Source organism: Oerskovia sp. NPDC060338 (assembly GCF_042726295.1).
Lineage (GTDB): Bacteria > Actinomycetota > Actinomycetes > Actinomycetales > Cellulomonadaceae > Oerskovia > Oerskovia merdavium.
This window is the reverse complement of sequence record NZ_JBHXCQ010000008.1, coordinates 138,190-195,860: the sequence shown is the minus strand read 5'-3', so window position 1 is coordinate 195,860 and position 57,671 is coordinate 138,190. Positions and strand designations below refer to the sequence as shown.

The 57,671-nt window shown below is 72.7% G+C and carries 51 protein-coding genes; 12 read left to right on the top strand and 39 right to left on the bottom strand.

The annotated features are described in order from the left end of the window. Positions 1-503 precede the first annotated feature (503 nt). The 6 genes from ACFWGN_RS11785 (at position 504) to ACFWGN_RS11760 (ending at position 4,382) form a co-directional block, all read left to right on the top strand. Positions 504-941: a hypothetical protein gene (locus tag ACFWGN_RS11785; RefSeq protein ID WP_056646858.1), complete on the top strand. Its 438-nt coding sequence runs from the start codon at positions 504-506 to the stop codon at positions 939-941. Next, complete coding sequence (locus ACFWGN_RS11780; RefSeq protein WP_377616982.1) at positions 938-1,354, top strand: hypothetical protein; 417 nt, start codon at positions 938-940, stop codon at positions 1,352-1,354. The genes ACFWGN_RS11785 and ACFWGN_RS11780 overlap by 4 nt, the downstream gene beginning before the upstream one ends. Then, on the top strand, positions 1,351-2,448 hold the full coding sequence (locus tag ACFWGN_RS11775; protein ID WP_377616981.1) for a hypothetical protein: 1,098 nt from the start codon (positions 1,351-1,353) through the stop codon (positions 2,446-2,448). Before ACFWGN_RS11780 ends, ACFWGN_RS11775 begins: the two co-directional genes overlap by 4 nt. Then, positions 2,445-3,053, top strand: coding sequence for a hypothetical protein (locus tag ACFWGN_RS11770; protein ID WP_377616980.1), 609 nt, complete (start codon positions 2,445-2,447; stop codon positions 3,051-3,053). The genes ACFWGN_RS11775 and ACFWGN_RS11770 overlap by 4 nt, the downstream gene beginning before the upstream one ends. 72 nt (positions 3,054-3,125) lie before the next feature. After that, positions 3,126-3,572: a lipocalin-like domain-containing protein gene (locus tag ACFWGN_RS11765; RefSeq protein WP_377616979.1), complete on the top strand. Its 447-nt coding sequence runs from the start codon at positions 3,126-3,128 to the stop codon at positions 3,570-3,572. A 180-nt stretch (positions 3,573-3,752) separates the two neighbouring features. Continuing rightward, positions 3,753-4,382: a LysE/ArgO family amino acid transporter gene (locus tag ACFWGN_RS11760; protein ID WP_377616978.1), complete on the top strand. Its 630-nt coding sequence runs from the start codon at positions 3,753-3,755 to the stop codon at positions 4,380-4,382. Positions 4,383-4,409: 27 nt separating this feature from the next. Here the strand turns inward: ACFWGN_RS11760 and ACFWGN_RS11755 are convergent, their stop codons facing one another. The 17 genes from ACFWGN_RS11755 to ACFWGN_RS11675 form a co-directional block, all read right to left on the bottom strand. Further along, positions 4,410-4,988, bottom strand: coding sequence for a DNA polymerase beta superfamily protein (locus tag ACFWGN_RS11755; RefSeq protein WP_377616977.1), 579 nt, complete (start codon positions 4,986-4,988; stop codon positions 4,410-4,412). Next, the gene (locus ACFWGN_RS11750) at positions 4,949-5,245 is read right to left on the bottom strand and encodes a DNA polymerase beta superfamily protein (protein WP_377616976.1); all 297 of its coding nucleotides are present in this window, start codon (positions 5,243-5,245) and stop codon (positions 4,949-4,951) included. Before ACFWGN_RS11750 ends, ACFWGN_RS11755 begins: the two co-directional genes overlap by 40 nt. 169 nt (positions 5,246-5,414) lie before the next feature. Continuing rightward, a complete protein-coding gene (gene pyk / locus ACFWGN_RS11745) occupies positions 5,415-6,839 on the bottom strand; it encodes a pyruvate kinase (protein WP_377616975.1) in 1,425 nt (474 codons plus the stop codon). Positions 6,840-6,957: 118 nt separating this feature from the next. After that, complete coding sequence (locus tag ACFWGN_RS11740; RefSeq protein ID WP_191804825.1) at positions 6,958-8,424, bottom strand: glutamate synthase subunit beta; 1,467 nt, start codon at positions 8,422-8,424, stop codon at positions 6,958-6,960. Beyond that, positions 8,417-12,976: a glutamate synthase large subunit gene (gene gltB, locus ACFWGN_RS11735; protein WP_377616974.1), complete on the bottom strand. Its 4,560-nt coding sequence runs from the start codon at positions 12,974-12,976 to the stop codon at positions 8,417-8,419. The genes ACFWGN_RS11740 and gltB overlap by 8 nt, the downstream gene beginning before the upstream one ends. 141 nt (positions 12,977-13,117) lie before the next feature. Continuing rightward, on the bottom strand, positions 13,118-14,017 hold the full coding sequence (lgt, locus tag ACFWGN_RS11730; protein ID WP_377616973.1) for a prolipoprotein diacylglyceryl transferase: 900 nt from the start codon (positions 14,015-14,017) through the stop codon (positions 13,118-13,120). Beyond that, entirely contained in the window at positions 14,014-14,877 is an 864-nt protein-coding gene (gene trpA, locus ACFWGN_RS11725; protein WP_191804819.1) for a tryptophan synthase subunit alpha, read from the bottom strand. Before trpA ends, lgt begins: the two co-directional genes overlap by 4 nt. Beyond that, positions 14,874-16,130: a tryptophan synthase subunit beta gene (gene trpB / locus ACFWGN_RS11720; protein WP_377616972.1), complete on the bottom strand. Its 1,257-nt coding sequence runs from the start codon at positions 16,128-16,130 to the stop codon at positions 14,874-14,876. Before trpB ends, trpA begins: the two co-directional genes overlap by 4 nt. A gap of 46 nt (positions 16,131-16,176) precedes the next feature. Further along, the gene (gene trpC / locus ACFWGN_RS11715; RefSeq protein WP_191804815.1) at positions 16,177-16,989 is read right to left on the bottom strand and encodes an indole-3-glycerol phosphate synthase TrpC; all 813 of its coding nucleotides are present in this window, start codon (positions 16,987-16,989) and stop codon (positions 16,177-16,179) included. Positions 16,990-17,186: 197 nt separating this feature from the next. After that, the gene (locus ACFWGN_RS11710; protein ID WP_377616971.1) at positions 17,187-17,621 is read right to left on the bottom strand and encodes a DUF2752 domain-containing protein; all 435 of its coding nucleotides are present in this window, start codon (positions 17,619-17,621) and stop codon (positions 17,187-17,189) included. Positions 17,622-17,643: 22 nt separating this feature from the next. Further along, positions 17,644-18,243 carry a DUF4190 domain-containing protein gene (locus tag ACFWGN_RS11705; protein WP_191804811.1) on the bottom strand — a complete coding sequence of 200 codons (600 nt, stop codon included), beginning with the start codon at positions 18,241-18,243 and terminating at the stop codon, positions 17,644-17,646. Between the two features lie 123 nt (positions 18,244-18,366). Further along, a complete protein-coding gene (locus ACFWGN_RS11700; protein WP_191804809.1) occupies positions 18,367-18,624 on the bottom strand; it encodes an HGxxPAAW family protein in 258 nt (85 codons plus the stop codon). An 80-nt stretch (positions 18,625-18,704) separates the two neighbouring features. Beyond that, positions 18,705-19,406 carry a Trp biosynthesis-associated membrane protein gene (locus ACFWGN_RS11695; protein WP_377616970.1) on the bottom strand — a complete coding sequence of 234 codons (702 nt, stop codon included), beginning with the start codon at positions 19,404-19,406 and terminating at the stop codon, positions 18,705-18,707. A gap of 44 nt (positions 19,407-19,450) precedes the next feature. Then, the gene (locus tag ACFWGN_RS11690) at positions 19,451-21,037 is read right to left on the bottom strand and encodes an anthranilate synthase component I (protein ID WP_377616969.1); all 1,587 of its coding nucleotides are present in this window, start codon (positions 21,035-21,037) and stop codon (positions 19,451-19,453) included. Then, positions 21,034-21,417: a phosphoribosyl-AMP cyclohydrolase gene (gene hisI / locus ACFWGN_RS11685; RefSeq protein ID WP_191804899.1), complete on the bottom strand. Its 384-nt coding sequence runs from the start codon at positions 21,415-21,417 to the stop codon at positions 21,034-21,036. The genes ACFWGN_RS11690 and hisI overlap by 4 nt, the downstream gene beginning before the upstream one ends. A 203-nt stretch (positions 21,418-21,620) precedes the next feature. Continuing rightward, complete coding sequence (locus ACFWGN_RS11680; RefSeq protein ID WP_377617055.1) at positions 21,621-23,450, bottom strand: ABC transporter ATP-binding protein; 1,830 nt, start codon at positions 23,448-23,450, stop codon at positions 21,621-21,623. 89 nt (positions 23,451-23,539) lie between these two features. Further along, entirely contained in the window at positions 23,540-25,471 is a 1,932-nt protein-coding gene (locus ACFWGN_RS11675) for an ABC transporter ATP-binding protein (RefSeq protein WP_377617053.1), read from the bottom strand. A gap of 291 nt (positions 25,472-25,762) precedes the next feature. Between ACFWGN_RS11675 and ACFWGN_RS11670 the strand changes: the two genes are divergently transcribed. Then, the gene (locus ACFWGN_RS11670; protein WP_377616968.1) at positions 25,763-26,491 is read left to right on the top strand and encodes a TIGR03085 family metal-binding protein; all 729 of its coding nucleotides are present in this window, start codon (positions 25,763-25,765) and stop codon (positions 26,489-26,491) included. 84 nt (positions 26,492-26,575) lie between these two features. On the opposite strand, the gene hisF is transcribed toward ACFWGN_RS11670, so the two are convergent. The 10 genes from hisF to ACFWGN_RS11620 form a co-directional block, all read right to left on the bottom strand. Next, positions 26,576-27,346, bottom strand: coding sequence for an imidazole glycerol phosphate synthase subunit HisF (gene hisF / locus ACFWGN_RS11665; RefSeq protein ID WP_377616967.1), 771 nt, complete (start codon positions 27,344-27,346; stop codon positions 26,576-26,578). A 3-nt stretch (positions 27,347-27,349) separates the two neighbouring features. Next, positions 27,350-28,276, bottom strand: coding sequence for an FKBP-type peptidyl-prolyl cis-trans isomerase (locus ACFWGN_RS11660; RefSeq protein ID WP_377616966.1), 927 nt, complete (start codon positions 28,274-28,276; stop codon positions 27,350-27,352). Between the two features lie 94 nt (positions 28,277-28,370). After that, a complete protein-coding gene (pafA, locus tag ACFWGN_RS11655) occupies positions 28,371-29,732 on the bottom strand; it encodes a Pup--protein ligase (protein WP_056646915.1) in 1,362 nt (453 codons plus the stop codon). Next, entirely contained in the window at positions 29,722-30,453 is a 732-nt protein-coding gene (gene prcA / locus ACFWGN_RS11650) for a proteasome subunit alpha (protein WP_191804800.1), read from the bottom strand. The genes pafA and prcA overlap by 11 nt, the downstream gene beginning before the upstream one ends. Beyond that, positions 30,450-31,379, bottom strand: a complete 930-nt coding sequence (prcB, locus tag ACFWGN_RS11645; protein ID WP_377616965.1) for a proteasome subunit beta — start codon at positions 31,377-31,379, stop codon at positions 30,450-30,452. Before prcB ends, prcA begins: the two co-directional genes overlap by 4 nt. Before the next feature lie 20 nt (positions 31,380-31,399). Then, positions 31,400-31,591: a ubiquitin-like protein Pup gene (locus ACFWGN_RS11640; RefSeq protein ID WP_056764875.1), complete on the bottom strand. Its 192-nt coding sequence runs from the start codon at positions 31,589-31,591 to the stop codon at positions 31,400-31,402. 137 nt (positions 31,592-31,728) lie between these two features. Next, positions 31,729-33,372, bottom strand: coding sequence for a depupylase/deamidase Dop (dop, locus tag ACFWGN_RS11635; RefSeq protein WP_377617051.1), 1,644 nt, complete (start codon positions 33,370-33,372; stop codon positions 31,729-31,731). Positions 33,373-33,571: 199 nt separating this feature from the next. Next, a complete protein-coding gene (arc, locus tag ACFWGN_RS11630; protein WP_377616964.1) occupies positions 33,572-35,263 on the bottom strand; it encodes a proteasome ATPase in 1,692 nt (563 codons plus the stop codon). A 266-nt stretch (positions 35,264-35,529) separates the two neighbouring features. After that, complete coding sequence (locus ACFWGN_RS11625) at positions 35,530-36,582, bottom strand: tRNA (adenine-N1)-methyltransferase (protein WP_377616963.1); 1,053 nt, start codon at positions 36,580-36,582, stop codon at positions 35,530-35,532. A gap of 60 nt (positions 36,583-36,642) precedes the next feature. After that, positions 36,643-37,809: a site-2 protease family protein gene (locus ACFWGN_RS11620; protein WP_377616962.1), complete on the bottom strand. Its 1,167-nt coding sequence runs from the start codon at positions 37,807-37,809 to the stop codon at positions 36,643-36,645. A gap of 85 nt (positions 37,810-37,894) precedes the next feature. Here ACFWGN_RS11620 and ACFWGN_RS11615 point away from each other — a divergent pair, with 85 nt between their 5' ends. Further along, positions 37,895-38,833: a RecB family exonuclease gene (locus tag ACFWGN_RS11615; RefSeq protein ID WP_377616961.1), complete on the top strand. Its 939-nt coding sequence runs from the start codon at positions 37,895-37,897 to the stop codon at positions 38,831-38,833. Positions 38,834-38,837: 4 nt separating this feature from the next. Here the strand turns inward: ACFWGN_RS11615 and ACFWGN_RS11610 are convergent, their stop codons facing one another. Further along, positions 38,838-39,569, bottom strand: a complete 732-nt coding sequence (locus ACFWGN_RS11610; RefSeq protein WP_377616960.1) for an HAD family hydrolase — start codon at positions 39,567-39,569, stop codon at positions 38,838-38,840. Positions 39,570-39,704: 135 nt separating this feature from the next. Here ACFWGN_RS11610 and ACFWGN_RS11605 point away from each other — a divergent pair, with 135 nt between their 5' ends. Beyond that, positions 39,705-40,625: a PAC2 family protein gene (locus tag ACFWGN_RS11605; RefSeq protein WP_082608563.1), complete on the top strand. Its 921-nt coding sequence runs from the start codon at positions 39,705-39,707 to the stop codon at positions 40,623-40,625. A 115-nt stretch (positions 40,626-40,740) separates the two neighbouring features. Here the strand turns inward: ACFWGN_RS11605 and mshC are convergent, their stop codons facing one another. Beyond that, on the bottom strand, positions 40,741-42,015 hold the full coding sequence (gene mshC, locus ACFWGN_RS11600; protein WP_377616959.1) for a cysteine--1-D-myo-inosityl 2-amino-2-deoxy-alpha-D-glucopyranoside ligase: 1,275 nt from the start codon (positions 42,013-42,015) through the stop codon (positions 40,741-40,743). Between the two features lie 120 nt (positions 42,016-42,135). On the opposite strand from mshC, the gene ACFWGN_RS11595 reads away from it, so the two are divergent. Further along, positions 42,136-43,269, top strand: a complete 1,134-nt coding sequence (locus ACFWGN_RS11595) for a CorA family divalent cation transporter (protein WP_377616958.1) — start codon at positions 42,136-42,138, stop codon at positions 43,267-43,269. Between the two features lie 4 nt (positions 43,270-43,273). Here ACFWGN_RS11595 and ACFWGN_RS11590 read toward each other — a convergent pair whose 3' ends face one another. Continuing rightward, on the bottom strand, positions 43,274-44,134 hold the full coding sequence (locus tag ACFWGN_RS11590) for an undecaprenyl-diphosphate phosphatase (RefSeq protein ID WP_191804785.1): 861 nt from the start codon (positions 44,132-44,134) through the stop codon (positions 43,274-43,276). A gap of 195 nt (positions 44,135-44,329) precedes the next feature. Here ACFWGN_RS11590 and ACFWGN_RS11585 point away from each other — a divergent pair, with 195 nt between their 5' ends. Continuing rightward, a complete protein-coding gene (locus ACFWGN_RS11585) occupies positions 44,330-45,298 on the top strand; it encodes an aldo/keto reductase (protein WP_377616957.1) in 969 nt (322 codons plus the stop codon). A 3-nt stretch (positions 45,299-45,301) separates the two neighbouring features. Here the strand turns inward: ACFWGN_RS11585 and ACFWGN_RS11580 are convergent, their stop codons facing one another. Continuing rightward, positions 45,302-45,619: a primosomal protein gene (locus tag ACFWGN_RS11580; RefSeq protein WP_377616956.1), complete on the bottom strand. Its 318-nt coding sequence runs from the start codon at positions 45,617-45,619 to the stop codon at positions 45,302-45,304. Between the two features lie 112 nt (positions 45,620-45,731). Between ACFWGN_RS11580 and ACFWGN_RS11575 the strand changes: the two genes are divergently transcribed. Then, positions 45,732-45,962, top strand: coding sequence for a DUF5703 family protein (locus ACFWGN_RS11575; protein WP_056646951.1), 231 nt, complete (start codon positions 45,732-45,734; stop codon positions 45,960-45,962). Positions 45,963-46,034: 72 nt separating this feature from the next. Here the strand turns inward: ACFWGN_RS11575 and ACFWGN_RS11570 are convergent, their stop codons facing one another. The 8 genes from ACFWGN_RS11570 to ACFWGN_RS11535 form a co-directional block, all read right to left on the bottom strand. Continuing rightward, positions 46,035-47,378, bottom strand: coding sequence for a M20/M25/M40 family metallo-hydrolase (locus tag ACFWGN_RS11570; RefSeq protein WP_377616955.1), 1,344 nt, complete (start codon positions 47,376-47,378; stop codon positions 46,035-46,037). Between the two features lie 93 nt (positions 47,379-47,471). Beyond that, positions 47,472-49,211: a multicopper oxidase family protein gene (locus ACFWGN_RS11565; protein ID WP_377616954.1), complete on the bottom strand. Its 1,740-nt coding sequence runs from the start codon at positions 49,209-49,211 to the stop codon at positions 47,472-47,474. Positions 49,212-49,422: 211 nt separating this feature from the next. Then, a complete protein-coding gene (locus ACFWGN_RS11560) occupies positions 49,423-51,510 on the bottom strand; it encodes a M3 family metallopeptidase (RefSeq protein ID WP_377616953.1) in 2,088 nt (695 codons plus the stop codon). 11 nt (positions 51,511-51,521) lie between these two features. Further along, entirely contained in the window at positions 51,522-52,163 is a 642-nt protein-coding gene (locus ACFWGN_RS11555; RefSeq protein WP_377616952.1) for a GNAT family N-acetyltransferase, read from the bottom strand. A gap of 116 nt (positions 52,164-52,279) precedes the next feature. Beyond that, positions 52,280-53,395 carry an alanine dehydrogenase gene (ald, locus tag ACFWGN_RS11550; protein ID WP_377616951.1) on the bottom strand — a complete coding sequence of 372 codons (1,116 nt, stop codon included), beginning with the start codon at positions 53,393-53,395 and terminating at the stop codon, positions 52,280-52,282. Positions 53,396-53,601: 206 nt separating this feature from the next. After that, positions 53,602-54,810, bottom strand: coding sequence for an RtcB family protein (locus ACFWGN_RS11545; RefSeq protein WP_377616950.1), 1,209 nt, complete (start codon positions 54,808-54,810; stop codon positions 53,602-53,604). A gap of 82 nt (positions 54,811-54,892) precedes the next feature. Beyond that, entirely contained in the window at positions 54,893-56,110 is a 1,218-nt protein-coding gene (locus tag ACFWGN_RS11540; protein ID WP_377616949.1) for an alpha/beta fold hydrolase, read from the bottom strand. 65 nt (positions 56,111-56,175) lie between these two features. Then, positions 56,176-57,498 (bottom strand): AI-2E family transporter, encoded by a 1,323-nt coding sequence (locus ACFWGN_RS11535; protein WP_377616948.1) that lies wholly within the window; start codon positions 57,496-57,498, stop codon positions 56,176-56,178. Positions 57,499-57,671 lie beyond the last annotated feature (173 nt).

The following is a 57,671-nucleotide window of genomic DNA, read 5'->3' as shown; positions in this document are numbered from 1 at the left end:
TGTCGGTTCTGGCGCACAAACTGTCGCCCCACGGAGCGGGTCGAGCAGAGCGGGGCGCACGGCCGCGCGACGACAGCACTGGTGGGGACGGCGGCAGGGTTCGCTGCCTGGACACGGGCCAGGCAGCCGCCGCGGGAGTTCGCGCTCAACCGACAGCGGCGTCTTCCGGGGACCCCCTGCTCCCCCGGAAGCGCCGCGCGGGCGCGCTCGGACGGGACGCACGACCCCCAAGGCCTCGACCGTCTCGAGCGACGACACCCGTACTCTACTGACGGCAAAGTGGCGCCGAGGTCGAAGTGCCGCCAGATGAGAGAGCTCTCATGTGAACTGCACCACATCGTCACGGACCGCGTCCCCGCTCCTCGTCCGCACCCCACGTGCGTCCCCCCAGCCCAGGACCGTGCGACGCCCGGCCGCCTGCGGCGAGCCGTCGCCGTCGGGCCGGAGGAATCTCTCGCTGCGCAATGCCACCAGCACCCGCTCGGTCCTGGGACAATCAAGAGGTGACGACACACGAGAACCCGCCGGGCGAGCGGCTCAGCCGCGCCTTTCAGCACCGACTCAACGAGCTCTTCGCGACCCGACAGCGTGCCGGACGCGGCGCGACCAACCGCGAGGTCGCAAGCTGGATGACCGAGCACGGCTACGCCGTCAAGGAGGCCTACCTCAGCGCGCTCCGCGGCGGGCACCGCACCTCGCCCTCGCTGCGCATCATCGAGGGCCTCGCGGCGTACTTCGGTGTCGAGCCCAAGGACCTCCTCGACACCGGCGAGGACCCCAAGAAGGAGCTGCGGCTCGCTCTCAACGACCACGGCGTCGAGGCCTTCGCGCTGCGCGCCGAGGGGCTGTCCGCGGAGAACGTCCGCGCCGTGACCCAGCTCCTGGACCAGATGCGCCGGATGCAGTCGCTCCCGGCCGTCGATCCCGTCGACGAGTCGTGAACGACCATCGCACCCGCCTGACCGCGGCAGGACTCGACCGAGCCCGCAGCATCGACGACGCCCGGCGCATCATCGCAGCCCTGCGCGAGCGACCCATCGACGTCGTCGACGGCCCGCTCGGCGAGGGGATCTCGGGGATGTGGCTCAGCATGCCCGACGGCGAGAAGATCATCGTCAACTCCGAGGCGACGCTCTCCGAGCGCCACCGGCACCACATCATCGCGCACGAGCTGGTCCACATCCTCGACGCGTGCGACGACCCGGACGCCCCGGCTCCCGGGCCCCAGCGCCGCAACCGGTACGAGGACCCGGTCGAGCACCGCGCCGAGTCGATCGCGAGCGAGCTCATGATGTCGATCGAGGCCACGGGCGGCGTCGCCCACCGCCTCGCCGGCATGGAGCGGTACCGGTGACCCTGGTCGCCTGCGCGCTCTTCGCCGGGGCCGCGCTCTGGACGGCCCTGCGCCACCGCTCGCAGCACCGCGGGGACTACGCCCTGACCTGGGGGCTCGCGCTCGTGGCCGCGGCCTCGGCGCTGCGCATCGCCCAGGTCGAGTCGTTCCTGCTCGAGCACGCGCCCGCGGGCGCCCACGAGCTCGCCAAGCACGCGCTGCTCGTCGCCGGCTGCCTGTGCATCGCCGCGTGGGTCCAGGGCACCCAGGGGCGTCGGCCTCGTCCGGCGTACCTCGCCACGGGGATCGTCGGTGTCGTCGGCGTGCTCGTTCTCGTCTACGCGCTCAACGGCCCGTGGGAGCGGCAGGACTTCGACCTGCAGACCGGCGGCAAGCCCTGGATGGCCCTGTACTGGGCCGCGTACTACGGGGCGTTCCTCTGGGCCACCGCGACGTTCGGCGTCTCGACCGTCCGGAACAGGCAGGACCGTCCTCGCAGCGACCGCTGGGGCATGGACCTCGCGGCCGCGGGCGCGTTCGTGGGCGTCCTGTGGGCGCTGCTGAGCGCCGTCAACATCGTCCTGCAGGAGCCGGGGGCGATCGAGCAGTACCGGGTGCTCGGCATCCGGACGCGGTACCTGATCGCGGCGTCGAGCATCCTGCTCACGCTCGGGATCATGGGCCACCTGCTCTCGGCCGCGCGGACCCGGCGACGACGACAGGCCGACCTGGGCGCCCTGCACGCCCACCTGGTCGACGCCGTCGCGGAGTCCCGCCTTCCGGCAGTGCGCCCCGAGGTCGCCGAGTACCACCGGACCATCGAGATCATGGACGCGCTCGCGACCCTGGCCAGGTACTCGGCCCCGCGCGACGCCGCGCAGGTCCGGTCGCTGGTCGGCGAGGCCCCCGAGCCCGTGCTGCGGGCACTGCAGATCGACGTCGCCGCGACCCGGCGCGGCATGGACGAGCGACCGGACGTCCCCGCGGACTGGAGCGCCTGGGCCGAGGACGACCACGCCCTGCGTCACCTGGGCAGGGCGTTCCGCGAGCAGACGAGCGAGAAGCGCGCGATAGTGCTCGCGGGCGTCCTCGGCCCCGAGCAGGAGCTGCGATGACGCCGCCGACCGAAGCCTCCGTCGCCACCCCACCCCGCTGGGCCGTCGTCGTGACGGAGGTCCTCGCGCCGGGCTACACGGTCGCGGCGCTCGTCCTGGCCGCGGCCCTGTACGCGTCGCCCGGTCTCGGCGGCGCGCCCTACGTCGTGCTCGCGGTCCTGCTCTGCGGCGGGCTGCCCTACCTGTTCGTCCACGGGCTCGCGCGGGCCCAGGTCCTGGAGTCCCGTCACGTGCGCCCGAGGGCCCAGCGCCTCGTGGTCTTCGCGGGGCTCGTCGTCATCGAGGTCTCGGCGATCCTCGTCCTGCACCTCGTCGGGGCCCCGCCCCTGCTCCCCCGGCTCCTCGCGGCCTACCTCGCGGGGATCGTGGCGATCGCCCTGGTCACGCCGTTCGTGCGCGCATCGGTGCACACGGCCGTGTTCTCGGTCGCTGCCGGCGTCTCGACGGCCCTGTCGTGGTGGCTCGCGGCCGGGCTCCTGGCCGTTGCCGTCGTCGTCGGGCTCTCCCGCCTCGCGGTGCACGACCACTCTCGCCGCGAGGTCGTGACGGGTCTCGTGCTCGGAGCCCTGGTGGGGGCCGTGGCCGCCGCAGCCCTCCTCGGCTGACCGCGCGCGCACGGCGAGCGCTCCCCCTAGGCTCGGAGCGACCGGCCAGCACCACACAGGGGGTAACCGTCCATGGGCACGTTGTCGCAAGGGCTCGTCGGGGCCTGGGAGCTCGTCTCGTTCCACGTCGCGCTGCCCGACGGCTCGCGTGCCCACCCGCTCGGGCCTGACGCCGAGGGCTACATCCTGTACACCGCGGACGGCTTCATGTCGGCCGACCTCATGCAGCGCGGCCGGGCGCCCTACGCCTCGGGAGACGTCCAGCGCGGGACCCCCGAGGAGATGACGGCCGCGGCCTCCGGCTACGTCGCGTACTCGGGTCCGTACTCGGTCGACGAGGCCGCGCGCACGGTCCACCACCACGTCCGTGTCTCGCTCTTCCCCAACTGGCTCGGCGACACCCAGCTGCGCTTCGCCCGCCTCGACGGCGACGCGCTCGTCCTGTCCTCCCCGCCGCTCCTCGTCAGCGGGACGCAGGCCGTACCCGAGCTCCACTGGCGGCGCGCCCGGCGTCCCTGAACCTCCCGGCCGGGCCGGGCGCCCGCCCTCGCGGGCCCCCGCACCTCTTGACCTCCCCCGCCCTGCGCGCGATCCTCGATCCATGCCGACGACGCCCCTCGCCCTGCCGCTGCCCGCCGCGACCACGCGACCAGCGGGCAGGCAGCAGGAGCTCCGGCCCCGGCGACCGCACCCGGCGCCATGACGGGCGCGCTGGTCGCCGGGCTCGTCGCGGGCTATGCGATCGCCATCCCGGTGGGCGCGATCGCCGTCTACCTCGTGACGCTCACCGCGCGCACCCGGTTCGCGGTCGGCGCTGCCGCGGGCCTCGGCACCGCGACGGCCGACGGCATCTACGCGACGGTCGCGGTCGTCGCGGGGGCGGTCGTCGCCCCGCTCGTCGCTGCCGTCCGCACGCCGCTCACCTGGGCCTCGGTCGCGGTCCTCGCCTTCCTCGCGTGGCGCACGTTCCGGCCTGCGCTCCAGCGCGTCCTGCCCGACGGCGCCACGCCCCGTCCGGCGACCAGCGGCACCACCCCCGTGCGCGCCTACGCGACGTTGCTCGGCCTCACCCTGGTCAACCCTGCGACCGTCATCTACTTCGCGGTGCTCGTGGCCGGTGGCGCCCTGAGCCCTGACGCGACGGGTGCCGAACGAGCGGTCTTCGTGCTCGCGGCGTTCGTCGCGTCCGCGAGCTGGCAGATGCTCGTCGCCGGTGGTGGCGCGGTGCTCGGCCGGGCCCTGACGAACGACACCGGCCAGCGGGTCACCGCCGCCGTAGGCGGCCTCGTGATCCTCGCGCTCGCGGTGCATCTGGCGCTCGGGGCCTGACAAGGGCACCACGGTGCCCCGAGGTGGTCACCCGGCGAGAACGGTGCCTCGCCCGAACGTCATGACCGCCGCCCTGAAGTAGTCCTCGGCGCGCTCGCGCGCCTCGGGCCGGGAAGACCGCTCCCCGGGGCTGCCCGATCCGTCGTGCGCGAGCTCGAGCTCCTCCGTCACGAACCGGCCGATCACGGCGCCGGCCGCCCCTGTCCCCATCTCGCGGGTCACGGCCTTGAGCGCGACGAGCTCCCCGACAGCGTCCTGCAAGGCCGTCGAGGTCTCTCCCTGCGCAAGCAGGGTGCGCAGGTCGAGCGGCGGACTGCTTACGTCCGGGTGGGCACGCAGCCAGCGCAGCACCGCGGCAGGCCTCAGCGCGTAGAAGACCTTCTTGAGCGAGACCTCGCCCCCCGCCCACCGGTCGCGCTGGGCACGGCCCAGGTGCACGTAGTGCCGGACCAGGGCGTCACGGTCGACCACGTCGGAGGCGAGCGCCCGCAGACCGTCCCGGAAGACCTCGTCACCGCGGTACACGATCCCCGACTCCAACCACTCGACGATGGTCGCGTTCCCCTTCACCAGGAGCTGCACCGCCTTGACGAGGTCCCACCCCACCCGTTGACGTCGAGGACGTCGTCGAGCGGGGTCTCCAGGACGTCGCGGCGCGGCCACGGCCCGAGGTAGTCCTCGGGAGCGCGGACGTAGACGAACTGGCAGTCGTAGTCGCTGTCCGGCGAGGGGAAGCCCCACGCCCGGCTCCCGCTCTCGACCGCCCACGGGATCGCCACGTGCTCGGTCACCACGAGGGTCTCGAGGCGGTCGTCGATCGAGGCGACCACCGCGGGGTCGAGGGACGAGGGAAGGGTGCGCATCCGGGGATGCTAGCCGCTGCGCAGACCAGGTCCCCAGGTAATTCTCGGGCTTCCGCGGTGGAACCTCGCCCAGGCGCCGGCAGCCCTACCCCAACGACGAGGCCCCGGTGGCCGGTCGCGCGAGGAGCGCGGCCGGCCACCGGGGCCTTCGTCGAGCGGTCAGCGCGGATCAGACGTCCGTGCTGTCACCGATCCGGTGCACGAGGATCGAGTTCGTCGTGCCGGGCTGGCCCACCGGGGCGCCCGAGACGACGACCACGAGGTCACCGACCTCGGCGAGGCCGTTGGCCTGGAGGGTCGTGTCGACCTGACCGACCATCGCGTCGGTGTTCGCGACCTCGGGCACCTGGTACGACTGGGTGCCCCACGTGAGCGACAGGACGTTGCGCACGTGCTCGCGCGGCGTGAACGCGAGCAGCGGGATCGACGAGCGCAGACGCGACATGCGTCGCGCCGAGTCGCCCGACTGCGTGAAGGTCGCGAGGTACTTCGCACCCAGGACCTCACCGATCTCGGCTGCGGCACGCGTGATGGCGCCACCACGCGTGTGCGGGGTCGAGCCGAGCGGTGCCATGCGCTCACGGCCCGCTTCCTCGGTCGCCTCGATGATGCGGGCCATGGTCTGGACCGTCAGGATCGGGAAGTCGCCCACGCTCGTCTCGCCCGAGAGCATGACGGCGTCGGCCCCGTCGAGGACCGCGTTCGCGCAGTCCGACGCCTCGGCGCGCGTGGGGCGCGGCGAGTTCGTCATGGACTCGAGCACCTGCGTCGCGACGATGACCGGCTTGGCGTTGCGACGAGCGAGCTCGACGATGCGCTTCTGCACGAGCGGGACCTGCTCGAGCGGGAGCTCGACCGCGAGGTCACCACGGGCGACCATGACGCCGTCGAACGCGTCGATGATCTCCGCGAGGTTCTCGACGGCCTGCGGCTTCTCGATCTTGGCGATGACGGGGACCGAGCGGCCCTCCTCGTCCATGATCGACTTCACGTCGTCGAAGTCGGCCGCGGAACGGACGAACGACAGCGCGATGATGTCCGCACCGAGGCGAAGTGCCCAGCGCAGGTCGTCGCGGTCCTTCTCGGACAGTGCCGGCACGGAGACCGCGACACCCGGCAGGTTCAGACCCTTGTTGTTGGAGACCGGTCCGGCCACCTCGACACGGGTGACGACCCGGGGGCCCTCGACCGCGGTGACGCGGACGAGCACCTTGCCGTCGTCGATCAGGATCGGGTCGCCGACGCGCGCGTCCCCGGGAAGACCCTTGTGGGTCGTGGAGACGAGCTCCTTGGTGCCCACGACGTCCTCGGTCGTGATGGTGAAGATGTCGCCCTCGTTGAGCCAGTGCTTCTCGTCGCCGCCGAAGCGACCCAGGCGGATCTTGGGCCCCTGGAGGTCGACGAGCACGGCCACGGAACGGCCCGACGCCGCTGCGGCCTCGCGCACGCCGTGGTAGACGGCCTCGTGCTCCTCGGCACTGCCGTGGCTGCGGTTGATCCGCGCCACGTCCATCCCGGCGTCGACGAGCGCCCGGAGCTGTTCCTTCGACTCGGTCGCGGGTCCGATGGTGCAAACGATCTTTGCTCTGCGCATTTCTCCAGCCTCGTTGTTCCTTCGTGTCCGGCGGAACCGGACCGCCTCGGGCCCCTGCCTGGGCCCCGTCTCCACCCCGGACGTCCTCACGGACGCCGGGGCGCGTCTCACACTCTTGTCATGCTCTCAGCGACACGGTCGAAGCGCGCACCGGGGCGGGGAGCTCGGTGCGCCCCTGCAGGTACGCGTCGGCCGACGCTGCTGCGGCCCGGCCCTCGGCGATGGCCCACACGATGAGCGACTGCCCGCGTCCCGCGTCGCCGGCGACGAACACGCCGGGGACGGTGGTCGCGAAGTCGTCGCCGCGCGCGACCAGGCCGCGCGCCGTGAGGCCGATCTCCGACTGCTCCGAGAGCGTCTGCGTCTCCGGTCCCGTGAAGCCCATGGCCACGAGCACGAGATCGGCAGGGATCTCCTTCTCGGTGCCGGCCTTCGGGACGCGCCGCCCGTCCGGGAGGTACTCGGTCTCGGCGACGCGCAGGGCACGCACCCGGCCGTCCTCGCCCGCGAGGAAGTCGACGGTCGAGGCCAGGTAGGCCCGCTCGCCACCCTCCTCGTGCGAGGAGGAGACCTCGAAGAGGATCGGGTCGGTCGGCCAGGGCTGCGTGGCCGAGCGCTCGAGCGGCGGCTTCTTGCCGATGGCGAGCGTCGTGACGCTCGCCGCCCCCTGCCGGAGCGAGGTGCCCAGGCAGTCGGAGCCGGTGTCGCCGCCACCGATGACGATCACGTTCTTGCCCGTCGCGAGGATCTGGTCCTCGACCACGCCGCCCGCGACCACCGTGTTGGCCTGGTGCAGGAACTCCATGGCGAAGTGCACGCCGGGGAGGTCGTTGCCCGGGACCTGGAGGGCGCGCGGGACCGTGGCACCGGTCGCGAGGACCACGGCGTCGAAGCGGCGCCGCAGCTCGTCCCAGGTGATGTCCACACCGATCTCGACGCCCGGACGGAAACGAGTGCCCTCGGCCTCCATCTGCGCCAGGCGGCGGTCGATGTGCAACTTCTCGAGCTTGAAGTCCGGGATGCCGAACCGCAGCAGGCCGCCGATCGCGGCGTCACGCTCGTAGACGACGACCGTGTGACCGGCGCGCGTCAGCTGCTGGGCCGCGGCCAGGCCGGCGGGCCCCGAACCGACGACCGCGACCGTCGAGCCCGTCAGACGCTGCGGCACCTGCGGCGTGACCAGCCCGCGGGCGAACGCCTCGTCGATGATCGAGACCTCGACGTTCTTGATGGTCACGGCCGGCTGGTTGATGCCGAGCACGCAGCTCGACTCGCACGGTGCCGGGCACACACGTCCCGTGAACTCCGGGAAGTTGTTGGTCTCGTGCAGCCGCTCGCTCGCCTCGGCCCACTGGTCGCGCCAGACCAGGTCGTTCCACTCGGGGATCAGGTTCCCGAGGGGGCAGCCCTGGTGGCAGAACGGGATGCCGCAGTCCATGCAGCGGCCCGCCTGCTCCTTGAGGAACGGCTGCCCCTCGACCAGGTGCTCGTGCACGTCGCGCCAGTCGCGCAGACGCACCTCGACCGGACGGTTGGGCGGGAGCTCGCGCTCCCGCACCTTCAGGAATCCACGGGGATCAGCCACGAGCCACCTCCAAGATCTGGTCCCACACGCCCGGGGCGGCGGGGTCGAGCCCGTCGAGCTCGGCCTGCGCGAGCGCCTTGCGCACACGGGCGAACTCGGCAGGCAGGATGCGCGTGAAGCGAGCACGCGCAGCGTCGAAGTCCTCGAGCAGCTCGGCTGCGACGGTCGAGCCCGTCTCCTCCAGGTGCGTACGGACCAGACCTTCGACGAGAGCCGCGTCGACGTCGTCGAGCGGGTCGAGCAGGAGCTCGCCCGTCGCGACCGCAGCGGTGTTCATGGCCGCGGGCCGCAGGTCCAGCACGTAGGCCGTCCCTCCGGACATGCCCGCGCCGAGGTTGCGGCCGGTCGGGCCGAGGATCAGCACCGAACCACCGGTCATGTACTCGAGCCCGTGGTCGCCCACTCCCTCGACGACCAACGTCGCCCCGGAGTTGCGGACCGCGAAGCGCTCGCCCACGAGCCCGCGCAGGAGGATCTGCCCGGACGTCGCGCCGTAGCCGATCACGTTGCCGGCCACGACGTTGCTCGACCCCGTGAGGACTGCCGAGCGGTCCGGACGGACGATGATGCGTCCGCCCGAGAGGCCCTTGCCCACGTAGTCGTTCGCGTCGCCGAAGAGGCGCAGCGTGATGCCGCGGGGCAGGAACGCCCCCATCGACTGGCCTGCGGACCCCGTGAGGGAGACGTCGATCGTGTCGTCGGCCAGCCCCTCGCCGCGGTACCGCTTGGTCACCTCGTGACCGAGCATGGTCCCCACGGTGCGGTTGACGTTGCGGATCGGCAGCGCGATCCGGACAGGCTCGCGGTTCTCCAGGGCGTCGGCGGCCAGCGCGATGAGCTGGTTGTCGAGCGCCTTGTCGAGACCGTGGTCCTGGGTGGTCGTGTTGCGCAGCGACGAGCCCTCGAGCGGCTGGGGCTTCTCGAGCACGGGCGCGAGGTCGAGCCCCTGGGCCTTCCAGTGCTCGATCGCCTGCCGGGTGTCGAGCGCCTCGACGTGGCCCACGGCCTCCTCGATCGACCGGAACCCCAGGCGCGCCAGGTGCTCGCGCACCTCCTCGGCGATGAACTCGAAGAAGTTCACGACGAACTCGGGCTTGCCCGTGAAGCGGGCACGCAGCTCGGGGTTCTGGGTCGCGACACCCACCGGACAGGTGTCCAGGTGGCACACGCGCATCATGACGCAGCCCGAGACGACCATGGGTGCGGTCGCGAAACCGAACTCCTCGGCGCCGAGCAGCGCGCCGACGACGACGTCGCGGCCCGTCTTCATCTGCCCGTCGACCTGCACCACGATGCGGTCGCGCAGGTTGTTCAGCACGAGCGTCTGCTGGGTCTCGGCCAGGCCGAGCTCCCACGGGGTGCCCGCGTGCTTGAGCGAGGTCAACGGGCTCGCGCCCGTGCCGCCGTCGTGCCCCGAGATGAGGACGACGTCCGCGTGCGCCTTGGACACGCCGGTCGCCACGGTGCCCACGCCGAACTCGCTCACGAGCTTGACGTGCACGCGCGCCGACGGGTTCGCGTTCTTGGCGTCGTGGATGAGCTGCGCCAGGTCCTCGATCGAGTAGATGTCGTGGTGCGGAGGCGGCGAGATGAGACCGACGCCCGGCGTCGAGTGCCGTGTCTTGGCGATCCACGGGTAGACCTTGTAGCCGGGGAGCTGACCGCCCTCGCCGGGCTTGGCACCCTGGGCGAGCTTGATCTGGATGTCGTCCGCCGCGGTCAGGTACTCCGAGGTGACACCGAACCGGCCCGAGGCGATCTGCTTGACCTTCGAGCGACGCTCCGGGTCGTACAGACGCTCCGGCTCCTCGCCCCCCTCGCCCGTGTTCGAGCGACCGCCGAGACGGTTCATGGCGATGGCCAGTGTCTCGTGCGTCTCGGCCGAGATCGAGCCGTACGACATGGCTCCCGTGTTGAAGCGCTTGACGATCTCGCTGACCGGCTCGACCTCGTCGATCGAGATGGCCGGACGCTGACCGTCCTTGAACTCCAGGAGGCCACGGAGGGTCATGAGTCGCGTCGACTGGTCGTCGACGCGCTGCGTGTACTGACGGAAGATGTCGTACCGGCGCTCACGCGTCGCGTGCTGCAGACGGAAGACCGTCTCCGGGTCGAACAGGTGCTCCTCGCCGTCGCGACGCCACTGGTACTCGCCGCCCGTGGTGAGACGGACGTGCGCCTGGTGGTTGCCCGAGGCCGGGTAGGCCTCGGCGTGACGGGCCGCGACCTCGGCCGCGAGCACGTCGAGGCCGATGCCCCCGAGCCGGCTCGTGGTGCCCGCGAAGTAGTCCGCGACGAGCTCGTGCGACAGACCGAGCGCCTCGAAGACCTGTGCCCCGCGGTACGAGGAGATGGTCGAGATGCCCATCTTGCTCATGACCTTCAGGACGCCCTTGCCGAGCGCCTTGATGAGGTTCTTGACCGCCTTCTCCGGCTCGACCGTGACGAACCCGGACCGGGCGAGGTCCTCGACGGACTCCATCGCGAGGTACGGGTTGACCGCCGCGGCGCCGTAGCCGATGAGGAGCGCCACGTGGTGCACCTCCCGGACGTCCCCGGCCTCCACGACGAGCGAGACCTGGGTGCGGGTGTGCCGGCGCAGCAGGTGGTGGTGCACCGCGCTCGACAGGAGCAGCGACGGGATGGGCGCGAGCTCCTGGTTGGAGTCGCGGTCGGAGAGAACGATGAAGCTCGCACCGTCGGCGACGTGCTCGTCGACCTCGGCGAAGATCTCCTCGAGCCGCGCGTGCAGGGCTTCTCCCCCGCCGCTGACGGGGTAGAGCCCCTTGACCGTGACGGACCGGAAGATCCCCTCGAGGCTCGGGTCGCGGTCGACGCGCAGGATCTTCGCGAGCTCGTCGTTGTCCAGCACCGGGAAGGGCAGGATCAGCTTGCGCGCGTGCAGCGGGCTGTCGTCGAGCAGGTTCGGCTCGGGACCGATCGCCCCGCCGATCGAGGTGACCAGCTCCTCACGGATCGCGTCGAGCGGCGGGTTGGTCACCTGCGCGAACATCTGCGTGAAGTAGTCGAACAGGAGGCGAGGACGGCTGGACAGCACCGCGATGGGCGTGTCCGTCCCCATCGCGCCGAGCGGCTCGGCGCCCGTGCTGGCCATGGGCGTGAGCAGGATCCGCAGCTCCTCCTCGGTGTACCCGAAGGCGCGCTGACGACGCTGGACCGAGGCAGGGCTGTGCGCCACGTGCTCGCGCTCGGGCAGGTTCTCGAGGTAGACCGAGTTCTCGGCGACCCACTGCGCGTAGGGGCGCTGGGCGGCGAGCTGACCCTTGACCTCCTCGTCCTCGATGATCCGGCCCTGGCCGGTGTCGACGAGGAACATGCGTCCCGGCTCGAGGCGCCCCTTGCGGACGATCGTCGCCGGGTCGAGGTCCAGGACCCCGGCCTCGGAGGCCAGGACGACGAGGCCGTCCTCGGTCACCCAGTAGCGCCCCGGGCGCAGCCCGTTGCGGTCCAGCACGGCACCGATGAGGGTGCCGTCGGTGAAGTTGAGGCAGGCGGGCCCGTCCCACGGCTCCATGAGCGTGGAGTGGTACTCGTAGAACGCCCGGCGGTCCGGGTCCATCTCGGCGTGGTTCTCCCAGGCCTCGGGCGCCATCATGAGGACGGCGTGGGGCAGGGAACGGCCCGAGAGGTGCAGGAGCTCGAGCACCTCGTCGAAGCTCGCCGAGTCGCTCGATCCCTCCGAGCACACGGGCAGCAGCGGGGCGAGGTCGCCCAGCTTGTCGCTCGCGAGCATGCCCTGGCGCGCGGCCATCCAGTTGCGGTTGCCGCGCACCGTGTTGATCTCGCCGTTGTGCGCGATCATGCGGAACGGCTGCGCGAGCGGCCAGGACGGGAACGTGTTGGTCGAGAAGCGCGAGTGGACGAGGGCGAGCTCGCTCGCATAGCGCGGGTCCGAGAGGTCCGGGAAGAACGGCTCGAGCTGCGCGACGGTCAGCATGCCCTTGTAGGTGAGCGTGCGGGACGACAGCGAGGCGAAGAACAGCCCGAGCTCGTGCTCGGCGCGCTTGCGCAGGCGATACGTGCGTCGGTCCAGGTCGAGCCCGGACAGCTCCCGCGTCAGGTCCGCCACGACGAGCTGGCGGAACGTGGGCATGGATGCCCGCGCGCTCGGCCCGACGAGGTCGGCGGTGACGGGGACGTCGCGCCAGGCGAGGACGACGAGTCGTTCCTCGGCCGCGATGGCCTCGACCTGTCGCACGACCTCGGCGGCGGCCTCCGCGTCCTGCGGGAGGAAGGCCATGCCGATCGCGTAGTGCCCGGCCGGCGGGAGGTCCACGTCGACCACGTCCCGCACGAAGGCGTCGGGGATCTGGGTCAGGATGCCTGCCCCGTCTCCGCTGTTCTCCTCGGCGCCGACGGCGCCGCGGTGGTCCAGGTTGAGCAGGGCCGTGAGCCCCGCGTCAACGATGTCGCGTCCGGGTGTGCCGCGGAGCGTCGCCACGAAGGCGACGCCGCACGCGTCGTGCTCGGCCACAGGGTCATACAGGCCCTGTGCCGAAGGCGCAGCAGCCCGGTGCAGCGGCGTGGTCATCAACACCGTCCTCACAGGCGCCCGGCCATGGGCCGGGCTTTGATCCAACTTGGGGGATTGTGGGACTTCATCGGCCCAACGGACATGACTGAACCAGCTGGACGGTTGTCCAGCGGGTTCGCCTATGAAAAGACGGGTGCCTCAGTGACCTGGGTCGGGTCGGCCAGCACCTGCCTGCTCGGGCTCCGCAGCATCGAGCGATACTGTCTCTTCGCGCCCTGGGTGTCGGCGCCCGATAACGATAAACGCTATCAACGCACCGACTCCGACCAGGATGGAGGTCCAGACGTTCAGTCGGAGGCCGAGCACCAGCTCGGCCGTGTCGATGCGAAGCATCTCGATCCACACGCGGCCAAGCGTGTAGAAGAGAACGTACAGCCAGAATACCCGACCATGACCCAACCTGAAGCGACGGTCGAGGTAGATGAGCAGGAACGCCGCAGCGACGTTCCACAAGAGCTCGTAGAGGAACGTCGGGTGGAACAGCGTCCCTGACTCGTAGCCCGCCGGGAGGTACTGGTCGGAGATCTGCAGACCCCACGGGAGCGTGGTCGGGCCGCCGAACAGCTCCTGGTTGAACCAGTTGCCGAGCCGGCCGATCGCCTGCGCGAGCAGCAGCCCCGGTGCGAGCGCGTCGGCGAAGGCTGCAAAGCTGACCTTCTGTCGGCGACAGCCGATGTAGGCACCGACCGCGCCGAGCGCGATGGCCCCCCAGATCCCGAGGCCGCCGTCCCAGATCCGCAACGCCTTGAGCGGGTCCCCGTCCGGTCCCCAGTACGGGTCCGGCGTCGAGATGACGTGGTAGAGACGCCCACCGACGATGCCGAAGGGCACGGCCCAGAAGGCGATCTCCAGCACGTCCTCGGGGTCGCCGCCGCGCTCTGCCCACCGCTTGCGGGTGAGCCAGACCGCGACCGCGATGCCGGCGAGGATCGCGAGCGCGTAGGCGCGCAGCGGGAAGGGGCCCAGGTACCAGGTGTGCTGGGACGGGCTGGGGATCGAGGCCACCAGCGGCCCGACGGCGGACACGAGCCCGGTCATGACGTCACCTTCCGCGTGGTCTCGTCGCTCGACCGAGCAGAACGGACACCGTGCGCGAGGTCGCGCGCGACCGCGCGCACCTGCTCGAGCCGCTCGTCCCAGGGCTCCTCGCCCAGGAGCGGGCGGACGAACGCGGAACCGACGATCACGCCGTCGGCGTACCGGCCGACCTGTGCGGCCTGGGCACCGGTCGAGACGCCGAGGCCGACGCACACGTGCTCGCCGCCTGCTGCGCGCGTCGCCGCGACCAGCTCCTCGGCCTTGCTGCCCACCTCGGACCGGACTCCCGTCACGCCCATGGTCGAGGCAGCGTAGACGAACCCGCGCGAGGCCGCGGCCGTGAGGCGCAGACGCTCGGGGGTCGAGCTCGGAGCGACGAGGAAGACCTTGTCGAGGCCGTGGGCGTCGGCAGCGGCGATCCACTCCCCCGCCTCGTCCGGGATCAGGTCGGCCGTGATGAGCCCTGCTCCGCCGGCGGCCGCCAGGTCGCGCGCGAAGGCCTCCACGCCGTAGCGCAGCACGGGGTTCCAGTAGGTCATGACCAGGACAGGCACGCCCAGCGCCGCCACGGCCTGGACGGCCGTGAAGACGTCGCGGACGCGGGTCCCGGCGGAGAGGGAGTGCTCGACCGCCTGCTGGATGACGGGCCCGTCCATGACGGGGTCCGTGTACGGCAGGCCGAGCTCGATGATGTCGACGCCGGACTCGACGAGCGCCTTCGCCACCTCGACCGTCCCCTCGACGCTCGGGTAGCCCACGGGCAGGTAGCCGATGAGGGCAGCCCGCCCCTGGGCGGACACCTCCTCGATCCGCGCCGCGGTGCGGTAGGGCGCCTGGACGCCTCCGGCTGTCGCGCTCACAAGCTGCTCCCTTCGCCGTCGACCACGGTGTCCGCGTCGATCAGGTCGAACCACCGCGCCGCGGTGGCGACGTCCTTGTCCCCGCGACCCGAGAGGTTCACGAGGATCACGGTGTCCTCCTTGCCCGCGGCCTGAGCCTCCCGGCCGATCCGCAGCGCGCCGGCGAGGGCGTGCGCCGACTCGATCGCCGGGATGATCCCCTCGGTGCGGCACAGGAGCCGGAACGCCTCCATGGCCTCGACGTCCGAGACGGGCTCGTAGTTCGCACGGCCGAGGTCGTGCAGCCACGAGTGGGCGGGGCCCACGCTCGGGTAGTCCAGGCCTGCCGAGATCGAGTGGCTGGGCAGGGTCTGCCCGTCCTCGTCCTGCAGGAGGTAGGACCGGGCTCCGTGGAGCACCCCCGGGGCACCTCCGCTGAACCGGGCCGCGTGCTTGCCGGTCGAGACGCCCTCTCCGCCGGCCTCGAAGCCGTAGAGCGCCACGTCCTTGTCGTCCAGGAACGCGTTGAACAGGCCCATGGCGTTCGACCCGCCGCCCACGCACGCCGCGAGCGCGTCGGGCAGGCGTCCGATCCGGTCGAGGATCTGTGCGCGCGCCTCCTCACCGATGATCCGGTGGAAGTCGCGGACCATCTCCGGGAACGGGTGGGGGCCCGTCACGGTGCCCAGCAGGTAGTGCGTCGAGTCGACGTTGGCGACCCAGTCGCGCAGCGCCTCGTTGATCGCGTCCTTGAGCGTGCGCGAGCCGATGGTCACCGGGACCACGGTCGCGCCGAGGAGCCGCATGCGCGCGACGTTGAGCGCCTGGCGCTCGGTGTCCTCCTCGCCCATGTAGACGACGCACTCGAGGTCCATGAGGGCTGCGGCCGTGGCCGTGGCGACCCCGTGCTGCCCGGCGCCCGTCTCGGCGATCACGCGCTTCTTGCCCATGCGCTTGACGAGCAGGGCCTGACCGAGCACGTTGTTGATCTTGTGCGAGCCGGTGTGGTTGAGGTCCTCACGCTTGAGGAACACCCTCGCTCCCCCGGCGTGCTCCGCGAACCGGGGCACCTCCGTCAGCGGGTTGGGGCGACCGGTGTACTCGCGGTGGAGACGGGCGAGCTCGTCCTGGAACGTCGGGTCGACGACCGCCTTGCGGTACTCGGCCTCGAGCTCGTCGAGCGCGGCGATCAGCGCTTCCGGGACGAACCGTCCGCCGAAGTCCCCGAAGTACGGGCCCTGCTGGTTCTGCAGGGAAGGTGTTGCGTCGGGCACGCGGCCTGACCTCCTCGGTGCGGGATCTACGTTGTCTGGGGTGGGATCAGGGCCGGACGGACCACAGGGACGGGTGCGAGCCGGCCGCCACGAGGTCGGCGACCGAGGCGCGCGGTGCGTCGTCCGTGACCAGGGCCTCGCCGACGAGGACGGCGTGCGCCCCCGACCGTGCGTAGTCCATCACGTCGTGCGGGCCGCGGACACCGGACTCGGCGATCCGGACCAGCTCGTCCGGGATGGCCGGAGCCAGTCGCGCGAACGTGGTCCGGTCGACCTCGAGCGTCTTGAGGTTGCGCGCGTTGACCCCGATCACGCGGGCACCGGCGTCGATCGCGCGCGTGACCTCGTCGAGGGTGTGCACCTCGACGAGAGCCGTCATGCCGAGCGAGTGGACCCGTTCGACGAGCGACGTCAGCACCGTCTGCTCGAGGGCCGCGACGATCAGCAGGACCAGGTCCGCACCGTGGGCGCGAGCCTCCCAGACCTGGTACGGCGTGACCACGAAGTCCTTGCGCAGGACCGGGATGTCCACCTTGGCCCGGACCGCGTCCAGGTCTGCGAGGCTGCCGTTGAAGCGACGCTGCTCGGTCAGCACCGAGATGACGGCCGCGCCGCCCTTCTCGTACTCCGAGGCGAGCGAGGCCGGGTCCGCGATGGCCGCCAGGTTCCCCTTGCTCGGGCTCGACCGCTTGACCTCGGCGATGACAGCGACAGCGTCCTCGGCCTTGAGGCGGCTGACGCAGTCGAGGGCGCCGGGCGCGCGGGCGGCGCGCTCCTTCAGCTCGTCCAGGGTGGTCTTCGCCTGGCGCTCCGCAAGATCCTCGCGGACCCCCGCGACGATGTCCTCCAGAACCGTCATGTGATATCTCCCCGTGCTCGTCGTCGACTCCGTGCCAGCTCAGGTGCGCGGGTCCGGCTGCCGCGACCGTGACGAGTCGCCTGCAGCATCTCTCCGCGAACCATTGACAGGGAGATACCTGCCATCGTAGGGCCGCCCGAGAGTGACCAGGGACACGTGTCATCCCGCGAGATGCTCGCCGAGGGCCCCGCGGCGGGTCAGGACGGCCCGAGGAACGGCACGAGCGCGGGGATGTTCCGCGCGACGCCGAAGGCCACCAGGACCACCAGCGCGACCACGCCCGTCCACGCGGGAACCGCTCGGGCCCGTGTCCCGAGCCACGCTCGCCGGACCCACAGCGCCCAGGCGACGACGAGGAACGGCACGACGACCACCCACAGGGGGTTCATGGCCCAGGCCCCGGCCAGGTCGCCCGTCGCGAGGTCGTGCGTCGCTCGCAGCCCGCCGCACGCCGGGCAGGCCCACCCCGTGAGCGCGAGCAGCGGGCACAGCGGGTAGCCGCCCTCGTGCGGGTCGACGAGCGCGAGCACGAGGGTCGCCCCCGCCACACCTGCCCCGAGGACGAGCGGTGCTGCGGCGGCGCGCCACCGGCTGGTGGGCACGCCCGACGCCCCCGCGGGGACCTCGCTCACGGGGGCGTCGGATGCACGCGGCTCAGCCGTAGTACCCCTCCTGGAACCCTGCCTGGAACTCGGGCGAGGCGACGATCGCGATCAGGAAGATCACCCCGATGACCGAGAGCGCGATCCCGACCCAGCCGAGGATCACGCCGGCGAGCGCGAGACCACCGTTGTTGGCCTCCCCTGCCGCCACGGCCCGCTTGGCCTTGCTCCCGACGATGATCGCCGGGATCCCCGTGAAGAAGCCGCAGGACAGGACGATCGACGCGATGCCGAGCACGAACGCCCAGATCCCCAGGTCGTTGCGGGGGAAGTAGCCGTACGCACCTCCGGGTACCGGTGTCGCGCCGTAGGGCGTCGCGCCGTACGGCGCCTGCCCGGGTGCGCCGTACGGCTGCTGCGCGGCGCCGTAGGGCGGCTGCTGCGGAGCACCGTAGGGCGGCTGCTGCGCGGGGGCGCCGTACTGCGGGTACCCACCGTCCGGGGTCCCGGGCGCGGGGGCGCCGTAGGGAGACGGGCTCTGCTGCGGGTAGCCCGGGTACGCGGGAGGTACCGGGCCCTGCTGGCCGGTTCCCTCCGGCTCCTCGCCGGCGGGACGGTACGGGTCCGTCGGAGGGGTGGGGGGATAGCTCATGGGACGCTCTGCTCTCTGCTGGGAAGGCCGGGTCGTGCCCGGGTCGACCGGTGGTACAGCACGCGCCCCGCACCCTGGGGTGCGCGGCGCGTGGCGACGGTCCGGGCTCTCGCCCGGGAGACGTCAGCTCTGGGCGACCTTCGGCTGCCCGTAGCCCATGTTGCGCAGGACCAGGCCGCCGACGAGCGCGAGCGCGACGATGCCCATGCCGACCCAGAACATCCACACGGTCGCGATCGCGACGGCGACTCCCGCGACGACCGCACCGACGATGATGCCGATCATGGTGAACCACGCCGCCACGGTGTGACCGTGGTTCGTGGGGGGTGCCGACGGCGGCAGGTAGGAGATCTCGGTGGTCTGCGGCGTCTTCTCGGCCATGGGGGGTGTGCCTTTCGTCAAGATGTGCGTCCAGCCTATCGGACGTCGGTCGGTCTGTTCGTGCGGACGGGAGGTGATGCTCAGCGGTCTGTGGGGTCCTCGCCGCGGGTCAACGAGTCCCACGTCTCCTGCTCGTCGGGCTCGTCGGCCGGTCCTGCCTCGGGGTGCTGGGCCGCCCTGCCCGGGGCGCCCGACGGTGCGGGACTCCCTGGAGCGTCGATCCCGGCCTCCGCGGTGGACGCCTCGCGCCGGGCGACGGGTGTCCCGGCCGCGGGCCGGACGATCTCGTGACGTGCGGACACACGCCCCCACGAGGGCGAGGAGACCGCGGCCCACACGGCCGCGACGACCACGAGGACCCCGACCGCCGTCGCCACCGCAGGCCAGGGCGTGAGCGTCACGGCGCTCGTCATCTCGGTGACCCCGGTCGCCTCGGCGACGGCCGACGTCGCCGCCGGCACCGGGTCGCGCAGGATCGCGGCGGCCGACGCGCTCACGACGACGCCGCTCGCCGCGGCCACTACCAGGACGACCCATCGCCCGATGCGGCCCACGAGCCCCAGCGCGAGGGCTGCGGCCACGACGACCAGGGCTCCCGCGCCCACCCCGGGAGCCGCCGTGGTGCCCGTGACGTGCACCTGGACGTCGGCGTCGAGGGCCGTCGCCCCCGAGGTGCGCAGCCACGTCGGGGCAGCCGCCGCGAGCGCACCGGCGCCCAGCACGAGCAGCAGCAGGATCGCGCTGCGGCGAGCGAGGCGCCACGAGCGGGACGTTCGAGCCACGGCCGCAGGCGTGCCGTCAGCAGAGCCGGTCGCTCCGGGCCCGCTCACGCGAGGCTCCGCAGCCGAGCGGCCAGCTGGACGGCTCGGACCGCCGCGGCGGCCTTGTTGCGCGACTCCTCGTACTCGAGCGCGGGCACCGAGTCGGCCACGATCCCACCCCCGGCCTGGACGCTCGCCCGCCCGTCGCGGATCAGGGCGGTGCGGATCGCGATCGCCATGTCCATGTTGCCGTCGAAGTCGAAGTAGCCGACCGTCCCGCCGTAGATCCCGCGCGAGGCGGGCTCGAGCTCGTCGATCAGGGCGATGGCCCGGGGCTTGGGCGCGCCCGAGAGCGTGCCCGCGGGGAACGTCGCGCGCAGCACGTCGAGCGCCCTGGCTCCCTGGCGCAGCGTCCCGACCACGGTCGAGCACAGGTGCATGATGTGGCTGAAGCGCTTGGTCACCATGAACTCGACGACCTCGACCGAGGCCGGCTCGCAGACCTTCACCAGGTCGTTGCGCGAGAGGTCGACGAGCATGAGGTGCTCGGCACGCTCCTTGGGGTCCGCGAGGAGCTCCTCACCCAGCGCGACGTCCTGCTCGGGCGTCGCGCCGCGCGGGCGCGACCCGGCGATCGGGAACGTGACCACGTGCCCGTCGTCGACCTTGACGAGCGTCTCGGGGCTCGACCCGACCACCGCGAAGTCCGAGCCGTCGGCGTCCGTGAGCTGGAAGTAGTACATGTACGGGCTCGGGTTGATGGTCCGCAGGGCCCGGTAGACGTCGAGCGGCGAGGCGGGGCAGTCCAGGTCGAGCCGCTGCGAGATCACGATCTGGAAGACCTCGCCGTCGCGGATCGCGTCCTTGCCCGCGAGCACCGCGGTCTCGAACTCCTCGCGCGTCGAGCGGAACTCGAGCTCCGGCTCGGCGACGTCCGCGACGACCGCGGCCGACGACCCTCCCCCGGTCCCCGCCACGAGCTCGCGCTGCATGCGGTCGAGCCGCGACACGGCGTCGGCGTAGGCCTCGTCGACCCGTTCGTCGGTGTCGTCGAAGTTGATCGCGTTGGCCACGAGCCACACGCTGCCCTCGCGGTGGTCGACGACCGCGAGGTCGGTCGCGAGGCACAGCGTGACCTCGGGCACGCCCAGCTCGTCGGGCGCGTTCCCAGGCAGCGTCGGCTCCCAGTGGCGCACGACGTCCCATCCCAGCGCACCGGCCAGCCCACCGGTCAGAGGCGGCAGCCCGTCGATCGCCGGGGTGCGCAGCGCGTCGAGCGTCCGCTCGAGCACGTCGACGACGTCGCCCGTGGTCGGGACCCCAGCGGGCACGTCCCCGGTCCAGACGGCCTGGCCGTCGCGTGCGGTGAGCGTCGCGCGCGACGCGACCCCCACGAACGAGTAGCGGGCCCAGCTGCCGTCGACCTCGGCCGACTCCAGCACGAACGTGCCGGGCCGCCCCTGCGCGAGGGTGCGGTACAGACCCACGGGCGTGACGTCGTCGGCCAGGAGGCGACGCACCACGGGGACCACGCGGCGCGAGGCCGCGAGCACGCGGAACCCCTCGACCGCAGGCCAGGTCTCGCCCCAGGGCAGGCCTGCCGCGGGAACCACGGGGGCGGTCGGGGCGATCGGGGGCGTCGAGCCGGTCACAGCGTCTTCTCCTCGGAGGTCTCGTTCTCGGGGCGGTGGCCCACCGCTGCGCCCAGGTCGCCGCCGGCCTCGAAGCACGTGCGGGCTCCCGTGTGGCAGGCCGCGCCCACCTGGTCGGCGCGGACCAGCAGCGCGTCGCCGTCGCAGTCGATCGCGACGGACTTGACCCACTGCGCGTGGCCGGACGTGTCGCCCTTGCGCCAGTACTCCTGGCGCGAGCGCGACCAGAAGGTCACGCGGCCCGTCGTCAGCGTCCGGCGCAGCGCCTCGTCGTCCATCCAGCCGAGCATGAGCACCTCGCCCGTGTCGTGCTGCTGGACGATCGCGGCGACCAGCCCGTCGGCGTCGCGCTTGAGGCGGGCCGCGAGCGTCGCGGGCAGCGTGTCGGCGACGTCGCGGGGCTCCTCGGCGGTGAGGGGCTGGTCTGCGGGAGCGGGCTGGGCGGTGTTCTGGGGCACCCGAGAATCCTGCCAGATCCCTGGGGTCCCCGGGTCCCCGTCCCGCTCAGCGGTCCGGGCGACCGGGGAGGCCGACCGGCCGCCGGTCCCGCCCGCGTCGGGGGCCCGCTCGCCGCTCTGCTCGCTCATCGGGTCTGCGCGACCCAGGACGCGTGCATCGACGCGTAGACGCCGCCCGCGGCCGCGAGCTCGGCGTGCGGCCCGACCTCGACCACGTGGCCCGCGTCGACGACCACGACGAGGTCCGCGGCCTCCGCGGTCGAGAGCCGGTGAGCGATCGTGATGGTGCTGCGCCCTGCCGTCAGCGAGTCGAGAGCACGGGCGATGCGCACCTCGGTCGCGGGGTCGACCGCGGACGTCGCCTCGTCGAGGACCAGCAGGTCGGCCTCGGCGAGGTACGCGCGCGCGATCGCGACGAGCTGACGCTCGCCCGCCGACAGGGCCTCGCCCCGCTGCCCGACGGCGGAGCCCAGCCCGTCGGGCAGGTCCGCGACCCAGTCGGTCAGGCCGAGCTCGGCGACCGCGGCGTCGATGCGGTCCGCGAGCCGGGCTGCGGTCTGCCCCGGGGTCTCCCCCGCACTGCCCGACGTCCCCGCAGCGCCGTTCGCGGAGTCCCGCACGCCGTAGGCGATGTTCTCGGCGAGCGTCCCGTCGAACAGGAACCCTTCCTGCGGGACGAGGACCACGCGCTCGCGCAGGCTCGCGGCCGACAGGTCGCGCAGGTCGACGCCGTCGAGCCGGACCGCACCGGACGTGGGGTCCATGAGCCGCGTGACGAGCTTGGCGATCGTCGTCTTGCCCGAGCCCGTCGCGCCCACGACCGCGACCGAGGTGCGCGCCGGGAAGTCGAGGTCCACACCGTGCAGCACCTCGGGACCGTCGGGGTAGGCGAACCGGACGTCCTCGAGCCGCACGTGCGCGGGGCCACGCGGCGAGCGCACGCCCTCGGATCCCTTGTCGACCACCTGGACGGGCGTCTCGACCACGGCCAGCACGCGCCGCCAGCCGGCGACGGCGTTCTGCAGCTCGTTGAGGATCTCGGTCGCCATCTGCACCGGGCCCGTGAAGAGCTGGACCAGGAAGAGGAACGCGAGCAGCTGCCCCGCGGTGATGGACCCGTCGATGCCGAGCAGCGTGCCGACGACCACCACGACGGCCAGCACGAGGTTCGCGACGAGCACGCCGCTCGAGAAGACCGTCGAGACGAGCACCTGCGCGCGGACCATGCCCTTGCGCGTGCTCTCGACCGCGGCGTCCACACGGCGCGCGGTGCGCTCGCCGACGCCGTAGGCGCGGATCGTCTCGGCGCCCACGACCGACTCGGAGATCGCCCCGAGCATCGCGCCCACTCGCTCGCGCAGCGCCGTGTACGCGCCGTTGACCCGCCCCTGCGCGGGGCGCAGGATCAGGAACAACGGGACGAAGCACGCCCACACGAGCAGCGTGAGCTGCCACGAGTAGAACGCCATGAGGAGCGTCGCCGCGCCGATCTGCAGGACCGAGACGAGCAGCATGATGCCGCCCCACTGGACGAACAGGGAGATGGTGTCGACGTCGCTCGTGACGCGCGAGACCAGCGCCCCGCGCCGCTCGGTGCTCTGGGTGAGGACCGAGAGGTCGTGCACGTGCCGGAAGGCCCGCACGCGCAGGCTCGCGAGCCCCGCCTCGGTCGAGCGGAAGAGGCGGACGTTGACGAGGGCCGAGCACAGGCCCGCGACCACCAGGACGACCGCCGCGGCGCCGACCAGCAGCACCACCCGGCTCGTGTCGGGGCCGCCCGGGGCCATGATGCCGCTGTCGACCGTCTGCTGGACGGTGATGGGGACGACGATCCGTCCGAGGGCCGCGACCACGGCCAGGAGCAGCGTGCCCCAGATGCCCACGAGGATCTCGGGTGACATCTGGACGCCCTTGCGCAGGGTCGCGAAGACGCCCAGCGAGCTCGCCGAGGCGATCCGCGCGCCGGTCGCGTCCTCGACGACGACCTCGGGCCCGCCCTTCGCCCGGCGGCGTCCGCGGGCCGACGTGGGTGCGGTGGTGGTGCTCACTCGGTCACGGTCCCTTCCTCGGCGTGGCGCACGATCTCCTCGGTCTCTTCCTGCTCGCGGCGCTCGACGTCCTCGCGCTCGGGCTGCAGGGGGTCGGCAGGTCTGCGCCCGTCGTCGGGCGACTCCCCGGAACCGTCGAGCTCGTCCGCCTCGGCCCGGCGCTCGGCCTCTCGCTGGTAGGCCGTGGCGAGCTCGCGGTAGCCGGGGTCGCGCGCGAGCAGCTCGGTGTGCGTCCCGACGTCGACCACCCGCCCCGACTCGACGTGGACGACCTGGTCCGCGAGCGCGACGCTCGACATGCGGTAGGCGACCATGACGACCGTGGGGTGCTCCGCCGTCGGGCCTGCGCCCCCAGGCGCGGTTCCCTCCCCGCGCAGGCCCGCGAGGATCTGCTGCTCCACGCGGGGGTCGACGGCGGAGGTCGCATCGTCGAGCACCAGCAGGCGCGGGGAGCGCACCAGGGCACGCGCGATCGCGAGCCGCTGCCGCTGACCGCCCGACAGGTTGGAGCCGCGCTCCCCCAGGGGCGAGTCGAGACCACCCGGCAGGCGGGAGACCACGTCGTCGACCTTGGCCAGGCGCAGCGCGTCCCACACCTGCTCGTCGGTGGGGCCCTCGCCCTGGTCCGCGAGCGTCACGTTGGAACGGACCGTGTCCTCGAAGATGAACGTCGACTGCGCGACGAGCGCGACCTGGCTCGTCAGGTCGGCCGCGAGCGCCTCGCGCACGTCCACACCGTCGACGAGCACCCGGCCGCGCGTGGGGTCGGACAGGCGCGCCAGGAGCGAGACGAGCGTGGTCTTGCCCGCGCCCGTGGGACCGACGACGGCCACCGTGCGGCCGGGGGCCAGGTCGAGCTCGATGTCGTCGAGCAGCGTGACGTCGCGGCCGCCCGCCCGGACGTCGACGCCCACGCCCTCGAACCGCACGGACGCACCGCCGGTGGTGGCGGGAAGCCGCTGCTCTCCCGCGACCGGGATGCCCGGTGCGTCGAGCACGCTCGCGATGCGCTCGTAGCCGACGAGCGCGCGCGGCAGCTCGCCCAGGACCCAGCCGAACGCGCGGACCGGGACGGCCATGATCGTCAGCAGGTAGGCGGCCGTCACGACCTCTCCCGTGTCGACCGCACCGGCAGCGACCCGCGCGGCTCCCACGCCCAGCACCAGGAGCGTGCCGAGCGAGGGCAGGAGCTCGATGACCGGGTCGAAGAACGCCCGCACCACGCCCACGCGGACGTTGGCCGCCCGCAGCTCGTCGGTCCGCGCGGCGAAGCGCCGCTCCTCGCGGGCCTCGGTGCCGAGCGACTTGACCAGCAGCGCGGCCTCGAAGCTCTCGTGCGCGACGTCGGAGACCTCGGCCCGCAGCTGCTGGGCGTGCGTGATCGCGGGCGACATGTACTTCTGGAACACGACGTTGACCACGATCGCGACCGGGATCACGACGAGCGCGGCGCACGCCAGCCAGACGTCGATGCGGAAGAGCATGACCGCCGAGACACCGATCATCACGACCACGCCCAGCGCGAAGGGCAGGGGGTTGAAGACGCCCGTGGCGGCCTCGACGTCGGAGTTCGCGTTCGAGAGCAGCTGGCCGGCGGGGTGCGCCCGGTGCCACGACATGGGCAGCCGCAGGTACTGGTGCGTGACCGCGGTGCGGTGCCCCGCCTGGATGTTCGCGTAGCCGTAGCCCGCGAAGATGCGCCGGCCGGCGACCGTGAGCGCGAGCGTGAGGGCGATCGCGACCAGGACGAGGCCCGCGACCCACAGGTTGCCGCGTGCGTCCGCGTCGCCCGCGAGCGCCGGGACGACGACCTCGTCCGTCACGCGGCCGACCGCGAGGCTGATGAGGACCGTGGTCGCACCGAACAGCGCGGAGGCCGTGATCGCCAGGACGTAGACGCGCCACTGCGACCGCATGCCGCGCCCCATGAGCTGGAGCGACCTGCGGGTCCGTGAGCCGGTCAGGGCGTGCCGTTCGCGCGCCCCCCGTGCTGCGGGCGCGGTGCGGCCGGGCCGGGAGACCCCGTCCACGAAGGTGGGCTGGTGCGGGCTGGTGCCGTCCGGACCGTCGGACGCTGCGCCGGTGGGCGCGTCCTGGGTCCGAGGCGTGGTGTTCGTGGGGGTGCTCCGTCGCGCGGACACGGACGATCCTCGTCTTTCGTGGGGGTTGGCACGATCTTCTCACACGGGACACTCCGTCCCGCGTGCGAGCATGGCCTGATGCAGCCCACCGCCTGGCACGCCCACGAGCGCGCCTCCCTCGTCCACGCACTCACCCAGGCCGGCCCCGACGCCCCGACCCTGTGCGACGGGTGGCAGACCCGCCACCTCGCGGCGCACATGATCCTGCGGGAGCACCAGCCCTGGACCCAGGCCGGGGCCAACGGAGGCCCGCTGCACGACTGGTCGGACGCCAGGCTCCAGGACCTCGCCGCGACCGCGCTCGCACCGGGCGGGTACGCCGCGCTGCTCGCGCGCATCGAGCAGGCGCCCGCCTCGTGGAGCCCGTGGTCGTGGGCAGGGAACCTCGTGAACCTCGTCGAGTACTTCGTGCACACCGAGGACGTGCGTCGTGGCACCTGGGTCGCGGGTCCCGGCGGAACAGGCGGGTCGGGCGGCGCCGGGGAGAGGTCGCGCGACCTCTCCCCCGGGCTCCAGGACGCCCTGTGGTCACAGCTGCGGCGTGGTGCGCGCCTGTTCTACCGCCGGTCCCCCGTGGGGGTCGTGCTCGTGGTGCCCGGCGGTCCGCGCCTCGCGGTCAAGGCCCCGCCGACGCGGCCGACCGACGACGGTCGGCTGGCCGGCACGGTCGTCGTCACGGGCGAGGTCGGCGAGCTCGTGCTCCACGCGTTCGGACGAGGTCTCCATGCGGGTCTGACCCTCCAGGGCGACGTTGCCGACCGTGCGGCGCTCGACGCCGTGGTGCCGGGTCCGCGCTCGGGCGGGTGACGGCGTCGGGCGCTCTGCCTCTCGCGGGCGGCGCGGGGCGTGTGGGGCGTGCCGGGACCTCCCGGCACGCCCCGCGTCCCGGCCTCAGCGGACCAGGACGCCCGCGTCGCGCATGTGCGCCTTGACGTCACCGATCGTCAGGGTCCGGAAGTGGAAGACGCTCGCCGCGAGGACCGCGTCCGCCCCCGCCTGCGCCGCCTGCGCGAAGTGCTCCGGGGTGCCCGCACCGCCGCTCGCGATGAGCGGGACGCTCACCTCGGGACGCACGGCCGAGAACATCTCCAGGTCGAACCCGCTCGTCATGCCGTCGGCGTCCATCGAGTTCAGCAGGATCTCCCCCGCTCCCAGCCGCGCCGCGCGCGCGGCCCACTCGACCGCGTCGATGCCCGTGCCGCGGCGACCGCCGTGCGTGGTCACCTCGTAGCCCGACTCGGTGCGGGTCTCGCCGCTCACGCGACGAGCGTCGACCGAGAGCACGAGCACCTGGCTGCCGAACCGGTCCGCGATCTCCGCGATGAGCTCGGGGCGGGCGATCGCGGCCGTGTTGACGCCCACCTTGTCCGCGCCCGCGCGCAGGAGCTTGTCCACGTCGTCGGTGGTCCGCACGCCGCCCCCGACCGTGAGCGGCACGAAGACCTGCTCGGCCGTGCGCCGCACCACGTCGTACGTGGTCTCACGATTGCCCGACGAGGCGGAGACGTCGAGGAACGTCAGCTCGTCGGCCCCCTCGGCGTCGTAGCGGGCCGCGAGCTCGACCGGGTCGCCCGCGTCCCGCAGGTTCTCAAAGTTGACCCCCTTGACGACGCGACCTGCGTCGACGTCCAGGCAGGGGATGACACGGACCGTGACCGACATGAGCTATTGACCTTCCGTCTTACCTTCGGAACCCGGGGTCTCGTCGACCACCGGGAAGTGTGCGTCCAGGATGTCCACGACGTAGACCAGGGTCTCGTCCGCGAACGGCTTGGCGGTCCCCGCGTAGGCGAGCGACGGGGGGACGACCAGCAGCACCTGGCTGCCGACGCTCTGCTCGAGAAGCCCTTGCTCCCACCCCTCGATGATCTGGCCGATGCCGACCATGGTCGAGGCGGGCAGGGACCCGGGTGCCCAGTTCGAGTCGACGACCTCGCCCGTGGACCACGCGACGCCCGTGAAGCGGACCGTGACGACCTGGCCCGCCTCGATCTGCACGCCGGCGCCCCGCACGAGCGGCTGGACGATCAGGTCGCCCGGTGGGGCCGTGCCCGCGGGCACCTCGACCGACGGGACGCCGTCGGTGTCGAGCGTCACGACCGGGAGCCCCTCGACCGGTGCCACGGCCTCGCCGGTCGCCCGGGAGGGCAGCACGTCGATCACGAGCACGACCGGGACGTCGTCCGCCTCTTCGAGGAACAGGACCCTGGCACCGACGCGCTGGCCCACCAGGGCGTCGACGACCTCCGAGCCGAGGGACTCGGCGGTGAGCTGGTGCGCCGCAGGAGCGTCGACGAAGGTGCTCTGGATCACCGACCCGTCGCGCCCGTCGACCCCGTACATGTTCAGGAGGACCGGCTGTCCCTCGACCAGGGCCTCGCCCGTCCCGGGCACGAGGACCTCGGAGCGGGTCTCGGGAATCGTCAGAGGCTGGTCGAACGTGACCACGGGGGGCTCGCCGAGCAGCCCGGAGACCGCGACCTGCGTGTGGGCAGGAGCCGCGTTCCCCGTCGGTTCTGCGCAGCCTGCGGCGGACACCGCGACCACCAGGGCCAGGACGACGGCCGCAGGCCGGCGGGACACACGACGCACGACGCTCCTCGGGCGGGACGGGACAGGGAGCCACCACCTTAACGGTGGAGGCTCCCCGGTCACTGCGAGGTCCGGCCCGCGGGCGGGAGTCCCGTCACATCGACTCGATGAGCCGCTCGACCCTCTCGTCGACGTTCTGGAACGGGTCCTTGCACAGCACCGTGCGCTGCGCCTGGTCGTTGAGCTTCAGGTGCACCCAGTCGACCGTGTAGTCGCGGCGGGCCTCCTGCGCCTTGCGCACGAAGTCTCCCCGCAGCTTGGCACGCGTCGTCTGCGGCGGGACGGCCGTGGACTCGAACACCTCGAGGTCGGTCGTGATCCGCTCGACCATGCCGCGCGCCGCGAGCATGTTGTACAGGCCCTCGGTGCGCGAGATGTCGTGGTAGGCGAGGTCGAGGCGCGCGATGCGCGGGTCGTCGAGCTCCAGCCCGTGCTTCTCCTGGTAGCGCCTCAGGATCTTGAGCTTGATGACCCAGTCCAGCTCGCGGTCGACGAGCGAGAGGTCGTCGGTCTCCAGCGCCCGCAGCCCGCGCTCCCACAGGTCCAGGACCTGCTTGACGACGGGCGTGGGCGTCTCGTTCGCGTCGACGTACTCCTTGACGCGCTGGAGGTACTCGCCCTGCAGGTCCACCGCGGTCACGGTGCGCCCGTTCGCCATCTGCACGGGGTGACGACCCGTCATGTCGTGGCTGATCTCGCGGATCGACCGGATGGGGTTCTCGAGCGCCATGTCCCGCATGGGCACCCCTGCCTCGATCATGCGCAAGATCAGGTCGGTCGCCCCGACCTTGAGCATGGTCGTGGTCTCGGCCATGGACGAGTCCCCGACGATCACGTGCAGACGCCGGTACTGCTCGGCGTCCGCGTGGGGCTCGTCGCGCGTGTTGATGATGGGGCGCGAGCGCGTGGTCGCGCTCGAGACGGACTCCCAGATGTGGTCCGCGCGCTGCGACAGCGCGAAGATCGCCCCGCGCGGCGTCGCGAGGATCTTGCCGGCCCCCGTGAGCACCTGGCGCGTGATGAGGAACGGCACCAGCACGTCGGAGAGCCGCGAGAAGTCGCCCTGGCGGCGCACGAGGTAGTTCTCGTGGCAGCCGTAGGAGTTGCCCGCCGAGTCGGTGTTGTTCTTGAACAGGTGGATCCGGCCGGGCAGGCCCTCGTGCTCGAGCCTCTCCTGGGCGTCCGCGACGAGCCCCTCGAGGATGCGCTCGCCGCCCCGGTCGTAGGCCACGAGCTGGCGCACGTCGTCGCACTCGGCCGTCGCGTACTCGGGGTGGGAGCCGACGTCGAGGTACAGGCGCGACCCGTTGCGCAGGAACACGTTCGACGACCGGCCCCACGCGACGACCTTGCGGAACAGGTAGCGCGCGACCTCGTCCGCGGACAGGCCGCGCCCGTCGTCGGACGCGCACGTCACGCCGTACTCGGTCTCGAGGCCGAAGATCCTACGGTCCATGCGGAGCCTCCTCTGGCTTCTCCTCGAGCAGACCGGCCAGCACCGTGCCGGTGAGCCGGCGGAACGCCCGGCGCGGGCGCGTGCGGTCGAGCACCGCGACCTCGAGCTGGCTCGCGGGGATGGCCTGCTCGCCCTCGGGAGCGTCACGTGCGTCGGCGCCGCCGAGCGTCGAGACCGCGAGGTGCAGGACCTCGGGCAGGGTCATCCCGGGACGCCACGCCTCGCCCAGGTCGCGCCCGAGCTGCTCGGCCTGACCGCCCATGACGACGAACCCGGTCTCGTCCGCGACCGACCCGTCGTAGGAGAGCCGGTAGATCTGGTCCTGCGCGGGGCTGGGCCCCACCTCGGCCACGACGAGCTCGACCTCGAGCGGCTTGGACTCGGTCGTGAAGACCGTGCCGAGCGTCTGCGCGTAGGCGTTCGCGAGCCCGCGGGCGTTGACGTCGGCCCGGTCGTAGGAGTAGCCGCGCAGGTCGGCGTAGCGCACGCCCGCGACGCGCAGGTTCTCGAACTCGTTGTACTTGCCCACGGCCGCGAACGCGATGCGGTCGTAGATCTCCGAGATCTTGTGCAGCGACCTGGACGGGTTGTGCGTCGCGAACGCGATGCCGTCGTCGTAGGCGAGCACGACGACCGAGCGACCGCGGGCGATGCCCTTGCGCGCGAAGTCCGCCCGGTCCTTCATGAGCTGCTCGGGCGAGACGTAGAACGGCATGCTCACAGTGCGTCACCTCCCTGTCCTGCGGTCCGCGGTGCCCGGGGGCGCGCCGCGCGGTTCCCGTCGGCCTGCTCGGTGCGCTCGGCGACGATCTGCGCCGCGACCGCGGCGAGCTCGTCGTCGGGCACGCGCCGGTACCCGTCAGCCGTCACCGTGACGACCACGGGCCAGATCTGCCGGACGGAGTCCGGGCCCCCCGTCGCCGAGTCGTCGTCGGCCGCGTCGTAGAGCGCCTCGACCGCGACGTGCACCGCGCCCTGCGCGTCGAGCCCCGGGTGCCAGCGCTTCTTGAGCGAGCCGCGGGCGAAGACCGAGCCCGAGCCCACGCTGTGGTGGTCCCGCTCCTCGTACCGCCCGCCCGTGACGTCGTACGAGAAGATGCGCCCCGTCCCCCGGTCCAGGTCGTAGCCCGCGAACAACGGCACCACGGCCAGGCCCTGCATCGCGAGGCCGAGGTTCTGCCGGATCATGGTCGAGAGCCGGTTCGCCTTGCCGTCGAGCGAGAGCAGCGCGCCCTCGATCTTCTCGTAGTGCTCGAGCTCGAGCTGGAAGAGACGCACGAGCTCGACGGCGATCCCGGCGGTGCCCGCGATGCCCACCGCGGAGAACTCGTCGGCCGGGAAGACCTTCTCGATCTCCCGGTTCGCGATCATCGAGCCCATCGTGGCGCGGCGGTCGCCCGCCATGACCACGCCGACCTCGCCTCCCGAGCCCGCAGGCCCGGCGTCCCCGAAGGTCAGCGCGACGATCGTGGTCGCGTGGGGCGCGAGCTGGGCCCCCGCGGGGGCGGCGTGCCCAGCGGCCCCGGCCGCGCCGGCCCGGTGGGACGGCAGGAGGTCGGGGGCGTGGTTCGCGAGGAACTCCACGAACGACGAAGAGCCCGGGGTGGTGAAGGCGTGCGGCAGACGCCCGGAGAAGTCCATGGTCATCAGCTCCCGGCCCCTCTCGGCTACTCGCCGCCCTTCTGGACGAAGCCCCTGACGAAGGACTCGGCGTTGGACTCGAGGACCTCGTCGATCTCCTCCAGGAGCGAGTCGACCTCCGCGTCCCGGCTCTGCGCCTGCGGGGCGACGGGCGCGGGCGCCGCGTCGTCGTCGGGACGGCGGTCCTCGTGCGATGCGCTGGTGCGTTCCTGGGCCATCTTCGCCTCCTGGGTGTGTCGATCCTGCTGACGTGCCGTGCTGACGTGCGGGGCGGACCCGCCGTGACGGGGACCGCGTCTTCTCGAAGCCTAGGCTCTTCGGCCGGGTCCGCGCCGGAGCGCGCCGTGCGTGCGAGTCATCGCGACGTCCCGGACAGGCGTGTGAGCAGCGCTCCGGCGTCCTTGCTCGCCTCGAGCAGCGCGCCGATGTGCGCCCGGGTCCCGCGCAGCGGGTCGAGCATGGGAACGCGCTGGAGCGAGGGGGCGCCGGCGACGTCGAAGATCACCGAGTCCCAGCTCGCGGCCGAGACCTCGTCGCCGAACCGGGCCATAACCTCGCCCCGGAAGTACGCCCGGGTGTCCTCGGGCGCGTGGTGGACGGCCTGGGAGACCGCCCGCTCGTCGACGAGCCGCTCGGCGGCACCTGCGGCGAGCAGCCGGTGGTAGATGCTGCGCTCGGGGCGCACGTCGGACCACTGGAGGTCCATCGCGGCCAGCCGCGGGTGGTCCCAGTCGAGGTGGTCGCGCCGGCGCAGGCGGTCGAGCAGGCGCAGCTTGGCGACCCACTCGACCTCCCGGGCGCACGACGCCGGGTCCGTCCCGAGGCGGGCCAGGACCGAGTCCCAGCGGTCGAGGACCGCGCGGGTCTGGTCGTCGAGAGGACCCAGGTGCTCCGCGGCCCGGCGGGCCACGTCGGCGTAGGTCTGCTGCACCTCGAGCGCCGTCAGGTGACGCCCGTCCGCGAGCAGGAGCGGCGCCGTGAGGTCGAGGTCGCGGCTGACCTTCTGCACGTCGGACACCGGGTCGTGCAGGCGCAGGGCCGCGAGCTCGGCACGCAGCGAGGCCCCGGAGGAACCCTCGACCGCCGAGAGCGCGTCGAGATGCTCGATCACGAACAGCACGAGGGACGTGGTGCCGAGCTTGAGGTAGGTCGCGACCTCGAAGAGGTTCGCGTCACCGATGATCAGGTGCAGGCGACGCCAGCGCTGGCGGTCGGCGTGCGGCTCGTCACGCGTGTTGACGATGGGGCGGCGCAGCGTCGTCTCGAGGCCGACCTCGGCCTCCATGTAGTCGGCCCGCTGCGAGAGCTGGAAGCCCGGCTCCTGGCCCACCGAGCCCAGGCCGACGCGTCCCGAGCCCGTGAACACCTGCCGCGTCACGAGGAAGGGGGTGAGCAGCTCGACGAGCGTGGCGAACGGCACGGCCCGGTCCACGAGGTAGTTCTCGTGCGTGCCGTAGGACGCGCCCTTGCCGTCGACGTTGTTCTTGTAGAGCGCGACCTCCGAGCCCGGGACGGCGCCCAGCTCGCGCGAGGCCGCGAGCATGATGCGCTCGCCCGCGACGTCCCAGCACACCGCGTCGGTCGGGTTGGTCACCTCGGGCGAGGAGTACTCGGGGTGCGCGTGGTCGACGTACAGGCGCGCCCCGTTCGTCAGGATGACGTTCGCGGCGCTCGGGTCGTCGTAGTCCTCGTGCGTGGGCCGGGCGACCTCCTGGAAGGTCTCCGCGCCCTGTGCCCGGGCCGTCACGGGGCCCGACGGCGCCGGCCGGGTCGGGTCGTCCGTCAGGAGCGAGGGATGGGCCGCCGAACGTTGGAGGTGGAAGCCCCGGGCGTCCTGCAGGGGGTCCTCGTCGTCGTAGTCCCAGCGGGCCTTGCCCCGGGCCCCGTCCGCGCGGGCCGCGAGCGCCCGGTAGGTGGTCACGACCTGGCTCGACAGGAGCATCGGGTTCGCCTGCGGTCGCCCGGGCTGCAGCACGCCGTACTCGGTCTCGATCCCCATCACGCGTCGCACGGTCACGAGCACCACCCTATGCCGGGGTCCCGACGGCGGGGCGGGCTGTCCACGGCTCGGCTCCCACGGGCCGGGTTCCGCCCTGGGTGAGTCGTCCCGGACGCGCGCCAGGCCCGGCGGCGGGCTGCGCCGTCGGGCCTGGCCGTGCTGCACGGCGCCTCGCGCCGGCATCCGTGCCCGCGGGCACCTACAGGTACTGCCCCGTGCTCGTGACCGTATCGATCGTGCGCGCCACGGCCCCCGCCCCGTCGCCCTTCTTCTGGACGATCGTGCGGATGAAGACGATGCGCTCGCCCTTCTTGCCCGAGATGCGCGCCCAGTCGTCCGGGTTGGTCGTGTTGGGCAGGTCCTCGTTCTCCTTGAACTCGTCGACGCACGCCGCGAGCAGGTGCTCGACCCGGATGCCGCGCTGACCGGTCGCCAGGAGGTCCTTGATCGCGGACTTCTTGGCGCGGTCCACGACGTTCTGGATCATGGCCCCCGAGTTGAAGTCCTTGAAGTACAGGACCTCCTTGTCGCCGCTCGCGTACGTGACCTCGAGGAACTGGTTCTCGTCCTCCTGGGAGTACATGCGCTCGACCACGCTCGTGATCATGGCGTCGATCGCACCCTGGGCGCTGCCCCCGTGCTCGGCGAGGTCCTCGGGGTGGATCGGCAGGTCGGTCGTCAGGTACTTCGCGAAGATCTCCTTGGCGCCCTCCGCGTCCGGTCGCTCGATCTTGATCTTCACGTCGAGACGACCGGGCCGCAGGATCGCGGGGTCGATCATGTCCTCACGGTTGGACGCGCCGATGACGATCACGTTGTCGAGCCGCTCGACACCGTCGATCTCGCTCAGGAGCTGGGGCACGATCGTGGTCTCGACGTCCGAGGACAGCCCGGTGCCCCGCGTGCGGAACAGCGACTCCATCTCGTCGAAGAAGACCACGACGGGCGTGCCCTGCGAGGCCTTCTCCCGGGCACGGGCGAAGATCAGCCGGATGTGGCGCTCGGTCTCCCCCACGTACTTGTTGAGCAGCTCGGGGCCCTTGACGTTGAGGAAGTAGCTCTTGGCGCCGTCCGGGTCCGAGGTGACCTCCTCGCCCGCGAGCTCGCCCGCCGCGGCCCGCGCCTTGGCCACGGTGTGCGCGAGCGAGTTGGCCACGGCCTTGGCGATGAGCGTCTTGCCGCACCCGGGCGGCCCGTACAGCAGGACGCCCTTGGGCGGGCGCAGCCCGTGCTCGCGGAACAGGTCCGGGTGGCTGAAGGGCAGCTCGACCGCGTCGCGGATCTGCTCGATCTGCGGCCCCAGGCCGCCGATGTCCGAGTAGTCGATGTCCGGGACCTCCTCGAGGACCAGCTCCTCGACCTCGGACTTGGGCACGATCTCGAACACGAAGCCGCTGCGCGTGTCGATCGTGAGCGAGTCCCCGATGCGCAGCGGCGCGTCGGCGAGCGAGCCCGCGAGACGGACCACGCGCTCCTCGTCCGAGCGCCCGACGACGAGCGCGCGTTCCGAGCCCAGGAGCTCCTTGACGGTCACGAGCTCCCCGACCTGCTCGTAGCCGCCCGCCGAGACCACGGTCATGGCCTCGTTGAGCTTGACCTCCTGGCCCGGGTGCAGCGTCGACAGGTCGAGGCTGGGGCTCGCGCCCACGTGCATCTTGCGGCCCGCGGCGGAGACGTCGACCGTCCCGTCCGGGTGGGCTCCGAGGAAGACCGCGTACGTCCCCGGCGGCTTGGCGAGCTCGTCGATCTGACGCTTGAGGTCGATGATCTGGTCCCGCGCCGCACGCAGCGCCTCCGCGAGGCGCTCGTTCTTGGCCGACAGGATCGCCTGCTGGCGTTCACTGTCACGGCTCGGGGTCTGTCCAGGTGTCAGTCCAGGTGTCTCGGTCATCCGGCTTCTCCCTCTCGCCTGGCGCCGTCAGGAGGTCGTGCGGTCGACCCCGTCACCGGCGCGTCACCGACCTCCGGCAGCCCGGTGATCGAGGCTCGACCTTACGCACAAGACCTGGGCGGCCGCTGCAGGGACACCCCTGCTGAGACCGTCGTTCCTCAATCGTTGTCGACGGCGTCCGAAACGTCCAGGGCGTCCGCGCGGGCGTCGTCCTCGACGAGGGCCGCGACGTCCGCGGCCTCGTCGTCGGGGACGGGCACGAGCGGCTAGCCCGTGCGCGGGTCGAGCTGCGGGCCCTGGCCGACGTCACGGCGCACGCGACGCACGCGCTTGTCGGAGACCGACCGCTCGCCCAGGTCCTCGGGCGTCCACTCCTCGGCGACGGGGTACGAGCCCTTGGCGGGGCGACGCTTGCGCAGCGGTGCGACCGTGCCGTCGGCCAGGCGGCGAGCGGTGAGCAGGAAGCCCGTGTGCCCGACCATGCGGTGCTGCGGGCGCACCGCGAGGCCCTCGAGGTGCCAGCCGCGGACCAGGGACTCCCAGGCCGACGGCTCGGCGTAGCGCCCGTCGGCGCGCAGGTCCTCGGCGAGCCGCGAGAGCTGGGTCGCGGTCGCGACGTAGCAGATCAGCACACCGCCCGGGGCGAGAGCGTCGGCGACCGCGTCGAGGTTCTCCCACGGCGCGAGCATGTCGAGCACGACCCGGTCGATCGAGCCGTTCTCCGCGACCTGGGGCAGGACGTCGGACAGGTCCCCGACCGAGAGCTCCCACGCGGGGTGCTCCCCGCCGAAGAACAGCTCGACGTTGCCGCGCGCGATCGCGGCGAAGTCCTCGCGGCGCTCGATCGAGTGCACCGAGCCCTGGTCGCCGACCGCTCGCAGGAGCGACATGGTCAGCGCGCCCGAGCCGACGCCGGCCTCGATGACGCGCGCACCGGGGTAGATGTCCGCCATCGCGACGATCTGGCCCGCGTCCTTGGGGTAGACGACGGCCGCGCCACGCGGCATCGACAGGACGTAGTCGGCCAGCAGCGGGCGCAGCGCGAGGTACTCGATGCCCGCGGTGTTGCGCACGACCGAGCCCTCGGGCAGGCCTACCAGGTCCTCGTGGTTGAGGTAGCCGCGGTGCGTGTGGAACGTGGCCCCGGTCGCGAGGGTGATGGTGTGCAGGCGACCGCGCGGGTCCGTCAGCTGGACCTTGTCACCGAGCCGCAGGGGGCCGCGGCGCACGTCGGCCCCGGTCGCCGTGGGGGCCGGCGAGGCGGGGGCGTCGCTCGGGGCGGACGGGGCGGGCGCGTCGTGCGTGGGCTCTTGGGTCACGGGCGACCATCCTAGTCGGGCTGCCCGGCGCGGGAGTCCCGTCGGCGGGGCCGGGGGCCCTCAGCGCCCGCGCGCGGCCTGGAGCGCCGCGACGACGTGGCTCACGTCGAGCAGCCCGACGACGCGCCCGGCGTCCGTCACGACGAGCAGGGGTGCGTCGCGCGTCGCGGAGGCGACCGCGTCGAGCATGGCCTGGCCTGCGAGGTGCACGTCCACCCGCGCGGTGGGCGGCAGCCCGACGGCGACGGCCCCGACCGGGGTCAGCGGCGCCTGGGCGGTCGGCACGGCCGCGACGGCCGCGGGGTCGGCGTAGGCCACGGGGTGCCCGAGCGCGTCGGTGAGCACGACGTGCCCCGCGCCCGCACGCTGGGCCGCCGCGACGGCGTCGGACACCGTGGTGGCCACGGGCACGGCGACGGCCGGGTACGCGAGCGAGGCCACCGTGAGGCCCGAGACCGCCTCGCGCGTGCGGCCGTTCGTGATCGCGGCCCCCGCCCCGGACCACAGGAAGGCGCCGATCAGCGCGGCCCACGCGACCGTGAACAGGTCCACCTCGTAGCCGTTGAGCAGTGGCCAGCCCAGGGCCCACGCCACGACGCCCACGGCCACGACGCGCCCGACCCAGCCCGCGACGATCGTGCCCCGGGTCCGGGACCCCGTCACGGCCCAGACCGCGGACTCGAGGATCTGACCGCCGTCGAGCGGCAGGCCCGGCAGCAGGTTGAAGACGCCCACGAACGCGTTGGAGAACGCCGCCGCGTACAGCAGCAGCGCGGGGACCGTCATGGTCGGCTGCGCCTGGAACGCGAACCAGCACACGACCGCGAGCAGCAGGTTCGTCAGCGGGCCCACGACCGAGATGAGGATCCCGTCGAGGGGACGTCGCGACGTGCCCGAGTAGGCCGTGTGCCCGCCCCAGATCGTCACCGCGAGCTCGGTGACCTCGTGCCCACGGGACTTGGCGACCACGGCGTGGGCGACCTCGTGCAGGAAGACCGAGACGAACAGCAGCAGCACGAACACGAACGAGACCAGGTAGATCCCCACGCCCAGTCCCGGCGCGAAGCTGCGCACGGTCGGGGAGAACAGGAGCGTCAGGACGGCCGCGGCGAGGAACCACGAGGGCGTGAGGATGACGGGCGCGCCCGACACCCGGCCGATGACCCAGCCCTTCGTCAGGTGCGGGTCTCGGGGGGCGCGACGTGCCGGTGCCGGGGTGGTCTCCACGTCGACACCCTATGTCGGGCACCTGTGCCGGACCTGGGCTGTGGAGCGTGGCGGGCGTGTGGGCGTCGACACGTAGGCTCGACGCATGACGTCCCTCGCCCCCGACCTCGTCGGCACCGACTCCCCCGACACGACGGTCGAGCCCGCCCGCGACTCCCCCCGCGAGCGCCGGCGACCGGCGCTGTCGCCGTCGCGGGCGAACGACTTCATGCAGTGCCCGTTGCTGTTCCGGTTCCGGGTCGTGGACCGCCTCCCCGAGCCGCCCAGCGCGGCGGCCGCGCGCGGCACCCTGGTCCACTCGGTGCTCGAACGGCTGTACGACGCCCCGGTGGGCGAGCGCACGCTCGCGGCCGCGCAGGCCATGGTCCCGGGCGAGTGGGACCGCCTCCAGGAGGCCGAGCCCCGCTACGCCGAGCTCTTCGCGGGCGCCGGCGAGCCCGGCAGCGCACCGGGGGGCGCGGTCCAGGAGTGGCTCGAGGGCGCCGGGAACCTCCTGGGCACCTACTTCACGCTCGAGGACCCCAACCGCCTCGAACCGGCCGAGCGCGAGATGTTCGTCGAGACCCAGCTCGAGGACGGCCCGCTGCTGCGCGGCATCGTGGACAGGCTGGACGTCGCCCCGAACGGCGCGATGCGGGTCGTGGACTACAAGACGGGCAAGACTCCCCGGCCCCAGTACCAGGGCTCGGCGCTCTTCCAGATGCGGTTCTACGGCCTCGTCCTGTGGCGCGAGCGGGGTGAGATCCCCAAGATGCTCCAGCTCGTCTACCTGGGCGACGGCCAGGTGCTGCGCGCCGAGCCGCAGGAGGCAGACCTCGTCGCGGTCGAGGAGCAGGTGCGGACGCTGTGGTCCTCGATCACGCAGGCTGCCCGCAGCGGGCAGTGGGCCCCGCGCAAGACCCCGCTGTGCGGGTGGTGCGCGCACCAGGCCCTGTGCCCGCAGTTCGGCGGCACGCCCCCGGAGATCCCCGAGGGCGCGATCGAGCTGGCGCTCGGGATCGCCCCGGAGGCGGCCGCCTCCTAGCCCGTCAGTCCTCGATGAGGTCGATCACGTCGCCCGCGAGGATGCGCGAGAGCGCGTCGACGTCGACGAGCGCGAGCGACGGCGTGCGGCTCAGTCCCGGCAGGACCGGCACGGGGACCACGGCCTCGACGCCGAGCGTCGCCGCGCCGGCGGCCCGCGCGGACGCGATGCCCGTGGGCGAGTCCTCGATCGCGACGCATCGCGTCACGTCCACGCCCAGCCGCTCGGCCGCCGCGAGGTACGGCTCGGGGTGCGGCTTGCCGTGCGTGACCTCGTCGCCGCACACCAGGGTCACGAACGACCCGGCCGGTACCAGCTGGACCACCTGCTCGGCGAGCGAGCGGTAGGACATCGTCACGAGCGCGCACGGCACGCCACGCTCCCGGAGCTCGGCGAGGAGCTCACGAGCCCCCGGCTGCCACGGGACCGCGACGCGGATCTGCTCGATCACGCGCGAGATGAGGAAGTCGACGATCTGCTCCGAGGGCAGGTCGACGCCCGCGTCCTGGAGGATCTTGGCCGACTCGGTCAGGGGGTTGCCGACCATCTGCAGGGCCTGCTCGTGCGACCAGGTGCCGCCGTGCGCCTCGACGAGCTCGTGCTCGGCGGCGATCCAGTACGGCTCGGTGTCGACGAGCGTGCCGTCCATGTCCCACAGGACGGCTTGTGGCAGGGCGAGCGCCTCGCGAGGGGCGCTGTCGGTGCGGGTGAGATCGGGTGCTTCCAGGGGGTTCAACGCATTCTCCATGCTCGGGGGGACGGTTCGTGGCCGTCCCTGCCACCATAGCCCGCCCGCTCGTGCGGCCTCCCCGCCGGGGGTCGTGGGCGTCGGCTGCCACGCCCCGTCGCCTGCGCGGCCTAGGCTGGGACGATGAACGAGACCCCGGAACCGATCGACCCGGCCGACCTGCCCGAGCCGACCACCCCGGCACTCCCCCCGTCGTCGGCCGACGAGCCTCGCCAGGCCGTGATGCTGGCGGCGTTCGAGGGGTGGAACGACGCGGGGGGTGCCGCGACCGCCGCGCTCCTGCACCTGCACGACGTCTGGGGCGCGGAGGAGATCGCGGCGATCGACCCCGAGGAGTACCACGACTTCCAGGTCAACCGCCCGGTCGTGACCACCTCGGACGACGGCCGACGGGAGATCACCTGGCCCACCACGACCGTGACCGCGGTGACCGTGCCGGCCAGCGGGCGACGCGTGGTCCTGGTGCACGGGATCGAGCCGTCGATGCGCTGGCGCACGTTCTGCCGCGAGCTGCTCGACATCGCCGAGCGCGAGGGGGTCACGACCGTCGTGACGATCGGCGCGCTGCTGGCCGACGTCCCGCACACGCGCCCCATCCCCATGACGGCCACGTCGGAGAGCGTCGGCCTGCGCGCGGTCCTCGACGTCGAGCAGAGCTCGTACGAGGGCCCCACGGGAATCGTCGGCGTGCTCCAGCACGCGGCGGCCGAGCGCGGCATGCAGTCGGTGTCGCTGTGGGCGGCCGTGCCGCACTACGTCGCCAACTCTCCCTCGCCCAAGGCCACGCTCGCGATCCTGGCGCGGGTCGAGGAGCTCCTGTCGGACCCCGTCCCGCTGGGCGACCTGCCCGAGGAGGCCGTGGCCTGGCAGCACGGCGTCGACGAGCTCGCGGCCGAGGACGCCGAGATCGCGGAGTACGTCCAGCAGCTCGAGGAGGCCAAGGACACGGCCGAGCTGCCCGAGGCGAGCGGCGAGGCGATCGCGCGCGAGTTCGAGCGCTACCTGCGCCGCCGCGACAACGGGTCGGGCGGGCCACTGCCCTAGCGAGGGGCCCGGGCAGGACGGCCCAGGACGACTGCGGCCCGCGGCGCCACCCCTCAGGGGAGGCGCCGCGGGCCGCGGCGTCCACCGGCCGGTTGCACCGGCCGTCGGGCAGGCTCTAGAGACGCACCCCGAGCAGGGCGTTGACCGTCCGCGAGATCACGCCGGGAGCGCCCTCGGTGTCGCCCGAGGTGTCCCGGCCCTCCGCGAGCGAGACGTCGGCCCACGCGTCGACGGCCGCGAGCGCCGTGGGCGCGTCGAGGTCGTTCGCGAGCGCCTCGCGCACCGCGGCGAGGGTCGCGTCGGCGTCGGGTCCGCCGTTGCCGGAGACGGCCGAGCGCCACCGCTCGAGGCGCTCGACGCCGGCCGGGAGGTCCGCGTCGGTCCACTCCCACTCGGAGCGGTAGTGGTGCGCGAGGAGCGCGAGGCGGATGGCCATGGGGTCGACGCCCGTGGCGCGCAGGGCCGAGACGAACACGAGGTTCCCGCGCGACTTGCTCATCTTCTCGCCCTGGTAGGCGACCAGGCCCGCGTGCACGTGGTTGCGCGCCCCGAACCCGTGGTCGAGCAGGCGGTCGTGCGAGGTCGACATCTCGTGGTGCGGGAAGAGCAGGTCGGCGCCGCCGCCCTGGATGTCGAAGGGCAGGCCCAGCCCGTCGCGCGCGATGACCGCGCACTCGATGTGCCAGCCGGGGCGCCCGGTGCCGAGGCTCGCACCGTCCCACGAGGGCTCGCCCACGCGCTCGCGCCGCCACAGCAGCGGGTCGAGGGGGTCCTTCTTGCCGTCGCGCTCGGGGTCTCCCCCGCGCTCGCCGAAGAGCAGCACCATGTCGTCGCGGCTGAGCCCCGAGACCGCGCCGAAGCGCGCGTCGGCGCTCAGGTCCGCGTACACGTCGCCGAGCTCGGGGGCGTCTCCGCCCGCGCCCGGCTCGACCGGGACGCGGTAGGCGAAGCCGTCCTCGATGAGCGCCTCGACGGCCTGGACCACGTCGGGGACGGCCTCGACCGCGCCGCGGTACACGTCGGGGGGCACGACGCCGAGGGCCGTCATGTCCTCGGCCAGCAGGGCCGTCTGCTCGACCGCGAGGTCCCACCAGTCCACGCCGGTCGCGGTCGCGCGCTCGAGCAGCGGGTCGTCGACGTCGGTCACGTTGGACGCGTGCGTCACGGTGTGACCCGCGTCGCGCCACGCGCGGTTGAGGAGGTCGAAACCGACGTAGGTCGCGGCGTGCCCGATGTGGGTCGCGTCGTACGGGGTGATCCCGCAGACGTACATGGTCGCGGTGTCCCCCTCCGCGGCGACGACGAGCTCCCCGGTGGTGCTGTCGTGCACCTGGATCGGGAGGCCGCGGCCGGGCAGGGACGGGATCTGGGGCATGGGCCAGGAGTGCACGCGACAACCTTAACCGCGAACGGTCCCGCGGGTTCCGCCCCGCTCGTCGGGTGAGGTGCCCGACGGCGAGGGCGCGCCCGCCCCGGTGGCGCGCCTGCGCCGTCGGGCCAGAATGCAGGGGTGAGCCAACCCACACGACCCGACGCCCCCCGCCCCACCGGAGACCGGCCCGACGAGCAGGGCGCCCCGCGCTCGGAGCCCACCCGGTACAAGGAGCTGTGGGTCGAGGGGCCCGACGGGCGCGTGACACCCGTGACGCACCCCGGGGACCGGTCGGGCCGGTGGGAGAAGGACGACGAGGGTGCTCCGGACGGGACCGACAGCGCGACGTCGGGCGGCGGCGAGGGAGCAGGTGGCACGCGCTGGTACGAGGTGCGCACGCTCGAGGACTTCGTGAGCGCGGCGGATGCGCTGGGCGTCGGGCTCTCGAGCCAGGTGGGCCGCGGGCACCTGCCCGTGCACGTGCGCGTCAAGCACCCCGTCGCGCACGTCGAGCACCTCGGGATGGACTGGCTCCTGGTCGTCACGCCCACCGTGTCGTTCCAGGAGGAGGACCGCCAGGTCAGCACGGGCAGCTTCTGCCTCCTCGTGGGACCCGACGTGGTCGTCACGGTCGAGAAGGGCGCCGCAGGCGTCCACGACCGCATGCGCGAGCACCTGACCGGCCCGTCGCACGGACGCAGCACGGGGTTCCGCCATCTCGCCGAGGAGGCGCTGTTCGCGCTCGTCGCCACGGCCTCGGACGTCGAGCTCGCGCTCGGCGACGCGGTCGCGGAGGTCGAGAAGCTCGTGTTCGAGCGGCAGCGGAAAGTGGACCCGGTCGTGCCCATCTACGACCTCAAGCGGGAGATCACCGAGGCACGCCGCGCTCTGCTGCCCATCACGGCCGAGCTCCCCGAGCTGGTCTCGGGCAGCGCCCGGTCCCGCATCACGTTCGACAAGCGGCTCATGGAGCGGCTCGTGTCGACCGTCGAACGGATCGACCGACACCTCGACGCGCACGACGACCTGCTGTCCGACATGCTCTCGGTGCACCTGTCCCAGGTGTCGGTGCGCCAGAACGAGGACATGCGCACGATCAGCGCCTGGGCAGCGATCCTCGTGTTCCCCACGATCGTCGGCGGGATCTACGGCATGAACTTCGACCACATGCCCGAGCTGCACTGGACGCTGGGCTACCCCGTGGCCATCGCGATCATGGTGGCCGGCTGCTTCGGGCTCTACGGCGCGTTCAAGAAGGTCGGCTGGATGTAGCCGCTCAGGCGAGCGGCTGGAGCACGCCCACCGTGAGCAGGATCACGACGACCGCAGCGAGCACGAGCCGGTAGATCACGAACGGCTTGTAGCTGAACGTCGAGACGATCTTGAGGAACGCGATGATCACGAGGTAGCCCACGACGAACGCGACCAGGGTCGCGATGAGGGTCGCACCGAAGCCGGGCGACCCCGGGACGGGCTCGCCCGTGACCGACTTGGCGAGCTGGTAGAACCCCGAGCCCAGGACCGCGGGGATCGCGAGCAGGAACGAGTAGCGGGCCGCGGCCTCGCGTGTGAAGCCCATGAGCAGGCCCGCCGTGATGGTGCCTCCCGACCGGGACACACCGGGGACCAGGGCGAGCGCCTGCGCCAGCCCGAAACCGACGGCCTGGCGCGGCGTCAGCTCGTCGAGCGTGCGCGTCTTGGCACCGACCCGGTCCGCGAAGCCGAGCAGCAGGGCGAAGACGGTCAGGGTGAGGGCCGTGATGTACAGGTTGCGCAGCGACGCCTCGATCGCGTCCTGGAACGCCAGGCCCAGGACCACGATCGGGATCGAGCCGAGCGCGATGAACCATGCCATCGCGGCGTGGTGGTCGTGCTTGCCCATGCGCGAGCGCCAGTCGGTCCCGCTGTCGCCGCGCAACGCCCGCCACCAGGCCGAGCAGATCGTGGCGATGTCTCGCCGGAAGTAGAGGATGACAGCCGTCTCGGTACCGATCTGGGTGATCGCCGTGAAGGCGGCCCCCGGGTCCGAGGAGCCGATCAGCTCTCCCACGATGCGCAGGTGCGCGCTCGAGGACACCGGCAAGAACTCGGTCAGGCCCTGGACGAGGCCGAGGAGGATCGCTTCCCACGCATTCACGAGCGGTCACGATACCTGCCCCGCCGCCGCCCTCCGGGACCGACAGGCCCCGCGGGGGCAACCGTCACCGAGCCGCCGCACGCCGGCCACCTCCCGGACACCGGCTGGACGCGTCGGCCCAGAGCGACGGACCTCACCCCGGCGACGCGCGCCACGTCCGGGCGGGGGGCGCCCCTGGCCGGTAATCTGCCGCGCATGGAACTTCGTCAGCTCGGTCGTACCGGCCTGCGCGTCTCACCCCTGGGCCTCGGGACCATGACGTGGGGCCGCGACACCGACGAGATCGACGCCGCGGAGCAGCTCCGCGACTTCGTCGACGCCGGGGGGAACCTCGTCGACACCGCGGCCTCCTACGGCGGTGGTGACAGCGAGTCCATGATCGGCTCGATCCTCGCGGGCAAGGTCGACCGTCGCGAGGTCCTGCTGTGCACCAAGGCGGGCATCCGGACCACGGCCGAAGGCAACGCCGTGGACGCCTCGCGCGGTGCGCTGCTCGACTCGCTCGACGCCTCGCTCGAACGGCTGGGGACGGACCACGTCGACCTCTTCCTGGTCCATACCCCCGACCCGCGCACGCCGTTCACCGAGACGCTCTCGGCGCTGCGGCTCGCGGTCACGACGGGGCGTGCGCGCTACGTGGGGCTGTCCAACCACCCTGGATGGGCGGCCGCTCGGGCCGCTGCGTCGCTCGACGCGCACGGTGACGTGGGGCTCGCCGCGGTCGAGCTCGAGTACTCGCTGCTCCAGCGCGGGATCGAGCGCGACGTCGTGCCGGCCGCGACCGAGATGGGGTTCGGGGTCCTCGCGTGGTCCCCCCTGGGGCGCGGGGTCCTCACGGGCAAGTACCGCAGCTCGCTGCCCGCGGACTCACGCGGTGCGTCCTCGCACCTGGCCGGGTTCGTGCAGCCCTACCTCGACGGGGCGTCGTCGGGGATCGTCGAGGCCGTGGCCACGGCCGCGAACGGCCTGGGCCGCGCACCCCTCGACGTCGCCCTGGCCTGGCTGCTCGAGCGGCCGGCCGTGTCGAGCGCGATCGTCGGGGCGCGTACCCCCGCGCAGCTGCGCGCCTCGCTCGCGGCCTGCGACCTCGAGCTGCCCGACGCGGTGCACTACGCCCTAGACGACGTCAGCGCGCTGCCGCTCGGGTACCCCGAGCGCTGGTGAGGGTCAGCGGCTGACGCCGTCGCTCAGGTCGACCTGGTCGAGCTCCTCGTCCTGGTCGTCGAAGTCCTGCTCGTCGCCCTCGTCGTCGCCGTCCTCGTCACCGTCGTCGTCGTCCTCGTCGTCCTCCGCGAGGTAGAACGGCGTGGCCTCACCGTGCACCTGGGCGAGCGCCTCGTCGTACACCTCGTAGGCGTCGGCCAGCACGTAGTAGGCGTCGTCGACCGCCGGGTCGTCCTCGCCACGGCGAGCGGCGACCGCGGTGTAGTGGGCCTCGAGGGCCGCGATGAATCGATCGAGAGCGGCGCGCGGGTCAGCGGTCATACCCTGACGGTAGACCTGCGCGAGGCACAATGGCACTCGGAATCCCTCGGCGGGAGGGTGAGGTACGGCTCACCGCTCCCCCGGCTTGGAACGAACGCGTGGACGGTGACGGATGACGAGCACGACCCCTCGGCAGCGGACCGGCTGGGCCGAGAACGGCGGCCAGTACGAGTACCGGGTGCTCACGATCGACAGGTCGGTGAGCCGGCACGACGCGGTCCGCCTCCTGACCGACGAGGCCGAGCACGGCCACTGGGAGCTCGAGCGCACACGCCTGTACGTGGGCGGCGAGCGGCGCGTGTGGCTGCGCCGCAAGATCATCCGGGTGCGCTCGACCCTCTGAGCTCGCCCCGCCCTCGGCGGGGTCCGGCCGCCCCTGCCCGCCGGGCTCGTCGACGGGCAGGGCGCGGTCGCCTCAGCAGGTCCGCAGCAGGCGGTCCAGGACGCGCACGCCGAACTTCAGGGACGCGACGGGCACGCGCTCGTCGACCCCGTGGAACATGCCCGAGAAGTCCAGGTCCGCGGGGAGCTGGAGCGGCGCGAACCCGTAGCCCGTGATGCCGAGCCTCGCGAGGGACTTGTTGTCGGTCCCGCCCGAGAGCGTGTACGGCAGGACCGTGGCGCCCGGGTCCTCGGCGTGCAGCGACGCGACCATGGCGTCGACCAGGTCGCCCTCGAAGGGCACCTCGAGCGAGATGTCGCGGTGGATGGGCTCGATCCGCACGTGCTCGCCCACGAGCCCCTCGATGACCGCGAAGCCCTCGTCCTCGTGGCCGGGCAGCAGGCGCACGTCGACTGCGGCCTCGGCGCGCCCGGGGATGACGTTGGCCTTGTAGCCCGCGCCCAGCTGGGTCGGGTTCGACGTGTGACGCACGGTCGCGCCGACGAACTTCGCGGCCGGGCCGAGGGCCGCGACGAGCGCGTCGATACCGGCCTCGTCGCGAGGGTCGTAGGGCAGTCCGGTGAGGTCGGCCACGCCGCGCAGCAGCGCGTCGACCGTGGGCGTGATGGTGTACGGCCACTGGTAGGCACCGATGCGCGCGACCGCGGCCGCGAGGTGCGTCACGGCGTTGTCGGTGTTGACCTGCGAGCCGTGCCCGGCGCGGCCGTCGGCGACGAGCTTCAGCCAGGCGATGCCCTTCTCGGCGGTCTGGAGCAGGTAGGCACGCTTGCCGTCGATGTCCACGGAGAACCCACCGACCTCGCTGATGGCCTCGGTCGCGCCCTCGAAGATCTCGGGGCGGTGGTCGACGGCCCAGCTCGCGCCGTACGTGCCGCCCGCCTCCTCGTCGGCGAAGAACGCCACGACGACGTCGCGTGCGGGCTTGCGGCCCTCGCGGACCATCTGGCGCACGACAGCGAGGATCATCGCGTCCATGTCCTTCATGTCGACCGCTCCGCGTCCCCACAGCAGCCCGTCCTTCTCCTCGCCCGCGAACGGGTCCACGGACCAGTCCGAGGCCTGTGCGGGGACGACGTCGAGGTGCCCGTGCAGGACGAGCGCGGGGCGCGTGGGGTCCTGACCCGGCAGGCGCACCACGACGCTCGCCCGTCCCGGTGCGGACTCGAACAGCTCGGGGCTCAGCCCGACCTCGTGGAGCGAGGCCATGACGTACTCGGCCGCGGCGCGCTCACCCGGGCCCGACCCGTCCCCGAAGTTCGACGTGTCGATGCGCAGCAGGTCCTGGCAGATGCGCGCGACCTCCTGCTCGGCGGTCGGGTGGGCCGGGGGGTTCGCGGGGTGGGCGTGGCTCGTCATGGCCACACCGTACCCGCTGGGTTCGCCGCCCTCGAAGCGATCGCGAGGTGTCTCGCCCCACGAACGCACGAGGCCCCGACATGTGGTCAGACCTCAGCCGTGGTGTCCGGCGCCCGCGAGGTCCGCACCGTCCGTGAGGGGCGAGCGTCGCGGGCCGGTCCCACCGCGCGACGCGTCGTCGGACGTGGACGCGTGGTCGCCCTCGTGCCCGACGTCGTCGCTCACCCCCGGCAGCAGGTCGCCCGGGGCGGGGCGCCCCGCCGTACCGGGGGCTGCCGCCGGGTCGACGACCACGAACTGCCCCATCATCCCCTGGTCCTCGTGGCGGAGCAGGTGGCAGTGGAACATGTAGGGGTGCTCGGCGTCGGGAGCGGTGCCGAACGTGACCAGGAGCCGCGTGATCCTGCCGGGACGCACGTAGACCGTGTCCTGCCACCCCTCGAGCTCGAGGGGAGGCGGCTCGCCCGAGACGTCGAGCACCTGGAACTGGGCGTCGTGGACGTGGAAGTTGTGCGGCGAGTCGTCGAGGCTCGTGACCTCCCAGACCTCGGTCGCGCCCGCGTCGACGACCTCGTCGATCCTGCGCAGGTCCATGTCCTGGCCGTTGATCGAGGTACCCGACAGCTCGAAGCGGCGCGTGGCGACCGCGCTCGCCGCGTCCGCTGCGGGGACGTCCGCCAGGGTCGTCGGCACGGGCCCCGAGGGCTCGAGCCGGTCGGCCGCGCGCAGCTCGAGCACGTCGAGGGTGTCGTCCCCGCCGGCGAACCGCGCGGTGAAGGCGTTCACCCCGAGCTCCTGCGGGAAGCTGCGCAGCACGGTCCGTTCGCCGGGGGTGAGCGCGACCACGATCTCGGCCCGGTCGCCCGGTGAGAGCTGGACGCGGTCGGTCGTGACGGGCGCGCCGAGCAGGCCACCGTCCGAGCCGACCAGCTGGAAGTCGCGACCGTCGTCGAACCCGAGGTCGTAGACGCGCGCGTTGGACCCGTTGAGCACGCGCAGCCGGACCCGCTCGGTCGTGACGTCGAGGTACGGCTCCGGCGTCCCGTTGACCAGGACCACTGCACCGCGCACCCCCGTGCTCGACAGGAAGGGGTCGGCGTCGTCGAGCCTGCCGTCCGGGTGGAACTTCTTGTCCTGGACCACGAGGGGGACATCGTCCACGCCGTACTCGTGCGGCAGGGCGTCCTGGACCGCGGCCTCGGGCGAGCCCGCGGGCTCGTCGAGCAGGAAGAGGCCCGCCAGGCCGCGGTAGACGTGGTCGGCCGTGCGTCCGTGCAGGTGCGGGTGGTACCAGAGCGTCGCCGCGGGCTGGGAGACCGTCCACGTCGGGGACCACGTCTGCCCGGGGTCGACCTGCTGGTGCGGGCCGCCGTCCATGACCGCGGGGAGCTTCATGCCGTGCCAGTGCAGCGTGCTCGTCTCGGACATCGAGTTCGTCACCTCGATGCGGACCTGCTCGCCGCGGGTCGCGCGCAGCGTCGGCCCCAGGAACGACCCGTCGACGCCGAGCGTCGGGGTGAGCCCGCCCTGCCCCAGGTCGGTCTCACCCTCCTGCAGGTCGAGCGAGAACACCCGGACCCCGTCCTCGACGCTCGACCCGGCGAGCGGCGGGATCGCGAGCGGGCGCGTGAACTCGACCTCGCCCGCGGTCGAGGTCGCGCCCCGGGAGAAGGCCACGGCGACACCTGCCGCGATGCCTCCGACGACGAGGGCGACGAGCACCGCCAACACGACGCCCCAGCGGCGCCGACGGCGGGGCTCGGGCCGGGAAGGCCCGTCACCCTCCGCGGGGGTCCCGGGGAGGGGGGCGTCGCCATCGGGCAGCGTGGTCATGTCGGTCGCGAGGCTCCCAGGTCAGGTCGGCGCGGACGGCTCCGCGCTCGGCGAGCCACCGGGGTGGCTCGTCTCCAGGCTAGGGAGGGCGCGCCGTCGGGCACATCGGGGGTCTCCCCCACCCCTGCCCTGAACCGACCCTGGTGCGCTCCCGCCGCTCGGGCGCCGAGGTGGACCCGTGCGCGGGTCCACCTCGGCACGGCGGGGACGACTACGCGTCGAGCCCGCGACGCGTCAGCAGCGGCGCGATCTCCGGGTCGCGGCCGCGCAGGTCGGCGAACGCGACCATGGGGTCGACCGAACCGCCGCGCGCGAGCAGCTTCTTGCGGAACGCGTCGCCGTTGGCCCGGTTCAGGCCGCCGTTCTCCTCGAACCAGGTGACGGTGTCGGCGTCGAGCACCTCGGACCAGATGTAGGAGTAGTACCCGGCCGAGTACCCGCCGCCGAACACGTGGTTGAAGTACGTCGTGCGGTAGCGCGGGGGCACGGGCGCGAACCCGACCCCGGCCGCGTCGAGGGCCGCGGCCTCGAACGGCAGGACCTCGTCGACGCTCGTGGGGACCTGCTCGGGGCTCATCTGGTGCCAGGCCTGGTCGAGCAGCGCGGCCGCGAGGTACTCGGTCGTCCCGAAGCCCTCGTTGAACAGGCGCGAGGCCAGCATGGTCTCGACCCACTCGGCGGGCATGGGCTCGCCCGTGACGTGGTGCACCGCGTAGGACGTGAGGATCGCAGGCTCCCAGGCCCACATCTCGTTGACCTGCGAGGGGTACTCGACGAAGTCGCGCGGGACCTCGGTACCCGACTGCGACGGATAGCGCACGTCCGAGAAGAGCCCGTGCAGCGCGTGGCCGAACTCGTGGAAGAGCGTGATGACCTCGTCCCACACGAGCAGCGTGGGCTCGCCCGCCGGGGGCTTGACGATGTTGAGGTTGTTCACGACGACGGGCGGCTGGTCCAGGAGGTGGTTCTGGTCGACCAGGTTGTTCATCCAGGCACCGCCGCGCTTGGACTCGCGCGTGTAGAAGTCGGCGAGGAACAGCCCCAGGCCCTTGTCCTGCTCGCCGACCGGCCCGTCGAAGACCTCGAACACGCGGACGTCAGGGTGGTAGCCCACCAGGTCGGAGCGCTCGGCGAACGAGATGCCGTAGAGCAGGTTCGCGGCCTTGAACACGCCGTCGGTCACGACGCGGTCGAGCTCGAGGTAGGGACGCAGCGCGGCGTCGTCGAGCGAGTAGCGCTCCTTGCGGACCTGCTCGGCGAGGTACGCCCAGTCGGACGCGCGCAGCTCGGCGTCGTCGCCCTCCTCGCGGGCGAGGGCGACCTCGAGGTCACCGGCCTCGCGGCGGGCGTTCGCCACGGCCGCGGGGGCCAGGCGCGAGAGCATCGCGTTGACGGCACCGGTCGTCTTGGCCGTCGCGTCCTCGGCGATGTACGCCGCGTGGTGGTCGTACCCGAGGAGGCGGGCGTGCTCGGCGCGCAGGCGCGCGAGGTCGATCACGATCTGGCGCGTGTCGTTGTCGTCGCCCGTGGCACCACGCGTCATGGACGCCTGCTGGACGCGCTCGCGGGTCTCGCGGCGCGCGAGCGACGCGATGACGCCCTGCTGCGTGGGCAGCTGCATCTCGAGGAGGTACTTGCCCTCGTGCCCGCGCGTCGCGGCCGCGGCCGCAGCCGCGGCGATGGCGTCCTCGGGCAGCCCCTCGAGCTCGGCGGCGTCGTCGACCAGGACGCTCGCGGCGTTGGCGCCCGCGAGCAGCTTGCGACCGAACGCGGCCTCGAGCGACGTCAGCTTTCCGTTGAGCTCACGCAGGCGGTCCTGGTCCGCGGCGTCGAGCTCGATGCCCGAACGGCGGAAGTCGACGAGGAGGGTGTGCAGGAGCCAGGCCGTGTCGGCCTCGAGCGCGAGCTCGCCCGCGTCGACGGCGTCCTGGAGCGCACGGACGCGCGCGTACAGGCGTGCGTCCATGTAGATCGCATCGTGGTGCGCCGAGAGCTCGGGGGCGATGGTCTCCTCGATGTCCTCGAGATCCGGCGTCGAGTCGGAGCTCGCGACGTTGTAGAAGACCGTGACCGCACGGGTCAGGAGCTGTCCTGCGGACTCGAGGGCCTCGAGGGTGTTGGCGACCGTGGGCGCCTCGGGGTTGGTGACGATCTCCTCGATCTCCGCGCGCTCGGCGTCCATGCCGGCGCGCAGCGCGGGGAGATAGTGCTCCTCGCGGATCGTCGTGAAGTCGGGGAGCTCGTACGGGAGGGTGGACGCCGCGGCGAAGGGGTTGGCCGGGTCGAGGGTGCTCGTCATGCGTCCTATCTTCACCCGGCGGGCACCCTGCTCACGACATCAATCCCGGCGAGGTCGCCGTCCGTCTGCGCGGACGGCCACGGCTCGACCGGTTCTCGCGGGTCGCCCGCGAGGAGGGTGCCGATCCACGTGTCGCGGCGCACGCCCCGCTGGACGCCGAAGCCCCGCACCGTCCCCTCGACACGGAACCCGAGCCGCCACGCGACGCGACGCGAGGCCCAGTTGCCCGTGAACGCGGTCCAGACCATGCGCGAGAGCCCGAGTCCCTCGTCGTCGAACGCCCAGTCGGTCACGATCCGCCCGGCCTCGGTCATGAGCCCCTCGCCGCGCGCCTCGGGAGCGAGCCAGTACCCGATCTCGGCCGAGCGCTCGGGGGTCGGCGAGGTGTCCAGCGCGAGCCCGATCATGCCGAGGACCGGCCCCTCGGGAGCCTCGGGTCGGCGGATCGCCCACGTGCTCCCGCGACCTGTGCGCCACGACTCGGGCACGACCTCCTCGATGAACGACGCCGCGTCCGCCCGCGTGTACGGGCTGGGCACGGTGGTCCACGCCGCGATCTCCGCGCCCTGGCAGAGCTCGGTGATGCGGTCGACGTCCGCTGCCGTGGGCATCGCGAGGTGGACGTGCTCGTTGGCCAGGACGAAAGGCTCCATCCGGACAGCATGCCACCGGCCGTGAGGGGCCGACAGGGCATTTCCCGCCCGGACGACCGCGTTCTGATGCGGCTGCGGGCCGCACCGCGCTCCGGCAGTGCTCCCTGACCCCCCGATCACTCCCCCAGGACGTCCTCGGCGCGCGTCCACGGCAGCCCGAGCGCGGCGCCGACCTGCTCGTTGACCAGGGTGCCGGTCACGGTCGTCAGTCCGTTGAGCAGCAGCGGGACCGTCCGGAGCGCCCGCGCCCCGCCGTCGGCGAGGAGTGCGAGGTAGGGCAGGGTCGCGCTGGTCAGGGCGAGCGTGCTCGTCACGGGCACGGCGCCGGGCATGTTCGCGACGCAGTAGAACGTCGAGCCGTGCACCCGGAACGTGGGGTCGTCATGGGTCGTGGGCCGGGTGTCCTCGAAGCAGCCGCCCTGGTCGACCGCGATGTCGACGAGCACCGACCCGGGCCGCATGCGCGCCACGAGGTCGTTCGTCACGAGCCGGGGCGCCCTGGCCCCCGCGACCAGCACGGCGCCGATCACCAGGTCGGCCGCGAGCACCTCCTGCTCGATCGCGTACGCGCTCGACGCGACGGTCCGCACGTGGCCCGCGAACTCCTGGTCGAGCGCGCGCAGCACGGGCAGCGACAGGTCGAGGATCGTGACCTCGGCACGCATCCCCACCGCGATCTCGGCCGCGTGCCGGCCGGCGGTCCCGCCGCCGAGGATCACGACCCGCCCCGGCCTGCTCCCGGGAACGCCGCCGAGCAGCACGCCCGCGCCGCCCGCGGGACGCATGAGGTGATAGGCCCCGACCTGCGTCGCCATGCGCCCGGCCACCTCGCTCATGGGCGCGAGCAGCGGGAGCGAGCCGTCGGGCGCCTGGGCGGTCTCGTAGGCGACCGCGGTCGTGCCCGCGTCGAGCAGCGCGGCCGTGCCGAGGGGGTCGGCCGCCAGGTGCAGGTACGCGAAGAGCAGCAGGTCGTCGCGCAGCAGCGGGTACTCGCTCGGCACGGGCTCCTTGACCTTGCACACGAGCTCGGCGCGCCCCCAGACCTCCTCAGCAGTGCCCACCACGCGTGCGCCCGCGCCCGCGAACTCCTCGTCGGAGATCGCCGAGCCCAGCCCGGCCCCGGCCTGCACCAGGACCTCGTGCCCTGCGGCGACCAGGTGGTGCGCGCCCGCGGGGGTGAGCGCGACGCGGAACTCGTTGTTCTTGACCTCGGCGGGTATCCCGATCCTCATGCCGTCAGCGTGTCGTGTGCCGGGCGATCACGCGCGTCGAGCGGCCCCGGGCCCCGTGGTCCGGGGCGTGCGCCCGCGTGCCCCGCCCGCCCGACGGCGGGCCGCACCTTCACGGAGAAGGTGCGGTCCGTCGTCGGGCGGGGCGGGGGAAGGCCCTGGCCGTCCTCGACCGAGGCCGCCCCGACGCCCGACGGTCCGTGGACCGGTCAGTCGCCCTTGACGTTGACGATCTGCCGCAGCGTGTGACGTACCTCGACGAGGTCCGCCGCGTCCTGCATGACCCGGTCGATCGACTTGTACGCCGCCGGGATCTCGTCGATGAACGCGTCGGTGTCGCGGTACTCGATGCCCGCCATGGCCTCGCGCAGCTGCTCGTGCGTGAAGGTCCGGCGCGCCTTGCTCCGCGAGTACTCACGCCCCGCGCCGTGCGGCGCGGAGTCGAGCGCGAGCGGGTTCCCCTTGCCCACGACGACGTACGACGCCGTGCCCATGGACCCCGGGATGAGACCCGGGTCCCCCTCCCGGGCACGGATGGCCCCCTTGCGGGAGACCCACACGTCCTTGTGGAAGTGGTGCTCGAGCTCGGTGAAGTTGTGGTGGCAGTTGATGCGCTCGGCCTCCTCGACCGGCGCGAGCCCCGACCAGGCGTCGAACGCGGCCACCACGCGGTCCATCATCTCCTCGCGGTTGAGCAGCGCGAAGTGCTGGGCCCACCGCAGCTCGCGGATGTACGCCCAGAACTCGTCGGTGCCCTCGACGAGGTACGCGAGGTCCTTGTCCGGCAGGCCGATCCAATACCGGGTCATGAGGTCGCGCGCGACCGCGATGTGGTGCTGCGCGATCTTGTTGCCGACCCCGCGCGAGCCCGAGTGCAGGAAGAACCAGACCCGGTCCTCCTCGTCGAGGCTGACCTCGATGAAGTGGTTCCCGGACCCCAGCGACCCGAGCTGCAGGCGCCAGCTCCCCGCGTACCGCGCGGGATCGAAGCCGGCCTTGCCCGCGAGCGCCTCGAGCTCGGCCACGCGCGCCTCGGCGGTCTCCGTCAGGCGCTGGTTGTAGGAGCCGGCGCTCGTGGGCACGGCCTGCTCGATCGCGAGCCGCAGGTCGCGCAGCGCCGGTCCAGCGATGTCGGCGGCCGTGTACTGCGTGCGGACCGCGACCATGCCGCAGCCGATGTCCACCCCGACGGCGGCGGGGACGATCGCGCGCAGCGTGGGGATCACCGAGCCGACGGTCGCGCCCAGGCCCAGGTGGGCGTCGGGCATGAGCGCGAGGTGCGGGTAGACGAACGGCATGGTCGAGGTGCGCTCGGCCTGCTCGCGGGCGCCGTCGTCGAGGATCGAGGCCCAGCTCCAGAGGGTCTTGGTCAGGCGGGTCGCCGTGGTCTTCACGGTCGCCCGGGTGTTCGTGGTCATGGCGAGAACTGTGGCAGGCCGCCGGTGGCCGCGGCGAGGGATTTGCGCCGCTTGCCTGGGCCGAGCCGCGGAGGGCAGCCGGTCAGCAGGCGGTCGAGGGGCGTCGGCCCGCCTCGACCTCGGCCAGCCAGAGGAACAGCTCGGGCAGGGACGCGTCGGCCGCCAGGGCGTGCGTGATCCCCGGGAAGGTGTGGAGCACGACGTCCGCACCCTGCGCGCAGAGCAGCCTCACGTAGCCTTCGGTGGTCGCTGGCACCACGAGCCTGTCGGCGAGCCCCTGCCCGACGAACACGGGCACGTCGATCGGCTGCCCGCCCGCGCTGTTCTCCCGCAGGAGCGTCTGCCACGGCTCGGTCGTGGCCGGGTCGGCCGTGACGTAGCCGCCCACCAGCGGGTCGGCGATCGCGTGGATCTCACGGGTCTCGGTCAGCAGGCAGAGCGCGGCCATCCTGGGCGTCGCGGCAGCGCCGGCGGGTGTCAGGATGCCGTCGACCTCGGCCTTCGGGTAGCGGTCGGCATACGCGGCCTCGTAGGCCGGGACGGCGAACGAGGCGATCGTCGTGCCCGACAGGTTGACGATGTCGTCCGACATCAGCGCGTTCAGGTTCGCGGCCGGGGCCGCCACGGCGACCCCCTCGAGAATCAGCTCGGGTGCGTAGGACGCCGCCCGCTCGGCCGCGAACAGCGCCGCCTGACCGCCCTGCGAGTGCCCCCAGAGCAGCAGGCGGTCGCCGACCCCGCCGTCCGGCAGCCCTCGCGCCGCTCGCGCGATGTCGAGGACGCTGTTCGACTCGGGCACGCCGAGCAGGTACGAGGACGCGCCGTCGACACCGAGGCCCGGGTAGTCGGTCGCGGCGATCGCGTAGCCCGCCGCGAGCAGCTCGTGCAGTCCCTCGACCAGCTCGAAGGGGTCGAGGGCGAGCGAGGGCGCGCACCGCGGCGCTGCGCCCGTGGTGGGGTGCGCCCACGACACCAGGGTGCGGCCGCCCTCGGGTGCAGGTCGGTCGGGCACGACGACCACTCCCGACACCGCGACGTCGTCACCCGCGAGGTCCCGCGAGTGGTAGAGGACGCGCCACGCGAGCGCCCCCTCGGGGGCGCTCGCGATCGGTTCGCTCCGGATGATCGTCCCGGGCGCCGCCTCGGCGAGGGGCGTGGGCGGCACGTAGAACGGCGCGTCGGTGGCCTGCTCGGCACGGCCCTCGACGACCCGCCGGACCGCGTCCGCGGCGAGCAGCGCGAGCACGATCGCGACGGCCGCGAGCAGCACGAGGACCGGGCGACGGACATGCGTGCGCACAGCACCCTCCTCTTCCGTGCGGGGAACGCCGTCAGGAGCTCTCCTGCCCGACGGCGCCGCTCACCTCAGGCGTCGGCCGTCGCCTCCTTGTCGTTCGTGGCCCCACCGTTCGAGGAGCGCCCACGACCGGAGAGGGCGATCTCCTTGGCCGTGGGGATCTCGTCCTCCATGGGCGGGTCCTTGCGGCGCAGCTTGCTGAAGACCGCCCAGGCGACGGCGACGAGGGGGACCGAGACCACGGCACCCAGGATCCCTGCGATGAACGTTCCGGACGTGACCGCGAGCGCGACCACGACGGGGTGCAGCGAGACCTGCTTGCCCATGACGAGCGGCTGGAGGATGTGGCCCTCGAACTGACCGATGAGCGCGATGAAGATGCCGACGAGGGCTGCGTTCACGACCCCGTTCGCCGCCAGCGCGACGACCATGGCGATGACCATGGCCGCGGGCGCACCGATGAGCGGGATGAACGCGCCGATGAACACCAGGACCGCGAGCGGCGCGGCGAGGGGGACGCCCAGCACGACGAGCACGATCGCGGCGAGGATCCCGTCCGCGAGCGCGATGATGACGGTCCCCCGGGCGTAGCCCGAGAACGTGTACCAGCCCGCTCCCCCGGCCACGGTCCACGTCTCGCGCGAGCGGGCCGGCAGCTGGTTGAGGAACCAGGTCCACATGTCCTTGCCGCGGGCCAGGAAGAAGATGGTGCAGAAGATCGCGAGCGCGAGGACCGCGAAGGCCTCGAACACCGAGCCGGCGCTCGCCGCGGCCTGGCTCGCGATGTCGCCACCGTGCTCGGTGATCCACTTGCGACCGTTCTCGATCCAGGTGTCGACGTCGTCGGACGTGATCGTCACCGGCAGGGGGCCGTGCTCGAGGAAGTCGAAGATCTTCTCGATGCCGGTGTTGAACTGGCCCGCCAGCTTGTCCCACTGACCCGCGACCGACGTGATGACGTAGGTCAGCAGGCCCCCCAGCACCAGGAAGGCCGAGAGCAGCGCGAGAGCGGTGGCGAGTCCTCGCGGCATGATCTTCGCGTACCAGTCCGTCACGGGGCGCAGGACCGAGGTGATGACCAGGGCCAGGAAGACCGCGATGAACACGATCTGCACCTGGGCGGTCGCGTAGAAGATCACACCGATGCCCGCGATGAGCAGCAGGAGGCGCCACGACCAGCCCGCGCTCGTCCGCAGCCAGGACGGCACCGTGTCGTCGTAGCCGACGACCGAGGGGTTCCGCCGGGCGCCCGCGACCTTGCGCGCCGCAGGGCTCGCGCCCGCGAGGTGCTTGACCGACGCCGAGGGGCGATCACCCCCGCTCCCCGTGCTCGACGCCGCAGCGCCATCCGGTCGTGCGTCCTTGTCCTCGGCCACGAGCACCCCATCCACTGACGATCCGGTAGGCGAAACCACCCCTGACCTGCACCGACCGGTGCCCGGGGACCAGGGTCGCTCCCCAGTCTGCCCCACGGACCCGATGCACGCTTGGCGCCCGGAACGTGTTATGTTTTTCCCCGCAAGGCCCCCGGCGGGAACGCCGGGACCTGACACCTGTCCGGGTG

What these genes read in the sequence shown, in the direction of transcription:
- ACFWGN_RS11615 (WP_377616961.1), top strand. Translation starts at nt 37,895, where the DNA reads ATGACGTCCCTCGCCCCCGACCTCGTCGGCACCGACTCCCCCGACACG.
- ACFWGN_RS11705 (WP_191804811.1), bottom strand. Translation starts at nt 18,243, where the DNA reads ATGAGCTATCCCCCCACCCCTCCGACGGACCCGTACCGTCCCGCCGGC.
- ald (WP_377616951.1), bottom strand. Translation starts at nt 53,395, where the DNA reads ATGAGGATCGGGATACCCGCCGAGGTCAAGAACAACGAGTTCCGCGTC.
- ACFWGN_RS11640 (WP_056764875.1), bottom strand. Translation starts at nt 31,591, where the DNA reads ATGGCCCAGGAACGCACCAGCGCATCGCACGAGGACCGCCGTCCCGAC.
- ACFWGN_RS11570 (WP_377616955.1), bottom strand. Translation starts at nt 47,378, where the DNA reads ATGACGAGCCACGCCCACCCCGCGAACCCCCCGGCCCACCCGACCGCC.
- ACFWGN_RS11580 (WP_377616956.1), bottom strand. Translation starts at nt 45,619, where the DNA reads ATGACCGCTGACCCGCGCGCCGCTCTCGATCGATTCATCGCGGCCCTC.
- prcB (WP_377616965.1), bottom strand. Translation starts at nt 31,379, where the DNA reads ATGACCATGGACTTCTCCGGGCGTCTGCCGCACGCCTTCACCACCCCG.
- trpC (WP_191804815.1), bottom strand. Translation starts at nt 16,989, where the DNA reads ATGACGGTTCTGGAGGACATCGTCGCGGGGGTCCGCGAGGATCTTGCG.
- ACFWGN_RS11575 (WP_056646951.1), top strand. Translation starts at nt 45,732, where the DNA reads ATGACGAGCACGACCCCTCGGCAGCGGACCGGCTGGGCCGAGAACGGC.
- ACFWGN_RS11555 (WP_377616952.1), bottom strand. Translation starts at nt 52,163, where the DNA reads ATGGAGCCTTTCGTCCTGGCCAACGAGCACGTCCACCTCGCGATGCCC.
- hisF (WP_377616967.1), bottom strand. Translation starts at nt 27,346, where the DNA reads ATGTCGGTCACGGTCCGTGTCATCCCCTGCCTGGACGTCGACGCAGGT.
- pyk (WP_377616975.1), bottom strand. Translation starts at nt 6,839, where the DNA reads ATGCGCAGAGCAAAGATCGTTTGCACCATCGGACCCGCGACCGAGTCG.
- ACFWGN_RS11670 (WP_377616968.1), top strand. Translation starts at nt 25,763, where the DNA reads ATGCAGCCCACCGCCTGGCACGCCCACGAGCGCGCCTCCCTCGTCCAC.
- ACFWGN_RS11605 (WP_082608563.1), top strand. Translation starts at nt 39,705, where the DNA reads ATGAACGAGACCCCGGAACCGATCGACCCGGCCGACCTGCCCGAGCCG.
- ACFWGN_RS11585 (WP_377616957.1), top strand. Translation starts at nt 44,330, where the DNA reads ATGGAACTTCGTCAGCTCGGTCGTACCGGCCTGCGCGTCTCACCCCTG.
- dop (WP_377617051.1), bottom strand. Translation starts at nt 33,372, where the DNA reads ATGGGGATCGAGACCGAGTACGGCGTGCTGCAGCCCGGGCGACCGCAG.
- ACFWGN_RS11770 (WP_377616980.1), top strand. Translation starts at nt 2,445, where the DNA reads ATGACGCCGCCGACCGAAGCCTCCGTCGCCACCCCACCCCGCTGGGCC.
- pafA (WP_056646915.1), bottom strand. Translation starts at nt 29,732, where the DNA reads ATGGACCGTAGGATCTTCGGCCTCGAGACCGAGTACGGCGTGACGTGC.
- ACFWGN_RS11700 (WP_191804809.1), bottom strand. Translation starts at nt 18,624, where the DNA reads ATGGCCGAGAAGACGCCGCAGACCACCGAGATCTCCTACCTGCCGCCG.
- ACFWGN_RS11545 (WP_377616950.1), bottom strand. Translation starts at nt 54,810, where the DNA reads ATGACCACGAACACCCGGGCGACCGTGAAGACCACGGCGACCCGCCTG.
- ACFWGN_RS11560 (WP_377616953.1), bottom strand. Translation starts at nt 51,510, where the DNA reads ATGACGAGCACCCTCGACCCGGCCAACCCCTTCGCCGCGGCGTCCACC.
- gltB (WP_377616974.1), bottom strand. Translation starts at nt 12,976, where the DNA reads ATGACCACGCCGCTGCACCGGGCTGCTGCGCCTTCGGCACAGGGCCTG.
- ACFWGN_RS11675 (WP_377617053.1), bottom strand. Translation starts at nt 25,471, where the DNA reads ATGGGGCGCGGCATGCGGTCGCAGTGGCGCGTCTACGTCCTGGCGATC.
- ACFWGN_RS11565 (WP_377616954.1), bottom strand. Translation starts at nt 49,211, where the DNA reads ATGACCACGCTGCCCGATGGCGACGCCCCCCTCCCCGGGACCCCCGCG.
- ACFWGN_RS11760 (WP_377616978.1), top strand. Translation starts at nt 3,753, where the DNA reads ATGACGGGCGCGCTGGTCGCCGGGCTCGTCGCGGGCTATGCGATCGCC.
- ACFWGN_RS11750 (WP_377616976.1), bottom strand. Translation starts at nt 5,245, where the DNA reads ATGCGCACCCTTCCCTCGTCCCTCGACCCCGCGGTGGTCGCCTCGATC.
- arc (WP_377616964.1), bottom strand. Translation starts at nt 35,263, where the DNA reads ATGACCGAGACACCTGGACTGACACCTGGACAGACCCCGAGCCGTGAC.
- ACFWGN_RS11765 (WP_377616979.1), top strand. Translation starts at nt 3,126, where the DNA reads ATGGGCACGTTGTCGCAAGGGCTCGTCGGGGCCTGGGAGCTCGTCTCG.
- lgt (WP_377616973.1), bottom strand. Translation starts at nt 14,017, where the DNA reads ATGACCGGGCTCGTGTCCGCCGTCGGGCCGCTGGTGGCCTCGATCCCC.